Here is a 57,671-nt window from a genome sequence, read left to right as displayed (position 1 = left end):
TGAATCGTTGCTTCATAACGGTGAGAAGAATCAAGTAATGCTTTAGAAGGGATACAACCCACGTTTAAACACGTACCACCTAGAGATGGCTTACCGTTGTGAATACGTTTTTCGATACAAGCAACTTTAAAACCCAGTTGTGCAGCACGGATCGCTGCTTCATAACCACCAGGTCCACCGCCAATAACAACAAGATCAAACTGTTGAGACATTTTTATCTCCGATTAATCCCCCTAAATCCCCCTTTTTCAAAGGGAGACTTCCCCCTCTTTACTAAAGAGGGATTAGGGGAGATTTATAATTAATGTATTAAAGATCGAGAATGAGTTTAGCTGGCTCTTCTAACAACTCTTTGATTGTTACCAAGAAACCTACAGCTTCTTTACCATCGATTAAACGGTGGTCATAAGAGAGTGCTAAATACATCATTGGTAAGATTTCAACTTGACCATTTACCGCCATTGGACGCTCTTGGATCTTATGCATACCCAAAATAGCTGTTTGCGGCGTATTCAAAATCGGCGTTGAAAGCAATGAACCGAAAGTACCACCATTGGTGATCGTGAACGTACCACCAGTCATGTCTTCGATACCTAATTTACCGTCACGTGCTTTATAAGCGTAGTCACGGATACCGTTTTCAACTTCTGCATAGTTCATACGGTCAGTATCACGAAGTACAGGAACAACTAAGCCACGTTCACTCGATACAGCAACACCGATGTCATAGAAACCGTGATAAACGATATCATCACCATCAATAGAACCATTCACCGCTGGGTAGCGTTTTAATGCTTCAGTCGCCGCTTTAACAAAGAATGACATAAAGCCTAAACGAGCACCATGACGCTTCTCGAAAGCATCTTTATATTGCTTACGCATTTCCATGATTGGCTTCATGTTAACTTCGTTGAATGTCGTTAACATTGCAGTTTGTTGTGTTGCAGCCAATAAACGCTCAGCAACACGCTTACGTAAACGCGTCATTGGAACACGTTTTTCGATACGCTCGCCTACAGCAACGCTTAATGGTTGAACTGATGCAGCAGGTTTAGCTTGATGACCAGCAACATCTTCTTTAGTGATGCGACCACCACGGCCTGTACCTTGTACATCAGCAGCATTGATACCTGTTTCAGATAATGCTTTACGAACCGCAGGCGCTTGGTTTTGATCAACTGCTTGAGTTGATGCAGCCGCTGGCGCAGATGCAGCAGGAGCTTCAGCCGCTGGTGCAGCAGCTTCAGGAGCAGCCGCAGAAACAGCACCAGCTTCAAACTGTGCAATCACTTCGTCAGAAAGTACTGTTTCGCCTTCGTCTTTGATGATTGCAACCAAACTACCGTCAGCTGGAGCAACCACTTCTAAAACAACTTTATCGGTTTCAATGTCACAGATCACTTCATCACGTGATACAGGTTCACCTACTTTCTTGTGCCAAGTTGCGATCGTACCGTCAGCAACTGACTCTGGGAATACCGGTGCTTTAATTTCGGTTGCCATTATTGAGAATCTCCTGATTGTTCAGCTTCAATTGCAAGTGCGTCATTGACGAGCTGAGCTTGTTGTTTTGCATGCAAGTACGGTGAGCCACAGGCAGGTGCGGCAGATGCTTCACGACCAGCATAGCTAATACGAATTTGTTTACCAGATTTAAGCATGTCTTCATATAAACGAGGAACGATGAACAACCAAGCGCCTTGGTTCTTCGGTTCTTCTTGTGCCCAAACAAGATCTTCAATGTTTGGATATGTAGCCATGACTTCAGCTAAGCGCTGCTCTGGGTAAGGATACAATTGTTCAATACGAACGATCGCAGTATTGTTTAAACCAAGCTCACGACGTTTTTCGAGTAAATCGTAATAAACCTTACCACCACAAAGCACTAAGCGAGTCACTTCAGCTTTGTTGATTTGATCCACTTCATCGATCACAGTTTGGAATGCACCATTTGCTAATTCATCTAAAGTTGAAGTCGCAAGTTTGTGACGTAATAAAGATTTCGGTGACATCACGATCAAAGGCTTACGAATAGGACGAACCGCTTGACGACGTAACGCATGGAAGATTTGCGCTGGAGTCGTTGGTGTCATCACCTGCATATTTTCTTCAGCACATAGCTGTAAGAAACGCTCTAAACGTGCAGATGAATGCTCAGGGCCTTGACCTTCATAACCATGAGGTAACAACATGGTAAGACCGCATACACGTTCCCATTTGGTCTCACCCGAAGCGATAAATTGGTCAATCACCACTTGTGCACAGTTAACGAAATCACCAAATTGTGCTTCCCAAACGATCAAACTCTTTGGCAAAGTGGTTGAATAACCATATTCAAATGCAAGTACAGCTTCTTCAGACAATAAAGAATCATATACCGCTGTACGAGGCTGATTTTCTTTGATGTGACAAAGAGGAATATATACAGAACCATCAACTTGGTTGTGTAATTTTGCATGACGATGAGAGAACGTTCCACGACCTACGTCTTCACCCGTAATACGCACAAGGAAACCGTCATCCAAAAGTGTTGCATAAGCTAAAGTTTCAGCAGCACCCCAGTTGAGTGGCATTTCGCCGGCTTGCATTTTCACACGGTCATCAATCACTTTTTGCACTTGGCGTTGCAACACAAAACCTTCTGGTAATGTATTCATCTTTTTACCAAGTTCTTTCAAACGATCGATATTAAAAGTTGTATCCCAAACATCTGTATATTCGTGACCTAGATACGGCGTCCAATCGACAAACATGTGTTTATTTGGTTCACGTACTAATGCATTGGCAACGTGATTACCAGCCTCTAAATCAGCGCGATAATCCTCTACCATTTGATCAGCAGTCGAACGATCAAGCACTTTCTCTTGTACCAATTGATCTGCGTATAAAGTACGTGTTGTCGCTTTTTTATTAATGACTTGATACATCAATGGTTGAGTACCAGATGGCTCATCTGCCTCGTTATGACCACGACGACGGTAGCAGAATAAGTCCAAAATCACGTCTTTACGGAATTCATGACGGAAATCATGTGCAATTTGCGTCGCAAAAATAACGGCTTCAGGATCATCACCATTAACATGGAAAATAGGTGCCTGAATCATTTTTGCTACATCGGTACAGTATTCTGTAGAGCGTGTGTCACGTGGATCTGAAGTGGTAAAACCGACTTGGTTATTGACCACGATATGAACCGTACCACCAACCGTATAGCCACGCGTTTGTGACATTTGGAAGGTTTCCATGTTCACACCTTGACCTGCAAATGCAGCATCACCGTGAACAATCAATGGAAGTACGTCATCACCGCCGATATCTTTACGACGAACTTGACGTGCACGTACAGATCCTTCAACCACTGGACCAACGATTTCTAAATGGGATGGGTTAAATGCTAAAGCTAGGTGAACTTCGCCACCTGGGGTCATAACATTAGATGAGAAACCTTGATGATACTTCACATCACCAGAGCCTTTCTTATGAATGCTTTTACCTTCAAACTCACCAAAAAGGTCAGCTGGGTTTTTACCCATAATATTGACAAGCAAGTTGAGACGACCACGGTGTGGCATACCAATCACAACTTCTTTACAACCAACTGCACCTGCACGTTGAATCAGCTCGTTGACCATTGGAATAAAAGACTCACCGCCTTCCACACCAAAACGCTTTGCGCCAACGAATTTGTTGCCAAGATATTTTTCCAAGCCTTCAGCTGCCGTTAAGCGCTCAAGTACAGCTTTTTTCTGCTCTGCATTTAACTGGAATTTACCGCGAACACTTTCCAAACGTTGTTGAATCCAACGTTTTTCTTTGGTGTCAACAATATGCATATACTCTGCACCAATTGAACCGCAGTAAGTTGCTTCCATTGCCTCAATCATTTCTGACAATGTTGCTTCTGCTTTTCCAATTGCAAGATTGCCTGTATTAAATACAGTATCTAGATCAGATTTAGTTAAATTATGTTCAGATAAATCAAGGTCAGGAACTTCTTCGCGTTTCGCAAGACCTAATGGATCAAGTTTAGCTTTTTGATGACCACGGTTACGGTACGCAGCGATGAGTTGTAAAACACCAATTTGACGACGCTCGTGCTCTGTACTAACAGTACTTTGTACCATAGGTTGCACACGATTGGCATTACGTCCTAATAAAAGGAACTGTTCACGCACATTACCGTGTGGCTGATCACCTTTAGGATATTTATCAAAATATTCACGCCAATCCTCAGAGACTAAGGTTGGAGATGATAGGTACAGCTCGTAAAGATCTTCAATATACGCTGCACTATCAGCAGAAAGTTCAGTGTCAAGACGCAGCGCGTCAGCAACTTCTTGCATTTTTGGACCCATTTCCTATTGCAAAAAATATTACGGGTTGCCTTTTAAGCGCACCCATGATTCATAATGTCAAATTGGTAACAAGACACTACAGCCCAAGATCTTACGACCTTGAGACATCATTACTACACATCCGGAATATTTCCTTTGATGTAATAAATGAGCTATGCACTTTCAATTCAAAGCACATAACTCATTCTTATACTCGATGAAATCGAGCAATTTTTTGCAAATCATTTTAGAAAAATTAAATCAAACTTTAACTTTTCTAAAATGACTTCCCCAGTAAAAAAGTAAAAAAAAGCCAAAATAAAAGCTTGAGATATCAGCCGAAGACACCTCTAAGAATAAACTTATTTTTTGCTTTTAGCTGTGGCAGAAATGCTAACATGTTATCAAGCGGGGATTGATTTTTTTGACACATACCATCCATAAAGCAGCGAAATACATACATCAAATTATGCTCTAATATACCGCCCTTTTTATAAAAGTTGCGCTTTTATCGACCAAAGTTCAACAAACGCTACAATTCTTGCACAAACATCACGCATAGTGTTTAAAAATAAGCCACATCATCACATATCCATTTTTATTATTAAGCTTAACAATATGACTTATATGTCTAATTAACACACTCAGGGACTTATTCACCTGCAATTTTTAGAAGTGAAACTTCAATAAATAAAAAACGGAAGCTCCTTTCGAAACTTCCGTTTTTGCGTTAGAAAACGAAATTAACCCGCTTGATCTAACAACATATTACGAATGTGACCAATTGCCTTCGTCGGGTTTAGTCCTTTAGGACATACCGATACACAGTTCATGATTCCCTTACAACGGAACAAGCTGAATGGATCATCTAAACGAGCCAAACGTTCTTGTGTCGCTGTATCACGAGAGTCAATGATAAAACGATATGCATTTAACAAAGCTGATGGTCCAAGGAACTTATCAGGGTTCCACCAGAATGATGGGCATGCTGTTGAACAACATGCACAAAGAATACATTCATACAAACCATCTAAATGTTCACGCTCTGACTGAGACTGTAAACGCTCTTTAGCTGGCGCAGGTTGATCATTGATCAAGAATGGGTGAATCTTGTTATATTGGTCATAGAATTGGTTCATATCTACGACCAAGTCTTTTACGACTGGCAAACCAGGTAAAGGACGAATCACAATCTTCTCTGGTAAGTCGTTCAGGTTCCACAAACAAGCCAAACCATTTTTACCATTGATGTTCACACCATCCGAACCACAAATACCTTCACGGCATGAACGGCGGAATGTTAATGTCTCATCCTGCACTTTCAACGCAAGTAACGCATCAAGCAACATACGGTGCTTATCGGTTAACTCAAGTTTATAAGTTTGCATGTACGGCGCTTTATCCTTATCAGGATCATAGCGGTAGATTTCGAATGTACGAGTGCCTCTACTCATCTTTGTTCTCCCAATTAGAATGTACGTGGCTTAGGTTCAATTGCTTCAACCGTCAATGGCTGGAAACGTACTGGCTTATATTCAAGACGATTGTCTGCTGAATACCATAACGTATGTTTCATCCACTCATCATCACGACGACCATAAGAATAAGTCGGGTGATCAGGTGCTAATTCATAATCAACAACGGTATGCGCACCACGACACTCTTTACGAGCAGCAGCAGAAATCAAGGTTGCTTTTGCAACTTCATATAAATTTTCAACTTCTAATGCTTCAACACGCGCTGTGTTAAACACTTTAGATTTGTCTTTTAAATGAATGTTACGCACACGTGATTCAATCGCAAGAATTTCTTTCACGCCTTTGTCAAGCAACGCTTGAGTACGGAATACACCAGCATGGTCTTGTACGATGTCACGAATAACATCTGCAACTTCTTGTGCATTTTCACCCGTAGCAGATTCATCCAATTTACGCACACGCGCCAATGTATTTTCCAATACATCTGTTGGAAGTGGAGCATAGTCATCGCCATGATGTTTAGTCACATAGTCAATGATATGTTCACCCGCTGCTTTACCAAACACAACAAGATCAAGCAATGAGTTCGTACCTAAACGGTTTGCACCATGTACAGACACACAAGAACATTCGCCAATTGCGTAAAAGCCTTTAACAGGTTTTACATAATCACGCGTACCTTTATAGGTATATTCTTTCGAATCTTTATCATAATGTGCAGAAAACTCACCTTCTTCCACGCCATGCGGTACAACCACTTGACCATGAATATTGGTAGGAATACCACCCATTTGATAATGGATTGTTGGCACAACAGGAATTGGCTCTTTAGTACAGTCAACGTTTGCAAACTTCTTACCAATCTCAAATACAGATGGTAGACGCTTCATAATCGTCTCAGCACCCAAATGCGTCATATCCAATAAGATATAATCCGCTTTAGGACCACAGCCACGACCTTCTTTAATTTCTTGGTCCATAGAACGTGATACGAAGTCACGTGGTGCCAAATCTTTTAAAGTCGGAGCATAACGTTCCATAAATGGTTCGCCGTCTTTGTTACGAAGGATACCACCTTCACCACGACAACCTTCAGTCAACAATACGCCCGCGCCCGCAACACCTGTTGGGTGGAACTGCCAGAATTCCATATCTTGTAATGGAATACCTGCACGCGCCGCCATACCAAGACCGTCACCAGTATTGATATAAGCATTGGTAGATGCGCGGTAAACACGACCTGCACCACCAGTAGCAAATAATGTTGCTTTGGCTTGGAACACAGCAATATTACCTGTTTCTTGGTCAATCGCTGTCACACCAAGTACGTCGCCTGCTTCGTTACGGATTAAATCTAATGCAATCCATTCAACGTAAAACTGAGTCCCCATTTTCACGTTGCTTTGATACAAAGTATGAAGCAATGCATGACCAGTACGGTCAGCAGCAGCACAAGCACGTGGAACAGCTTTTTCACCGTAATTTGCAGAGTGACCACCAAATGGACGCTGGTAGATCGTACCATCTTCATTACGGTCAAAAGGCATACCTAAGTGTTCAAGCTCATAAACAACTTTCGGTGCTTCACGCGTCATAAACTCGATTGCGTCCTGATCACCTAACCAGTCAGAACCTTTAACCGTGTCATAAAAGTGATAGTGCCAGTTATCTTCCTGCATATTACCTAACGACGCACCAATACCACCTTGAGCAGCAACCGTATGCGAACGTGTTGGGAATACTTTGGTCAATACCGCAACTTTTAAACCAGCTTGAGCAAGTTGGTAAGCAGCACGCATACCAGAACCACCACCACCAACGATAACTGCGTCAAATGATAGGGTTTGGATGTTTGAATAATTTTCTTTAGGGGTAGTTGCCATGATCTCTTCCTATCAATTTGCCCAGAAAATCTGGATACCCCAGATTGCGTACACGAATACTGAAATAATCACAGCAGTAGTGAGCACAAGGCGTAAACCTGAAGCCGAAGGACCCATTTGACGAGTCGTTACATAATCAGTAAAGACTTGCCACATACCAATCCAAGCGTGTGCAACCAGTGATAACACTGCTAATAAAGAAAAAATCTTCATTGGCAAAGTCAACATAAAGCCAGCCCACTGTTCATAACCGAATCCGCTATTGCAAAGGATCCAACCAAAAATAACAACAGTATAAGCAGCCAACACCACAGCACTAACACGCTGGATGTACCAATCGCGAGAACCTGAACCTGTTAAACCTGTAGCACTTTTCATCAGAACATAATCCATACGAAGGCTGCGACAATACAAACCGCAGACAAGATTAATGAAACTGTAGCTGCAATACGACCACTTTGTAACTCTTCAGCAAAACCGACATCAGCAAGCAAATGCTTGATCCCTGCGATGAAGTGGAAAATTAGGCCGGCTACAAATACCCATACGATAAAACGTACACAGATATTTCCGAAAACGACATTTTTAACGTAGTCAAATCCTTCTGGTGAAGATAAAGATTTATCCAAAATCCATAAAAGAACTGCGACGAGTAAGAAAACGATTACACCTGATAGACGGTGTAGAATTGATGCAATAGCCACGGGTGAGCGTAAATTTACCGCTAACACTTGACCCATGGACAAATTGACAGGTCTGTTGCTTTTCACAGCGGGCATCCTGTAGGTAGAAACTCCAACTGGAGTTTGTTTGAATTAATTCAAAGGAAAGCTGGCATTGTCAGGCAAGAACAGCACATGCCTAACCTATATATAACGACACCGAATTATAAGACGTGAAATATCAAAATACAAACAATCAGATTTCGCTTTAGTCTAAAAACCCATTAAATAAGAATCATTCACGAGTGCAACGACAATAACAATGATAAATCACCAAATAAAAATAAGATATCCACATGTTTTTTAAAGATAAAAATAGCAAGGGATTATTTATAAATATTTTTCACCTCCATTGATTTTTTCTTGTTTATTTCATAAAAAATACACGTTTTTAGCGTAAATTCAGTGCAAATCACACCGTTATGAATATTGTCAAAAATAATACCCCCCATTTATATATTAAATATGAATAATCAATAATCTATTCCTTGCGATCTCATACAAAAAAGAAGTGAGTTTTTTTTATACAAACAAGCGCACCACAATGAATCAATTATTCCAAAATGAATACACATTTCCAGTATTTTTTCAATGACTATTCAGCTCTAAGCCATGAGGTATATAGGATTTTAAATTATTCTAAGTCTTTATTTTATAAGCACCAAAATATTGCCGAAATAAAAATTTACTTACAATTGTACTGATGCTTCATTTTTTTTATGCACCTGAAACATGATTTGACATATTATACTCGACCGGTGCTGTGATTTTACTCAGTTTTTCCTTTGATACTGAATGACTAATTGACTGTAGCAACGTCATTTTTTATCCCTAAGTATAATTGACAAAATTTTAGTAGCCACTAATCTTATAGCAAATTTTGACACCGTCTGATTCGCACATGACAAGATTAGGATTTCGAGTCAGATAATCATTCACCAGGACAGGAGATCTATTGAATGTCTGCAGCAACTGGCAAAAAAGCCGTATTACAGCTTGATGGCAAAGAAATTGAATTACCAATTTACAGCGGCACATTGGGCCCAGATGTAATTGACGTTAAAGATGTATTGGCATCTGGTCACTTTACTTTCGATCCTGGTTTTATGGCGACAGCTGCTTGCGAATCTAAGATCACATTCATTGATGGTGACAAAGGTGTGTTATTACACCGTGGCTATCCAATTGATCAATTAGCGACTCAAGCAGACTACTTAGAAACTTGCTACTTATTGTTAAATGGTGAGCTTCCAACTGCTGAACAAAAAGCAGAATTTGACGCTAAAGTGCGCAACCATACGATGGTTCACGATCAAGTTAGCCGTTTCTTTAATGGTTTCCGTCGTGATGCTCACCCTATGGCGATCATGGTTGGTGTTGTTGGTGCTTTATCTGCGTTCTATCACAACGCTTTAGATATTGAAGATGTTAACCACCGCGAAATTACAGCAATTCGTTTAATTGCAAAAATCCCTACTCTTGCAGCTTGGAGCTACAAGTACACAGTAGGTCAACCATTCATTTACCCACGTAATGATTTAGGTTATGCAGAAAACTTCTTACACATGATGTTTGCAACACCTGCTGACCGTGATTACAAAGTAAATCCTGTTCTTGCTAAAGCAATGGATCGTATCTTCACGCTTCATGCTGACCATGAGCAAAATGCGTCTACATCGACAGTACGTCTCGCTGGTTCTACAGGTGCTAACCCTTACGCATGTATCTCTTCAGGGATTTCTGCACTTTGGGGACCTGCTCACGGCGGCGCAAACGAAGCTGTACTTCGCATGTTAGATGAAATCGGTAGCGTAGAAAACGTTGCTGAATTCATGGAAAAAGTGAAACGCAAAGAAGTTAAACTCATGGGCTTCGGTCACCGTGTGTATAAAAACTTTGATCCACGTGCAAAAGTCATGAAACAAACGTGTGACGAAGTTCTTGAAGCACTTGGTATCAATGATCCTCAGCTTGCTCTTGCAATGGAACTTGAGAAAATTGCACTGAACGACCCGTACTTCGTTGAACGTAAGCTTTATCCAAATGTCGATTTCTACTCAGGCATTATCTTAAAAGCAATCGGTATCCCAACTGATATGTTCACTGTTATTTTTGCACTTGGTCGTACCGTTGGCTGGATCAGCCACTGGTTAGAAATGCACGCATCTCCGTACAAAATCGGTCGCCCACGTCAGCTTTATACTGGCGAGACTCAACGCGATATCAAACGTTAATTTTAAAACAAAGTTAATGTTTAAAAAGCTGCCATATGGCAGCTTTTTTTATTTGAAAATCAAAAGAGCATACGTATTCAACACATCAATCATCATCTTCCAATAAACGCATCAAGTTATGACTAATACCATTTGCCCGTAACCATGCCAATTCATAACTCGCCTTGGCCAAAGCCAATACACGGCGCTCAAACTCATCCCAGATCGGCTTTACTTGCTTATCAGTCACACCCAAACCACTATCATGGGCAAGTTGTTTATTTTTTTCACAAAGCTTTAGCGCGTGATAAAGCTTACGCCCTGCGCTCGCAGTGTCCAGTATGCGAATATGCCGACTATGAATAAAACCTTCAACATGCTGAAAATCCGCATTGGGCAACAACGGAACCAAGATTTGGTCTAGCTGCGCATCTAAGCGCCGCCACACTGCCAATCGTTGTTCTGGGTTATATGTATTCCATTGAATGACTTCATGATTAAAACGGCGACAACCACGACACACTAGATCACCAAATACCGTTGAACAACGCCCTGCACATGGAGTCAATGATGGAATTCGACGATCACTACTCAAAACCAACTCCTATAAAACCATATTAATTTTATGGTTTTCTCGCTTATTTTCAGATTTCGCGCTAAAATGTGCGCCTTAATTTTCCTATCTTAATACATTTGGAGTTATCCATGAACGCTACTGTAGAACAGCTTGCACCTGTAGAACAGCAAGCGACCACAAATTGGGTTGTTGCGGCACTATATCAATTTAAAGAAGTTTCAGATGCAGCTGATCTGCAACAACGTCTTTTAGACTTAGTGAATCGTATCAATTTGTGTGGAACTCTGATTGTAGCTTCAGAAGGAATTAATGGCACAGTTGCAGGTGATCGTGCAGCAATTGATACAATTCATCGTTTTTTACTGGATGAAGGTTTTACGTCAATGGAATACAAAGAGTCTCATAGCTCTGACAAACCATTCCGTAAAATGAAAATCAAACTTAAAAATGAAATTGTGACTTTAGGTGTCGAAGTTAAGCCACGCGATTTAGTAGGTCACTATCTTGATCCAAAAGAATGGAACGAACTGATTGCGCGTGATGATGTGATCTTGATTGATACACGCAATGACTACGAATATAAAGCAGGTACATTTAAGGGTGCAGTTGATCCTAAAACTGAATCTTTCCGTGAATTTCCAGACTATGTAAAACAAAACCTTGAGCAGCATAAAGACAAAAAAATTGCGATGTTCTGTACAGGTGGTATTCGTTGTGAGAAATCAACCTCGCTACTCTTACAAGAAGGGTTTAACGAGGTTTACCATCTGAAAGGCGGTATTCTAAAATACCTTGAAGAAACGCCTGCCGAAGAAAGTCTTTGGGAAGGTGAATGCTTTGTCTTTGATGGTCGCACTGCGGTGACGCACGGTGTTGAAGAAGGTGAAAACATCAAATGTCATGCATGTGGTTGGCCTCTGACTAAAGCCGAATCAGAGTTATCAAGCTATGAACATGGTGTTTCCTGTGCTTACTGCATTGATAAAACAACGGACAAACAAAAAGCAGGCTTCCGTATGCGTCAATCACAAATTACTGCTGCAAAACGCAAACGCCTATAAGCGTGTATACACCCGAATTTCAAAAGCCTTAGTTTCTACTAAGGCTTTTTCGTTTTGTTAAAACATTTAACCAATACCTTATTGAGCGTTCATCGAATCACAATTAAGCTGCTTTAAATTCATAAACAATATTCAAAGGCACTATGGGACTAGAAGATTGGGTCTTATCCATCATGGAGAAACTAGGTTATCTAGGTATCACGTTTCTCATGTTTCTCGATAATGTTTTTCCACCTATACCTTCAGAAGTGATTATGACCTCAGCGGGCTACACAGCTGCGAAAGGTGACCTGAGTTTGATCGGTGTGATTATTGCAGGAAGTGCAGGCTCACTGTTAGCCGCAATGCTGTTGTACTGGGTTGGTCGAAAGATTCCACAGCAACACTTATTCCATTTTATTGCACGTTATGGGAAATATTTAAGAATAAGCACAACTGACTTGGAAAAATCTTTAACTTGGTTTGAAAAGCACGGGCACCGTGTTGTCTTTTTTGGTCGAATGATTCCAGCAGTTCGCTCGCTGATTAGTATTCCTGCGGGAATGAGCAAGATGCCTTTTGGTAAATTCATGACGTATAGCGCTGCTGGAACCGTAATTTGGACCTGTTTTCTTGCATGTATCGGTTATTATTTTAGTGAAAATCAGGCATTAATGACCGTAGTCATACAACGCGTAGGTTATATCATTTTAACCATTGCTGTCTGTTATATTTTGTGGCGATTGGCAAAGAAATTTTATTTGTCAAAAAGATAATTCTAAATAAAGATTGAGACTTAAAAATGCAACATGATTTTTGGCATAACAAATGGCAAACCAATAACATCGGTTTTCATCAAAATCAGCCCCATACGCTACTGACACAATATTTAACCAGCCTAAATCTTGCTAAAAATGCACGCATTTTTGTTCCACTTTGCGGAAAAAGCTTAGATATAAACTGGCTCATTGAACAAGACTATCATGTGATAGCAATAGATCTAAGTCCAATTGCGATTCAAGATCTAATTTTAAACTTAAGGCTCTCTTTTCAAGAAGCCCAAATAGGTCACTTGACTCATTTTCAGCATACTCAGATTGACCTCTTTGTCGGTGATTTCTTTGAGTTAACAGCAGCGCAAATCGGTAAGATTGATGCAATTTATGATCGAGCAGCGCTGATCGCACTACCAGATCAAATACGCACATCATATACGCAACATCTTTTAAAAATCACAAACCAAGCACCACAATTACTTATCAGCTTAGACTACGATCAAAACCTATTAGCAGGACCACCCTTTTCTGTTCCTGAATATGAACTAGCAGCACATTATGCAAGTTATTACGATATTAAATTATTAGCATCAAATACAGAAAATCTAAAAGGCAAACTCACCGCATATGAACATGCTTGGTGTCTAAACAAACATTCGACGAATGATTAAACTTTATGTCGACTACAAAAGCATTGATTAGTCTCTTTAGCGATCAATGCTTTTGATCTACCCTAATCATCATGTAGTTCAGCTCAAACCAAACCCAAGTTGACTTGCCCTCATCTCAGCACTTAACCAGTCTCGAAACAGTACCTTACGCATATCATCTTCAAACGGCTGAGCCGACAATAAAAAATAAGAAGAACCATCCTGATATACAGGATGAAGCAGTTCCAGCATCTGATATTTTATTTCCCTTTCAACCATATACGCAGATACAACAGTAGCCCCTAATCCAGCCAAACATGCTTCAATACATAAATAAAAATGCTCAAGTGTAGATTTCTTAAATTCCCGATACTGCCCTTTGTGAGTCTCTTTAAAGTGTTGCCATAGTCTTGGTCTTGATGTGGAAATAAACATCTGCTTAGCATGTTGTGAATTATTTTTTGCAGCGACACACAACATATATTCATCTGCAATTTTTTCACTATAAATCGCTTTCCCCCAATCAAAGTCATCACGCCTAAGGGCTAAGTCTATATTTTGATCCTTAAAATTGACCGCTCCACCACCCGTGAAAAGGCTGACCTCAAACTCAGGGTAAAGCTGTTTAAATTGCGCCAACCGTGGAATCAACCATTTCATTGCAAGAGTTGGCTCACACGAAAGGACTAAATTTCTTTGTGCTTTGGTCTTATTTTGCAACTGCATCAAACACTGATCAATGTGCTGAAAAACTTGCTGGCAGCAATCGAACAACACCTCGCCTTCACTGGTTAAGCGTAACTTTCTAGCTTCACGGATAAATAAGCTAAAACCTAAGCTATCTTCCAAATTTTTAAGCTGCTTACTGACCGCTCCTTGAGTCACAAATAGCTTTTCCGCAGCAATCGTCATACTCTCATAACGCGCCACATAATAAAAAAACTTAAGTGAATTCAAGGATAACCGCTCTATCATTCCAAAAACTCATATATGAATAAGAATTAATTTCGATTTTCAATATAACAAATATATGAAAAATATAAAGATACTTAGAATCAATATTTCAGGAATAGATGAGTGAATGAGCTAATAGCGATAACTGTGGTCACGATATTTGCCGTTATGAGTCCCGGTGCAGACTTTGCCTTAGTCACGCGGAATAGTTATCTCTACGGTCGAAAATCTGGAATCTGGACTGCCTATGGAATCGCTTGTGGTGTTTGGGTCCATATCAGTTACAGCTTAATTGGATTAACGTTTCTGCAACAATACCTTCCAAACCTAATTTATATTATTCAATACATTGGTGCAGCTTATTTGGTCTATATTGGCTATAAAACGTTCACTCAAGCACCCGTTGTTTTTGATCAAAACAGTACAGATATAACTAGCAGACAAGCATTCAAACATGGCTTTTTAACCAATAGTTTTAATCCTAAAACCACTTTATTTGTGATCAGTATCTTCTCGCAAATCATGACCTCAGAAAATAATATAAGCAGACTTTTTGCTTATGGCATTTTTATATCTGGCAGCCATTTACTCTGGTTTTGTTTAATTGCTGTCTTTTGCTCTACCCAAATGATTAGAAATAAAATATTCGCCAAACAAGTAGCAATCAATCGTATCATTGGTGTTGTACTCAGTGCTTTAGGTCTGAGTTTATTGTTTGCAAATTTATAGTGCTGAATAGAGCAATCCACTCAATGATCACTCTATCTTTACTTGCAATAGTTGAAAAAAAACGTCCTCTAGGGACGTTTTAATCTTTTACACAGATCGTAAGCGACTAAACTTAGATCGTTGAGACTTATTTAGCTGGCGTGTGGTACATTAAATAAATTTCATTCAAGTTATCTGGAATCTCTTCAGCTAACTCATCCATTAACTGTCCATTACGACGGAAAGATTCCATTTGTGGATCTTCTTCATCAATTCCACTAAACACCATGATCGGCAAAGTTAAATCAATCAACTGCTCTTCGAACTCAGGTACAAACCAAGCATCTTCATTTAAGAACATCGCATCAACAAAACCAACGCTCCAATCACCCAAGCTCGATTCTACATCTGCTTCTTCGATTTCAAATGGAAATTCGATTCCATCTTCATTGGCTAAATTTTGGCGAAGCGCCTCCAACCAAAGTTTGATTTGCTCAATCACTTCAGTTGGAACTTTCTTTTGATTGCTGTCGAATAACTCATCTAACCAACGATCAAATTTTGGGCCGACCGCAATCGCGCACAAAAAGCCATGAGTCGCAGCAAAATCTAGACCGTATTCGTTTTGATCACCGTCAAGATAATTACTCAATAAGTCTAAATCTAACGTGCTCATTCTCTATCCAATTCTAAAAAATCATCCACAACAGCATAACATTTTAGGACATAAAGTCTCAGCAATTTTGCTTAGTCTTCGTCATCAAGATCATCGTCGTCGAAATCATAGTCAAAATCTTTTAATTCTCGTTCCAAACGGCGCTGAGCCAGTAGATCATCAATTAAACGGCGCTTTTCTAATGATTCTTTAGCGGTGAGTTTACTTGACGACTCATCAAAACCAGCATCGTCCTCACCGTAGTTATCATCATCTAATTCAAAATCTGTAGAAGACACTAACACTACCTCGTAATGCAAAAATATAAATGGGTCTAGCCGCTATTTATCTGTCTTAGATTTCCGTGTCAAGTTTTATTTGATTTTTTCGCTATAAAATGATGTTTTGTACTTTTTTTCGGCGGTTTTTTTGTGTATTTATAGTCTAAGGACATTACCAATAAAAAACGCTTTTAGGAATTTAAGTCTTGAAAAATTATTGCTTAACCCCATATTCAACACACGACCTTAAAATCAAACATATTTTTTATTTAAAGCAAACGGATCAAATCCAAAACATTCCCAGTGAATTGTGCTATCATGCACGGTTTTTCACCGCCACAGATTCAACAAAGAGTAAGCAAAGATGAGCGATATGCATTCCCCTACTTCACAAGTAGCGGCTCTGATTAGCCGAGGCAAAGAACAAGGTTACTTAACTTACGCTGAGGTTAACGATCATCTCCCAGACTCAATTACAGAAAGTGAGCAAATTGAAGACATTATTCAAATGCTTCAAGATGTCGGTATTCCTGTGCATGAACGTGCGCCAGAAACCGATGACACCATGTTTGGTGAATCTACTGAAACAACAGATGAAGTTGCTGAAGAAGAAGCTGCTGCTGTATTAGCGTCGGTTGAAAGCGAACCTGGTCGTACGACTGACCCTGTGCGTATGTATATGCGTGAAATGGGTACAGTTGAACTGCTTACTCGTGAAGGCGAGATTAGTATTGCAAAACGTATCGAAGAAGGTATACGTGATGTTTTACATTCTATCGCATACTGGCCAAACGCAGTCGAAGTGGTATTACAAGAATATAATGATTATTTAACAGGTGAACGTCGTCTTGCCGATATTCTGTCTGGTTATTTAGACCCAGAATCTGACGAAGAAATCCCTGAAGTCATTGAAGAAGCAGAACTTGTAGAAGAAACTGATTCTGTAAAAACAACCAAAGAAGTTAAGCTAGACGATGATGACGAAGAAGAATCTGAAAGCGATGATGATTCTGAAGCTGACTCAGGTCCAGATCCAGAAATCGCTAAAGCGCGTTTCACTGAATTAGAAAGAGCTTGGAACGAAACAAAGACAGTTATCGCAGAGCATGGTCGCAATAGCGAAGAAGCAAAAGTTGCGCTCGAGTCACTCGCAACTGTCTTTATGATGTTCAAATTTACCCCGCGTCTATTTGACATCATTTCTGAAATGATTCGTGGTACACATGAACAAATCCGTACCAATGAACGTGAAATCATGCGCTATGCAGTACGTCGTGGTCGTATGGATCGTCACCAGTTCCGCACTTCGTTCCCTGAGCAAGAATCTAACCCAGCATGGTTAGATGAGCAAATCGCGAAGGCACCTGCTGAGATCAAAGGACATTTAGAAAAAGTTCGCCCTGATGTATTGGCTTTCCAACAAAAGATTGCCGATATCGAGAAAGAGCTTGAGTTAAACGTTAAGGATATTAAAGATATTTCTAAACGTATGGCTGTTGGTGAAGCGAAAGCTCGTCGCGCTAAGAAAGAAATGGTTGAAGCAAACTTACGTTTGGTTATTTCGATTGCGAAAAAATATACCAACCGTGGTCTGCAATTCCTCGATCTTATTCAAGAAGGTAACATCGGCTTAATGAAAGCCGTAGATAAGTTTGAATATCGTCGCGGTTATAAATTCTCGACCTATGCAACTTGGTGGATTCGTCAAGCGATCACGCGTTCGATTGCGGATCAGGCACGTACCATTCGTATTCCAGTACACATGATTGAAACCATCAACAAGATCAATCGTGTTTCTCGTCAGCTACTTCAGGAAATGGGGCGTGAGCCTACACCTGAAGAATTGGGCGAACGTTTGGAAATGGACGAAGTTAAAGTTCGTAAAGTACTAAAAATCGCAAAAGAACCGATTTCGATGGAAACACCGATCGGTGATGATGAAGATTCGCATCTTGGTGACTTCATTGAAGATGGCAACATCACTTCTCCAATTGATGCAGCCACTTCAGAAGGTCTAAAAGAAGCAACGCGCGAAGTACTTGAAAACTTAACTGAACGTGAAGCTAAGGTATTGAAGATGCGTTTTGGTATCGATATGCCAACCGATCATACTTTAGAAGAAGTGGGCAAACAGTTTGATGTAACACGTGAGCGTATTCGTCAAATTGAAGCAAAGGCTTTGCGTAAACTTCGCCACCCTTCTCGCTCGGAACACTTACGTTCATTCTTGGAAAACGACTAATATTTGGGAAGTTTTGCGCTACGATCAAAGCTTGAGAAGCATACGCTACAAGGTGATCGTGCAGGACTTGAAGTTAAGCACTTCATCCCCATTTATCTATTAGATCAAAAACGCCTGCGCTGATGCAGGCGTTTCAAATTAAAAGAGGTTGCTCATGTTAGACCGCACTCCTTCTCGTGAATTGCAAGAACATCTTTGGGTTTTCCCGATGGACTATCCGATCAAATTGATTGGTAATGCAGGGGATGAACTTCGAGTGGCTGTTGTTGATATTTTGCAGAAGCACTTCCCTGAATTTGATGGCGAAACAGTAAAAGTTCAGCCTTCACGTACAGGCAAATACCATTCTTTAACAGCGCAATTGCGTTTTGAAGAGTTGGAACAAGTTCATGCCTTATACGCGGATCTTGCCGCTTGTCCTTTAATTAAGACAGCGCTTTAATGAAGAAATCCAAAATACGAAAGTGTTTTGGATTTTTCTTTTAAACGGGAAAAATACGTAAAAACTTAGATCATGGCACAGCGTTTTAACGGTTCTCTGTTTATAACTTCGAAATAATTGCATCATCAATATCAATCTCGTGAGTTGAATATTCAAGTTGAATAACCAAAGGAAATAAGGTTGTAATGAGCGTTGATCATAAGCCCTCTTTAATCATTCGTTGCTTCAATGATCTACAAGACTACACAGATCGCTTTGAAGCCATGAAAAACTTTACCGAGACTCGGGATGAACATACACCTGATGAGGTTTGGTTATTACAACACCAAGATGTACTGACTCAAGGACAAGCAGGCAAAGCTGAACATATCCTGATGCAAAGTGATCTCCCGATCGTTCAGACTGATCGTGGTGGGCAAATCACATGGCATGGCCAAGGACAACTGGTGGCTTATTTCCTCTTTGATTTAAATCGCTTGAAATGGAACGTGCGCAGCTTGGTCAGTTTTACTGAACAAGCCATGATCGATATACTTCAACAATACCAAATTACAGCCTATGCCAAGTCCGATGCTCCTGGCGTTTACGTCGATGACCGTAAAATCGGTTCACTTGGTTTTAAAATTCGCCGTGGTCGGAGTTATCATGGTTTAGCGCTCAATATTGATTGTAACCTTGCGGGTTTTCAGACCATTAATCCTTGTGGATACGCAGGTTTAGAAATGGTACGCTTACAAGACTTGCTGAAGAATTACCCAAGCTTTGAGCAAGTCAGTCAGGATTTTATTTGTTATTTACAGAATACAGATTTCTTTCGTGACCTCTCAGTCAAATCTGAATAAACTACTTTTCAATTTCAAAAAAATAAATTAGAGTAAATACTCTAAATTTGCTTTTGCATAATTTTAACAAGGGATACGCAAGTGATTTCAACCAAAGCAGTGAAGCCCACTTTGCAACTTGCCTACGTCAAACTCATGATGGATGTCGTGGGTCGCGGTTTAGTCATGGCAAGTCAAGTGGATGATGAAGTACACGAGGAAGTGTCAAAGTTTCCTGTTCATTTTATACTTTCAATGAATGTGTTTCCAAATGGACCTGCATTTGTTGCACGAGTGACAGAAGATAAAACATTAGAGCTTTTATCTAATTACAAAGGCAAGCCTGATTTAACCATTACCTTTAAACATTTGACCCATGCTTTCTTGGTTTTCTCTTTTCAGGAAAGTACAGCTCAAGCCTTTGCCAATGATCGTATGATTGCTGATGGCGATGTATCCAGTGCAATTCGTCTAGTACGTTGCTTAAATAAAATGGAAGCGTTGATCTTGCCTAAATTGGTCGCTTCACTTGCAGTAAAACGCTACCCAGCTGAATTGACATTAAAAGAAAAATTCACAGGTGCAAAAAACATTTATCTCAAAGTCGCTAAATCATATTTCAAACGGAGCGCTTAACATGGCTAAGCCTTATTACGAATTTTTCTGTCCTGTAAAAGTCATTGCTGGTAACGCTGCGTTAGAGCATATCCCATTTGAACTCGCGACTTTAGGCTCTAAACGCCCGCTCATCATTACCGACAAAGGCGTGCGTGCAAATGGTTTGCTTAGCCCAATTGAAGCTGCTTTTAGCACCACAGATGCCGTCATCGGTGCAATCTTTGATGATGTTCCACCAGATTCAAGCTTAGAAGTTGTACGTTTAGCGGCTGAACTTTACCGTAAGCAAAACTGTGATGCGATTATTGCGATTGGTGGTGGTTCGGTCATTGATACCTCTAAAGCAACTAACATCTTAGTATCTGAGGGCGGCGATGACCTACTCCAGTACTCAGGTGCGCATAACCTACCAAAACCATTAAAACCATTCTTTGTTATTCCGACTACATCAGGTACTGGTTCAGAAGCAACCATGGTGGCTGTGGTATCCGATACGCAACGTAATGTAAAACTGGCTTTTGCATCATATTACCTGATGCCACACGCTGCGATTCTTGATCCACGCATGACCATGACGCTACCTCCTCATCTTACTGCGATGACAGGTATGGATGCGCTTACTCACTGTGTTGAAGCCTATACTTGTTTAGCTGCAAATCCATTAAGTGATGCTTATGCAAGTGCGGGTATCAAAAAGATTAGCGAAAACCTATTTAAAGTTTTAGACAATCCAAGTGATGCCCAAGGTCGTTTAGAACTAGCGCAAGCGTCAACCATGGCAGGTATTGCATTCTCTAACTCAATGGTTGGTTTAGTGCATTCACTCGGTCATGCTTTAGGTGCTGTTGCTCACCTGCCTCATGGTCTATGCATGAGTTTATTCTTGCCATATGTGTTGGAATACAACAAAGAAGTGAATGGTCAGAAAATTGGTGAGTTATTATTGCCACTTGCGGGTGCAGACATCTATTCGCAAACGCCAGCAAACCAACGTGCAGATAAAGCAATTGCGACAATTTTGACCATGCGTGATCGTTTATATAGCTTGACCAAACTCCCACGTACATTACGTGAAACAGGTAAAATTACTGAAGCACAACTCAATGAAGTGGCAGAAAAGGCTTTGAATGATGGTTCTATCATTTACAATCCAAAAGAAGCCAACCTCAAAGAACTTCTCGATATTTTACAAAAAGCATGGTAATTCAATTATTTAAATAAATAATTATTGCTCAAAACCCTGATACCCTAACCTTGCAGTGCAACCAAAGCACAAGGAGCATGACTCCGCAAGAATGGTACTCAGGGTTTTTTGTATTTCAAGTGAACCCATAATTCATCTACTTTTCTCCCCAATTGGCAAAAAAATTGCTAAAAAAGCATAAAAGGGCTGACAATTTATGCCAATTTAGGATAGATTGGCGCACTTCGCTTTTTTTTCTGTAGGGGGGATCATTTTCGTCTCGAATGATCCTTAAACCATAGCTGATCCTTGATCAACGATAACGAGGGTAACGCCGTTGACAAACATCTCTGGGACTCAATCAGCAGCTAAACTGCAAAAAACATTAGGTCTGTGGCACGTCATCATTATTGGTTTGGCATATATTCAACCAATGACGTTATTTGATACTTTCGGTCTAGTATCGGAAGCAAGTAATCACCACGTTCCAACCTCTTATATCTTCGCACTGGTTGCCATTTTGCTGACATCGATTAGCTATGGACATATGATTAGACGCTATCCATCGTCTGGTTCAGCCTATACCTATGCTCAAAAATCGATTCATCCGAATGTCGGTTTTATGGTGGGCTGGTCGTCTTGGTTAGACTATCTACTGTCACCAATGGTCAATATCATCCTTGCAGGAATTTATCTTACTGCACTATTCCCAAGTGTGAATCATTGGGTTTGGGTGATTCTATTGACCGCCTTTATGACGGGCGTTAACTTACGCGGTGTGCGTTTCGTTGCAAACTTTAATAGTTGGATCGTACTGGTACAGTTAATTGTTATCGGTACATTTACCTACTTGGTTTACAGCAAATTGCAGATGGGTGTAAACGCGGATGGTCCGATCACTGCCGAAACCCAATACCAACTCTGGAGTTTAGAACCATTCTGGAATGAGCTCACCTCAGTTGGTGCGTTAGTCACTGGTGCAACCCTGCTCTGCTTCTCATTTACCGGCTTTGACTCATTGAGTTCACTTGCTGAGGAAACCAAAGATACTGAGAAGACTCTGCCTAAAGCAATTTTCTTAACTGCTTTATTTGCAGGCGTAATCTTCATTATCAGCACGTATTTCATTCAGCTTTATTTTCCGGGTAACCCAAGCAGTTACTTTAAAGATATTGCTGAAACCCAACCTGAGATTTTACTGTTGGTGGGTGGTTCATTATTCCAATCGTATGTATTGGCCTTTGCAATTGTAACGGTCATGGCTTCAGGAATTTCTGCCCATGCAGGCGTCTCTCGCTTGATGTATGTGATGGGTCGTGATGGCATCATTAACAAAAAGATTTTTGGTCACATCAGTCCAAAAAGTTTTACACCTTCATACAACATCGTGATCGTAGGTATCGTGGCGTTGTCTGCAGGCTTTATGAAACTCGATACCGTGATTTCATTAATCAGCTTTGGTGCTTTAACAGCATTTACTTTTGTAAACTTGTCGGTAATCTCACGTTATGCACTACGTGATGGTCGAACCAAGAATATAAAGGACATCATCTACTATGTGGTCGTGCCATTATGTGGTTTTATCAGTATCTTTGCCTTATGGCTCGAGATTGAAGAAACAGCACTGAAATATGGCTTATGGTGGGCGATGTTTGGTGTGCTTTACCTCGGTTATAAAACCAAAGGCTTTAAGTACAATGCGCCACAATATAATGAGTTTGACGATAAACACTAATTAGTCGCTATCTGACTCATTTAAAAAGGTGCAGTTTTCAAACTGCACCTTTTCTTTTAAGCTGTACTAAGACGATCTACAATCGTTTTTACACGTTGGGCATAGTGTTTTGCCGTTTCTAAATCCCCTGCTGGAATTTCATCAATACTCGCATCTGATGGCGACTGTACTAACAAACCAACTGAGCCACCCAAGTTATTGATATCTTCACGTTTTGCTGCCTTAGTATTGGCAGGAAGTAAGCCTAGGCTCACCCAAATACCACCGTGCTGTGAAGCCAAGGTTTGTAGTTGAATTAACGTCACTTGCTTATCACCATTTAAGCTTGCACTGTTGGTAAAGCCAGCAAACACCTTATCTTGCCAGCCTCGTGTAAACCAAATTTTTGAAGATGCATCAGCAAACTTTTTAAACTGCCATGGTGCAGCACCCATATAGGTAGGCGTACCGAAAACTATGCCTTGTGCGTCATTTAGTGTTTGCCAATCTTGTTCTGTAATACCTCCATTTTGATCAATTTCAATCAAAGAAGCTTGTATAGCGTGAGCAAACGTTTCTGCAATAACTTTGGTATGACCATAGCCTGAGTAATAAACAACCGCGATTTTTGTCATGAGATCACCTAGAATTTTTAAAAAGTTCGATTTAATGATATATTTTAGAAACTAGATATCAATTAGTTACCATTTGGTAACTGGGTATATTCAATCGGAAAATCAAAGGTAATCAGTATGATCAAAAGCTTAAAATATAATATTTATCAACAACATTGCCCTGCTCGATTATTTTTTGAAAAAATTGCTGATAAATGGGTTTTATTGATATTGAACAAACTTGAGCAGGAAACACAGCACTTTAATTTATTGAAAAAAAGCATTCAAGGCATTTCACCTAAGGTGCTTTCTCAGAAATTGAAAATGCTTGAGCGAGATGGTTTTATTGAGCGAAAAGTACAAAACACCTCTCCTATTCGTGTCGATTATTCATTAACGTCATTGGGCTTAGAGATCGCAAAAATGGCGTATCAACTCAAAGATTGGGCAGAGCAAAATATTGAAGAAATCATACTGGCTCAACAACGTTTTGATGAAATACAAGCAGAACCAACTGAATAATATCGAGAGGTTTACATGTATCCACAACCTTTAATTGCTGTTGTCGATGTAGAAAAAACCAGTCAGTGGTATCAAACCATACTAGGCCTAGACAGTGGACATGGCGGCAAAGAATATGAACAGTTAATGTTTGAAAAGCGCATGGTGTTACAACTGCACCAATGGCAAGCACACGAACACCCTCATCTTGGGAGTCCAGAGTTACCGATCGGAAACGGTGTTTTATTATGGTTTGAAAGCGCTCAATTTGATGAGCTGGTCGAAAGATTACGAACTCATCAAGTCGAAGTTTTAGAAGGTCCTCAATACAATACTAATGCGCATCATCGAGAGGTTTGGTTTAAAGACCCAAATGGATATACATTAGTTGTAGCCAGCACGTATGGTGATATATAAAGCCCTATACAATCAGAGTTGTTTAAAGCCTTGCTGTCTCCACGCTTCATACACAATAACTGCGGTTGCATTGGAAAGGTTTAAACTTCTGGAGTTTTCAGCCATTGGCAGACGTATCCACTGTTCTTGTGGAAACATCAAGCGTACTTGCTCAGGTAAGCCACGGGTTTCTGGTCCCATTAACAACGCAACAGGACGGTTGAGATCAACAGTATGCGGTGTTGCAGAGCCTTTTGTCGTAAGTGGAAAAACATGTTCCACGCCTTTGGCTTTTAAATCAGCAAGACATAATTCGATATTGTCCCAAATTTGCATTCTCGCCCATTCGTGATAATCCAGTCCTGCACGTTTTAACTTTTTATCATCAAGTTCAAAACCTAATGGTTTGACTAAATGTAGTTGTGCACCCGTATTGGCACATAGACGGATGATATTACCTGTATTCGCTGGAATTTCAGGCTCGTATAGGACGACATGAATCACAAATTTTCTCTACTTTTCATAATTCTCCCTAATCCCCCTTTTTCAAAGGGAGGAACTCCTCTCTTTTTTAAAGAGAGGCTGGGAGAGATTTTATTGCCATTTTAACTGTTCACGTAGACTGACGACTTCACCAATAATGGTTAAAGTCGGCGCTACGATTTGATGTTCAGATACTTTGGTGGCGATGTCCGCCAATGTTCCCACCACCACTTTTTGCTCAGGGGTTGTACCTTTAGAAATTAAAGCAACAGGCATGGTTGGGCGCTGCCCATGCGCAATGAGTTGCTCACAAATACGTTCCAAACCAACCAAGCCCATATATAAAACTAAAGTTTGATTTTCATAAACCAGTTCGTTCCAAGGTAGCTCAGGCGAGCCTTCTTTTAAATGTCCCGTCAAGAAACGGACACTTTGGGCATAATCACGATGCGTCAACGGAATACCAGCATATGCAGAGCAGCCTGAAGCAGCAGTGATACCAGGTACCACTTGAAAAGTGACATTTGCTTCAACCAACTCTTGAATCTCTTCGCCACCACGACCAAAGATAAACGGATCGCCGCCTTTTAGACGACAAACACGTTTACCTTGTTGCGCATACTCAACCAGTAAGGCATTGATGCCATCTTGTGGAACAGAGTGATTGGAACGCGCCTTACCAACATAAATCTTAGTGGCATCGCGGCGACAAAGTTCCATAATCGGTGCTGAAACCAAACGATCGTAAATCACCACGTCGGCTTGTTGCATGAGACGTAATGCTTTTAATGTCAATAACTCAGGATCACCCGGCCCAGCACCGACCAAATATACCTCACCCTTGGGTGCAGTCCATTCAGTGAGTGCTTGCTGAATCAGATCATTTGCCACATCCACGTTGTCATTAAAGACCTGCTCTTTTAATGGGCTGGCATACAAATTTTCCCAAAAGATACGACGTTCATCAGGATTGGCTATTTTAGCTTTGACTTGTTTGCGCCATTGTCCAGAAAACTCTGCAAGCTTACCCATGCCATGCGGCACAATCGTTTCAATCTGAGTACGCAACTGTCTAGATAACACTGGCGAAGCGCCATTTGAAGCAACTGAAATGACCAAAGGTGAACGATCAATAATCGCAGGCACCATAAAGCGGCAGTGTGGAATATCATCCACACTATTCACTAAAATATTACGCTGTTCACATTGCTCAAATACCGTTTTATTCACTTCGGCTTGATCTGTTGCCGCAATAACTAAGCGATATGGCGTTGCCAAAATATTTTCAGAAAAAGCCGTTTGAATATATTGCCCTGATGATTTTTCTAACAATAAACGCAGTTCAGGCTCAATATCTGGTGCAATAACATCAACAATTGCACCAGCTTTGACTAGCAGATTTGCTTTGCGGTAGGCAATATGCCCACCACCCACAATCAGACAACGTTGCTGTTGCAACTTTAAAGAGATTGGGAAAATATCCACGCTACGCCTCTATATTTTTAGATCTGATTGAGTTAAAGCAAAAACTATGCACAAATTCGATGCATTTTAGTCGATATACGAAATACCACCCATATATGGACGTAAAACCTCAGGAATTTCGATAGAACCATCAGCACGCTGGTAGTTTTCCATCACAGCAAGTAGAGTACGCCCAACCGCTAAACCTGAACCATTCAAAGTATGCACCAATTCGATCTTCTTCTGATCCACACGGTAGCGTGCTTTCATACGACGTGCTTGGAAATCGCCCATATTCGAACAACTAGAAATCTCGCGGTAAGTTTCTTGGCTTGGCACCCATACTTCCAAGTCATAAGTCTTGATAGCACCAAAGCCCATATCACCACCACAGAGCAAAATTTTGCGATATGGTAGGCCTAATGCCTGCAAAATGCCCTCTGCGTGTGCAGTTAAGTCCTCAAGTGCCTGCATTGAGTGCTCTGGCTTGACGATTTGCACCATTTCGACCTTATCGAACTGATGTTGACGAATCAAACCACGTGTATCACGGCCATAAGAACCTGCTTCACTGCGAAAACATGGGGTATGTGCAGTGTATTTAAGCGGTAAGCGATCTGCGTCAATGATTTCATCACGAACGAAATTTGTGATTGGCACTTCAGCCGTTGGGATTAAATAGTATTCTTTTTCGCCTTGAAGCTTAAATAAATCTTCTTCAAATTTAGGGAGTTGCCCTGTACCACGCAAAGTATCAGCATTGACCAAGTACGGAACATAAGCCTCTGTGTAACCATTTTTAAGAGTATGCGTATCGAGCATGAACTGAGTTAATGCACGTTGTAAGCGAGCCAAAGGTCCTTTCAATACACTAAAGCGAGAACCCGTGAGTTTGGTGGCAGTTTCAAACTCAAGACCGCCCATCCATTCACCAAGATCAGTGTGGTCTTTAATGTCAAAATCAAATTGACGCGGTGTGCCCCACTTCAAAATTTCGACATTGTCACTTTCATCCTTACCTGCGGGTACAGACTCATCTGGCAAGTTTGGAAGCGCAAGCGATTTTTGTTCAAGTTCGGCTTGCAACTCAGCCAAAGCTACTTCAGCCGCTTTGATTTCATCACCAATCGCAGCCATACGCGCCATGATTTCTGAAGCATCTCCACCCGACTTTTTGATCTGACCCACTTGCTTTGCACCAGCATTACGCTCTGCTTGTAAGTTTTCAGCTTTGGATTGCAAATCTTTACGGCGCACTTCTAAATCAGCCCACTCTTGTACGTTGAGCTGAATACCACGTTTTGCCAAAGCAGCATTTACCACTTCGATATTATTTCTAAGTAATTTTGGGTCGATCATAATCAATCATGAATAGAGAAAAAACTGGCTATAGTGTAAGGCTTTAACCTAAAAAAATACAGCATCTACCTCGCAATTGCAGATGCTGTATTTAGATTAGTTCGGGACTTTAGGCAAGCTTGATAAGTATTCTGCTTTGATAAATTCTTTTGCGGCATAATATGGCAAGTTCAACTCACTCATCCCTTCTGCATAGGAAGCCAGCTCATACAGTGGATAAACAAAGACAATCCCATTTACACCATAGTAATAATTATCGCTGACCTGTAATTGATCTTTTTTAATATTGTGCTCATCTAACCAATTTTGATTTGCAACATACAGCTCATCACGCAATTTCTGTTCCACGCCGTCTTTGATTAATTCACTCACACTAATATGTTTTTTAGTCGCTAAATCAAAATTTACAAATTCTTGATGATACATACCATGCGCCGCACCAGCGGGATAGGCATAACTATGAATGGCAAATGTCGCCAGATTGTAGTTCTGTCCGACAAAGCGCACATAAGTACTACTCTCACTTAAAGATGGCTCGCCTTCTGGTACTTTTACTTGTTGATCTGATAAATCAGCAAATGCATTCGGCTCTGCCTTCTTCATACGATTGATAAAATAATCATCAATCCACTGCTGATTGGTTTTTACGGTTTGAAGATCATAATTGGTACAACCATCTTCCAAACATACTTGCTGCTTAGGCAGTTTAACAGCCACCACTTGTGCCTGAATCAATGGAATATCGACTTTGTTTGTCGCGTCTGTCGCACTATTATTTTGCGGATCTTGCTTCGGTTGGCACCCTGTAAATACAATCACCGTAACAATAGAAAGTGCTGGAATAATTTTTGATAATTTTAACGGATTCATTGTCATACAAGTCTCAGATCTTTTAGCCCACTATACAAAGCTTTGTTCAGAGTTGAAATTAAGAAATGTATCTAGCAAAAAGCCGCAATAAATGCGGCTTTTTGCTGAGTTGATCAAAATGATCACTGATCAATAATATCTGTGCCTTTCGGTGGCTCAAAATTAAAGACCGAAGCAGGAATGGCTTGATTGACTTTTACATTACTAAAACGTACATACGTGGTTTGACCCAATGAATCTTGTAAAATCATCAAGTTTGGCGCTTTATTTGCACCAAAGCTAATGGTTAAACTCTGAAATGTACTATCTTCCTGTTTAGGATATAACGTGTAGTAACGCTTAGAACGATCAGGTTGCGTCACTCGATATGACTGCATGATCTGATTGGTATTACCCGATAATAACAATGCTGGGGTATTGGCAACTTGATCATCTAAATTTTGACGAATTGCCTGCTGCAAATCTGGATCATAAATCCAAACAGTTTTTCCTGACGTCACAATTGTTTGTTTAGAAGGACTGGTGATTTCCCAGAAGAATTTTCCTGGGCGTTCAACCTTCATCACCCCTTTAAAGGTTTGATTCATGTGTTGAGCAGTCAGTCCTTTTCTTTGTACAGCTTTATTATTGGTCACTTTGGTGGTTTGTTCAAAATCTGCAGTGAATCGTTGTAAGCTCGATAACTGCTGAACCAAACTTGTGGTTGCTTGCTGAGCCGATGCAGCGACAGGTGCAGCATATGACTGGGTCGTTACAACAGGAGCCAGTGTCATTGCACTAAGCGTTGCAGCATAAGCTATTTTTTTTACGAAATTCATAAAGTGAACCTTCTATCAAATTTCTACTGTAATGACGACATCTTACTGTTTTCAATCATGAAAAGAATGAAGAAAAGCATCGGTTTTGTGTAGTTCGTGTCGCAAAGTTCTGCATTATGTATGAAGTTGCAGCCTTTATGTAGATATTGTAATAGCAAAAATTTGATTTTGAATGGCTAAAACAGCCCTGCAACTTTTCCCATTCTTTAAGATAGTAGAAGTGATGGATAAAGAATAAACTAAACGCAATACGGGATTTTTTAGTCTAAAGACGACTCACTGGAAAAGTATAAATAATGAAAAGCCTCGCCTTTATCCATCGCAATGACACTCGATTTGCCATCGGGGACTTCTACCCTGCACTTTCTGTATTTTCTCACCATGAACTTGGCAATACCACATCGCCTTTTCTGTTACTGGACCATCTCGGACCCAGTCGTTTAGAGCCTAAAAGTAATAAAAAGGGTGTAAGTGAACATCCACATCGTGGTTTTGAAACAGTTACCTTTGTTTTCTCAGGTGAATTACAGCACATCGACTCGACCGGTAATCACGGGATTATTCATCAAGGTGACGTGCAGTGGATGACCGCTGCATCAGGCATACAGCATATTGAAGAATTCAGCCCTGAATTTCGTGAGAAAGGTGGTTATTTCGAAATGGTGCAGTTATGGGTCAACTTACCAGCAAAAGATAAAATGTCTGCGCCACGTTACCAAAGTTTATTAAACCAAGATATTCCTAAAATCTTATTTGAAAATGATACTGGCTATGTCCGTATCATTGCCGGTCAATACCAAAAGACTCAAGGCATTGCCCAAACCTTTACTCCAATGAACGTGTTAGATGTACACCTTAAAAAAGGTCATCGAACTATACTTCCTGCGAGTCATGGTGATACCACGCTGATTTATTTGCGTAGAGGAAAAATTCAGTTCAGCGTAGACGAAGATATTTTAGAAGAACAAGCGATGGCGATGATGTCTAGCTTCGACACAGATGTTGAAATCACTGCTTTAGAAAATTGCGATTTTTTATTCTTATCAGCCCAGCCTCTACATGAACCGCTAAATGGGCATGGTTTTTTTGTGATGAATAACTATGATGAAATTTTACAGGCTTACGAAGACTTAAAAACAGGAAAGTTTGGGAAATATTCAAACGAAAACACATAAGTCCAAAAAGCAGTCATAAAAAAACCCGCAAATGCGGGTTCTTCTGAACGATTAAAGCTTACACTTCAACAGTTACATAGCGACGGCCAAATTGACCCTTCACTTCAAATTTGATCACGCCATCAGCAGTTGCAAATAAAGTATGGTCACGACCCATACCAACATTTGCACCAGCGTGGAATTCGGTACCACGTTGACGAACGATGATGTTACCAGCAGTCACAGTTTGACCACCGTACATTTTAACACCTAACATCTTAGGATTCGAATCACGACCGTTCTTCGTCGATCCACCGGCTTTTTTAGTTGCCATGTCTATTTACTCCTCGTGTTAGCCTGCGATACTCGTAATTTTCAACTCGGTAAACCATTGACGGTGACCTTGTTGTTTACGGTAATGTTTACGACGACGCATTTTGATAATGCGAATTTTGTCGTGACGACCATGACCAACGATTTCTGCGGTTACTTTCGCGCCAGCAACAACTGGAGCACCGATTTGAATGCTATCGCCGTTTACAAGCATAAGTACGTCATCAAACGTAATCGTTGCACCAGTTTCAGCTTTCAATAATTCAACTTTAAGGGTTTCACCCTCAACCACACGGTGCTGTTTACCACCGCTTTGGATTACTGCGTACATAATGTACTCCAACATGCCCGTGTCGTCGTGCCGATAAAGGAAGATATCGAGCTTAAAACGAACGCCACTGGGGTATATAAGGGGACAAATTTTAAGTGAAATTTGATCAAACAACAAGTGATTTTGCATAAATGCACACATATACACGCATTATTTATTTTTTATAATAAAATCAAATAGATTGATGACACATTGTTTTGATTGATTCTTTCTGTGATTTGCAATACATTTTCAAAAAGTAAATATGACCAAAATGAACTGTGTTTATAGAAGGTCTCACTCAGTGCCGTCTCTGCATTATCTGAGAAGCGCGCTGTTTGTGGCTAAATTAAGATCAGAAAATACATCGTCATGTTTTAAATGACAAATTACACAGTTGCTATCACTGTTTAGCAACAGATTACTTGGTACACTTACACCATTCACCCATCTATACGAGGCTCTTCTTCATATGGTCGTCGATTTCAAGCAAGACATTCTCTCCCCTGTTGCGACAGATTTTGCTGCGATGGATCAACTCATCAATGAAGGGATCAGCTCTAAAGTTGGCTTGGTTATGTCGGTTAGTAAACATGTGGTTGAAGCTGGCGGTAAACGTATGCGCCCAATTATGTGCCTACTCGCTGCTCGTGCCTGTGGTTTAGCCAACATGCAGCAAGCCCAACATTTGGCGGCTGTGATTGAAATGCTACACACGGCAACCTTGGTTCATGATGATGTTGTCGATGAGTCTAACTTGCGTCGTGGACGACCAACTGCCAATGCGACATGGAACAATCAGACTGCTGTTTTAGTCGGCGATTTCTTGATTTCACGTGCATTCGATCTTTTGGTCGATTTAAATAACATGACCTTGTTAAAAGATTTTTCGACAGGTACTTGTGAAATTGCTGAAGGTGAAGTGTTACAGCTTCAATCACAACATCAACCAGACACCACAGAAGAAACCTATTTAAGAATTATTCACGGAAAAACATCTCGTTTATTTGAGCTCGCAACCGAAGGTGCTGCGATTTTGGCGGGTACAGAGGAATATCGCGAGCCTTTACGTCGATTTGCAGGTCATTTTGGCAATGCATTCCAAATTATTGATGATATTTTAGACTACACCTCTGATGCAGAAACATTAGGTAAAAATATTGGCGATGATTTGATGGAAGGTAAACCTACTTTACCGTTAATTTCTGCATTGGCTCACTCTACTGGTGAAGATCATGCGATTATTCGTCGTAGCATCGCTACTGGTGGTGTTGAACATTTGGATAAAGTCATTGAAATAGTGCACAACTCGGGCGGTTTAGACTATTGTCAAAAACGTGCCCAACAGGAAACGGACGCCGCTTTAGAGGCTTTAAAAGCTCTACCAGATAATGAATATCGCCAAGCATTGATCAATTTGACTTTAATGGCATTACATCGACTACAATAACTTTCTGAGTGTCCATGCATTTAAATTTATCTGATTTATTTTTAAAAATGCAGGAACAGCTTGATCAACCACAAGCTGTTCTTGACGAAAACCTGATTATTGAATTGGTCAATCGTTTACGTCCTAAAAACCCCAATGACGCTGAAGAGGTTAAACAACGTCTTCAAGCCTTCGTCAGAATATTGTTACTTACTCCCACTTCCGCAACTTTATTACAAGACTTCATCGTCAGATCGATGAGTCAATACAAACAGATTAGCTTATATGCTGACAGCGGGATTTTATCTTTAGATGGTTTCTGGAATCAGTTAAGTCAACGTCTAGGCGCGCACTTCCTCCCTCTAGTAGAAGAAGGCAATCAACTCAGAACACTGATTGGAAAAGTTTTTCACCAAGAAAATGATCATGAGTGGTTAGAGCTGATTGAAAACCAAGATTGGGTTACGCTGTTTAATTTAATTGGTGAAGGTCAAAGTAATACCCTCGAAAAGCAAATTTCTAAAAGTGAGCTGATTAAAGCCATTACGGTTTTGTCCTATCGGATTAGTGGTATCGGTTTATACCCTGAATTTATTAATGCTCAGCCTGATATTACCGAATATGAATCTCCGTTTTTAGCGCAAAACCGAGATATTGTTGATTTTATTGAAAAGTATAAAAAGCAAATCGACGACCAAGATGCAGTTGTGGTGCTTCCACCGCCAGATGCTTCGCAAGCCTTTGTAATGCTAGATCAATGTCGTGATGTTGTACTCAAGATTCGCCGCGCCACTAGGCGAATTGGTGTCAGCATTAGTTTGACTTATTTGCTTTCGTTATTAGAACAAGCCATAGATCGCATCGAACTGTTACTGAGCTTGTTGGCCAGTAAAGATGAGGTTCGATATAAATCACTGGGCGAACTTCTAATCGATTTAACCAAAGCCCATTATGATGAAAAAAGTGTCCGACACTTACTTTCTTCTACCAGTGAACTAATCGCGCTGCAAGTGACTGAAAATGCCAGTAAAACAGGCGAGCATTATGTAAGTACAGACAAAGCAGGTTTCTTTGGCATGTACAAAGCAGCGGCTGGTGCAGGTGCAATTATTGCCATGATGGCAACCTTGAAGATATTAACCGCTCGGTTGGTACTCGCACCTTTTGCACATGCATTTTTGTATAGCATGAATTATTCTTTGGGTTTTATGCTGATCCATGTGTTGCATTTCACTGTTGCGACCAAACAACCAGCGATGACCGCAGCAGCACTGGCCTCGACCGTACAACAACAAAAAGGCAGTAAAACAGCACAGATTGCTGAGTTGGCAGCGCTGATTATCAATATTATTCGTACGCAGTTTATTGCGATACTTGGTAATATCTCGATTGCGATCCCTGTTGCAGCGCTGATCACTTTTTCATGGCAGTTTTACTTGGATGAACCTTTACTCAATCACGCCAAATCTGCAGCGTTACTACATAGCTTAAATCCTTTTACCTCGCTTGCAGTTCCTCATGCAGCAATCGCGGGCGTGTGTTTATTCTTTTCAGGTTTGATTGCGGGTTATTTCGATAATTTAGCCGTTTACCGCAACGTCGGTCCTCGATTAAAACAACACCGCCGTTTGAAACGCTGGATGGGACAACAACGACTCGACAAATTTGCCAATTATATTGAAACCAACTTAGGAGCTTTGGCTGGTAATTTCCTATTCGGGATCATGTTAGGCAGTATGGGAACGATTGGCTTTATTTTAGGTCTTCCTTTAGATATTCGTCACATCGCCTTTGCTTCGGCCAATTTCATTCAAGGTTTGATGACCATTGGCTCACCTGATATTGGTTTAATCGTTGTGTCATTCTTGGGTGTTCTGCTGATTGGTTTAACCAACTTATTCGTAAGCTTTACCTTGACCATTATCGTGGCTTTACGTGCTCGGCGGGTTCGTTTTGCGCAATGGAAACCTTTGGCGAATTTGGTCATGACGCATTTCCTCACTCGAACAAGTGATTTTTTCTGGCCACCTAAGCAACCTGTTGCCGTGGAAGAAAAAAGTACAACAGATAAAAAGTGAGACGCTCATCAAGTTTTGTTATATTTTTTTACTAAACCTTAAAAAAACATTGAAATAAATTATCATAAAATTTCAAGACTTGACCTAAAGTGTACTCAAGAGTACACTTTCAAACTTTCTATAGCCCTGAAAATGGTTATGCCAATAACGAGTTCCGCATGCCGTACCTATTACTTTGTATTGGTTGCTTTTTTTTAGTTTTAAGTGGGGTTGGATTGTTTTATCCAACCACATCAACTTTAGATCCATTGAGTATTCAAGCATTATTTGAGCATCGTTCAGCTCCATTGAACCATGCTGCTATTGTGCTTTCGCTACTCGGCGGAATGCCATTTTTATTCTTTTTCACTGCTTTTTTGTGTGTATATCAAACTTGGATTCAAAACTATAAAAGTTTAATTTTTATCACATTGAGTATAAGTGGAAGTATTACGATTGGTTGGCTTCTGAAATGGAGCGTTGATCGAGCAAGACCTTTAGAGATTTACCACTTGGTCCAACCTTATGGCGCATCATTCCCAAGTGGCCATAGTCTTTATGCTGCAACCCTTGCGAGTTTAGTCATGTTGCTGCTGCAACAGCACAGATACCGTACTCCTGTCATTTTAGTATCTACTTTGTGGTTTATTATGATGGGGTTATCGCGAATTTATGCAGGGGTTCACTACCCGACAGATGTACTCGCTGGTTGGGGAATTGGGTTAATTTGGACTTCGTTGCTTTGGTTATGGCTGTATCAAAGCAATTTCAACAACAATTTTTTTAGATCCAAAATCTAAATTGAGGTGGAACAATGATGTCGGCTAAGCTTTGGGCACCCGCCCTCACTGCTTGCGCATTAGCAACAAGCATTGCACTTGTTGGTTGTAGCAAAGATCCAGAAGATGCACAGCAAGCTGCTGCTGCACAAAAAATGCCACCTACTGAAGTCGGTGTTATTGTTGCACAACCACAAAGTATTGAACAAAACGTTGAACTTTCAGGCCGAACATCTGCTTATCAAATTTCAGAAGTTCGCCCACAAACCAGTGGTGTTATTTTAAAACGTCTGTTTACTGAAGGCAGTTATGTCTCTGAAGGTCAAGCACTATATGAGCTTGATTCTCGTGCTAACCGTGCGTCATTAGACACGGCCAAAGCTTCGCTCTTGCAACAACAAGCAAATTTAGCGTCTCTTCGGACCAAGCTAAACCGTTATCAACAACTTGTTTCTAGCAACGCTGTATCAAAGCAAGAGTATGATGACTTACTTGGCCAAGTGAATGTCGCTGAAGCGCAAGTTTCAGCAGCTAAGGCTCAAGTTAATAATGCTGAAGTTGATTTTGGTTATTCAACCATTCGCTCACCTATTTCAGGTCAATCAAGCCGTTCATCTGTAACAGCAGGTGCATTGGTTACTGCGAACCAAGCTGCGCCATTGGTGACGATTCAACAACTTAATCCGATTTATGTTGATATTAACCAGTCTAGCGCCGAGTTATTGCGTTTACGCCAACAACTCAGCAAAGGCAGTTTAAGCAACAGCAACAACACCAAAGTAAAGTTGAAACTTGAAGATGGTTCAACCTATCCAATCGAAGGGCAACTCACTTTCTCTGATGCATCTGTTAACCAAGATACTGGAACAGTAACCTTACGTGCGGTGTTCTCGAACCCAAACCATTTGTTACTTCCAGGCATGTATACAACAGCGCAAATTGTTCAGGGTGTGGTTCCGAATGCTTATTTGATTCCGCAAGCTGCAGTGACACGCTTACCAACAGGTCAGGCGACGGTGATGTTGGTCAATGCCAAAGGTGCGGTTGAAACACGTCCAGTCGAGACTGCAAATGTACAAGGTCAAAACTGGGTCATCACCAATGGGCTTAAAGCTGGAGACAAAGTGATTGTTGATGGTGTTGCTAAAGTGAAAGATGGTCAGGAAGTTTCAGCAAAACCTTATCAAGCTCAACCAGCAAATCCACAAAATGCAACCAAACCAGCTCAAGCAGAACAAAAAGCAACTGTGAAAGCATAAGGGGCAGATTGAATGGCTCAATTTTTTATCCATCGCCCCATTTTTGCATGGGTGATTGCACTAGTTATCATGTTGGCAGGTATTTTAACCTTGTCAAAGATGCCTATTGCCCAATATCCAACGATTGCTCCACCAACCGTTACCATTTCTGCAACCTATCCTGGTGCTTCAGCAGAAACTGTTGAAAATACGGTCACCCAGATCATCGAACAACAGATGAATGGTCTAGATGGCTTACGTTATATTTCGTCTAACAGTTCTGGTAATGGTCAAGCATCGATTGAAATCAACTTTGAACAAGGTATTGATCCTGATATCGCTCAAGTCCAAGTTCAAAACAAACTACAATCAGCAACGGCACTTCTACCTGAAGACGTACAACGTCAAGGTGTAACTGTCACAAAATCTGGCGCAAGCTTCTTGCAAGTGATTGCATTTTATTCACCAGATAATAGTTTGTCAGACTCCGATATTAAGGACTATGTAAACTCATCGATTAAAGAACCGATTAGTCGTGTTGCTGGTGTAGGTGAAGTACAAGTCTTTGGTGGCTCTTATGCGATGCGCATTTGGCTTGATCCTGCAAAACTAACAAACTACCAGTTAACCCCAAGTGATGTTGCGAGAGCACTACAAGCGCAAAACTCACAAGTTGCAGTGGGTCAATTGGGTGGTGCACCTGCAGTTAAAGATCAAGTGATCAATGCTACTGTCAATGCGCAAAGTTTATTGCAAACCCCTGAGCAGTTTAAGAATATTTTCTTAAAAAACACTGCTGCTGGTGCTGAAGTCCGTTTAAAAGATGTTGCTCGTGTAGAATTAGGCTCTGATAGCTATGCGTTTAACTCAATGTTTAACGGGAAGCCTGCAGGTGGTCTTGCCATTAAAATGGCAACAGGTTCCAATGCACTGGATACCGCAGAAGCCGTTGAAGAACGTTTATCTGAATTACGCAAAAACTACCCTGCGGGTCTTGAAGATAAACTGGCGTATGACACTACACCATTTATTAAGCTATCGATTGAGAGTGTTGTTCATACTTTAATTGAAGCGGTGATCTTGGTATTTATCGTCATGTTCCTGTTCTTACAGAACTGGCGTGCCACCATTATCCCAACATTGGCAATCCCTGTTGTGGTATTGGGTACATTTGCTGTCATCAATATTTTTGGTTTCTCGATCAACACATTGACCATGTTTGCGATGGTACTGGCGATCGGTCTACTGGTCGATGATGCGATTGTCGTGGTTGAAAACGTCGAGCGTGTGATGACAGAGGAACACTCTGATCCTGTTGCGGCGACTGAAAAGTCAATGAAACAAATCTCTGGTGCGCTTGTCGGTATTACCAGCGTACTGAGTGCAGTATTCGTACCGATGGCTTTCTTTAGCGGAACCACTGGGGTGATTTATCGACAGTTCTCGATTACGCTCGTTACCGCAATGGTTTTATCTTTGATTGTTGCGTTAACCTTCACTCCTGCCCTGTGCGCCACACTATTGAAACAGCATGATCCAAATAAAGCACCAAGCAATAATATCTTTGCTCGCTTCTTTAGATGGTTCAACCGTAGCTTTGAACGCGTTTCACATAGCTATCAAAACGGCGTGAGTCGTATGCTGACTGCTAAGTTTTTCTCTGGCATTCTGTATGTAGCCGTGATTGGTTTATTGGTGTTCATGTTCCAAAAACTTCCGTCTTCATTCTTACCAGAAGAAGATCAGGGTGTGGTCATGACGTTGGTTCAATTACCGCCGAATGCAACACTTGATCGTACCGATAAAGTCATTGATACCATGACTGACTTCTTTATGAATGAAAAAGAGTCTGTCGAATCTATCTTTACCGTTTCTGGTTTCTCGTTTACAGGCGTGGGACAAAATGCGGGTATTGGCTTTATTAAGTTAAAAGATTGGGCTAGTCGTTCGACACCAGAGACGCAGATTGGTGCACTTATTCAGCGTGGTATGGCACTCAATATGATCGTCAAAGATGCATCATACATCATGCCATTACAGCTCCCTGCTATGCCTGAATTGGGTGTTACTGCTGGCTTTAACTTGCAACTGAAAGACTCTGCGGGTCAAGGTCATGACAAACTGATTGCGGCACGTAATGCAGTTTTAGGCTTAGCGTCGCAAGACAAACGACTGGTTGGCGTACGTCCAAATGGTCAAGAAGATACACCTCAATATCAAATCATGATCGATCAGGCACAAGCCGGTGCGATGGGTGTCAGCATTGCAGACATCAACAGCACCATGAGCATGGCTTGGGGTGGTTCTTATATCAATGACTTCATTGATCGTGGTCGTGTGAAAAAGGTTTACGTCCAAGGTGAAGCCGACAGCCGTATGATGCCTGACGACCTGAACAAATGGTATGTTCGTAACAGCTTAGGTGAAATGGTTCCATTCTCAGCGTTTGCGACAGGCAAATGGACTTATGGTTCACCGCGTCTTGAGCGTTATAACGGTGTGTCATCTGTGAATATTCAAGGAACACCTGCGCCAGGTACAAGTTCTGGGGATTCCATGAAAGCTGTAGAAGAAATTATTGCCAAGCTGCCATCGATGGGCTTAACAGGTTTCGACTACGAATGGACAGGTTTATCACTTGAAGAGCGTGAATCAGGTGCTCAAGCGCCATTCTTATACGCGCTTTCATTACTCATCGTTTTCCTTTGCTTAGCCGCATTGTATGAGAGTTGGTCTATTCCATTCTCAGTATTACTGGTTGTACCACTCGGCATCATCGGTGCAATTTTGTTAACTTACTTTGGTATGGTACTGAAAGATGATCCAAATCTTTCGAATAACATCTACTTCCAAGTCGCGATTATTGCCGTGATTGGTCTTTCTGCAAAGAATGCGATTTTGATCGTAGAATTCGCAAAAGATCTACAAGAACAAGGTGAGGAGCTGCTTGAGGCAACATTGCATGCAGCAAAAATGCGTTTACGTCCAATCATTATGACCACCCTTGCCTTCGGCTTTGGTGTGCTTCCACTCGCACTTTCTTCTGGTGCTGGTGCCGGTAGTCAACATTCGGTTGGTTACGGTGTATTGGGTGGTGTGATTTCCTCAACACTTTTAGGTATCTTCTTTATCCCAGTGTTCTTCGTGTGGATTCGTAGTATCTTTAAGTACCAACCAAAAACTACAAACATTCAGGAGCATAAATCGTGATGCAAACAGTATGGTCTATTTCAGGTCGTAGCATTGCGGTATCTGCACTTGCGCTTGCTTTGACTGCATGTCAAAGCATGCGCGGCCCAGAACCGGTCGTGAAAACCGATATTCCAGAAAGCTATGCATATAACAGCGCTTCTGGTACTTCTATTGCTGAACAGGGTTATAAGCAGTTCTTTGCTGACCCTCGCCTGCTTGAAGTGATTGATTTAGCTTTGAGTAACAACCGTGACTTGCGCACAGCAACTTTAAATATTGAACGTGCGCAACAACAGTATCGAATTACACAAAACAACCAACTCCCAACGATTGGGGCAAGTGGTAGTGCGATTCGTCAAGTTACCCCTACCCGTGATCCAAATAACCCATATTCAACTTATCAAGTTGGTTTGGGTGTGACCGCTTATGAGTTAGATTTCTGGGGCCGCGTCCGTAGTTTAAAAGATGCTGCGCTCGACAGTTATCTTTCGACCCAAAGTGCGCGTGACTCAACACAAATCAGTTTGATTAGTGAAGTGACACAAGCATGGTTAAGTTATTCATTTGCGACTGCAAATTTAAAACTTGCAGAACAGACCTTTAAAGCGCAACTCGACTCTTACAACCTGAACAAAAAGCGTTTTGATGTCGGCATCGACAGCGAAGTGCCTTTGCGTCAGGCTCAGATTTCAGTTGAAACCGCGCGTAATGATGTTGCAAATTATAAAACTCAAATTGCTCAGGCGAGCAACTTGTTGAACCTGTTGGTCGGTCAGTCTGTACCGAAAAACCTATTGCCTACGCAACCTGTGCAACGTGTTACGCAGCAAAATGTATCTTCTGCTGGTTTGCCGAGTGATTTGCTCAATAACCGTCCTGATGTTAAAGCTGCGGAATATAATTTAAGTGCTGCAGGTGCAAATATTGGTGCTGCAAAAGCGAGATTATTCCCGACCATTAGTCTGACAGGTACAGCAGGTTATGCATCAACCGATTTGAGTGATCTTTTCAAATCAGGCAATGCATCATGGTCAATCGGACCAAGTCTCGATTTACCAATTTTTGACTGGGGCACTCGTAAAGCCAATATCAAAATCTCTGAAACTGATCAGAAAATTGCACTGTCTAACTATGAAAAGTCTGTACAGTCTGCGTTCCGTGAAGTCAATGATGCACTGGCAACACGCGCCAATATTGGCGAACGCTTAACGGCTCAACGTCGTTTAGTTGAAGCTACCAATACCACCTATAAACTATCTAATGCTCGCTTCCGTGCAGGTATTGATAGCTACTTAACCGTATTGGATGCTCAGCGTTCTGCATACTCAGCAGAACAAGGTTTATTGTTGTTACAACAAGCTGAACAAAATAATCAGGTTGAGCTGTATAAAACACTGGGTGGCGGATTAAAAGCCAGCACAAATGAAACAGTGGCACCGCAACTTTCGAGTTCTGAAAAGCATTACACACCATAATCTTTCTTATTTTCAAGAAAAGCTCACTTCGGTGGGCTTTTTTATTGCAAGCATGCTCAATATTTCTTATCTTCAAGGGGAATGTCTAATGGTATAAAAAATACGATGTTATTAAGTAATTTAGAATCAGTACCCGGTCATGAGATTTTACGTCAAATTGATGTTGTTTATGGCAGTACAGTCCGCAGTAAACATGTCGGTAGAGACTTTCTCGCAGGTCTAAAAAATATTGTCGGGGGTGAATTAACGGCCTATACCGAATTGTTAGAAGAGTCTCGCCAAGAAGCGATGCAACGTATGGTTGAGAAAGCAAAAGGCTTAGGTGCCAATGCTGTCGTCGGGATTCGTTTTTCGACATCGAATATTGCGCAAGGTGCTTCAGAGCTTTTCGTCTATGGCACTGCTGTGGTGGTACAACCGATTGTTCCAAAACTCCCAGATCCATTTAGTTCATAGGAAAATGCAATGGATGGCTTAATTTTTCAAATTGTCATTTTCCTGATTCTCTTTTCTGTAGGTTGGGGCTTTGGTCGTTATAACGAACAAAAACATTTGAGAGAGCTAGATGAAAAAGAGCGCTTATTGGCCGATATTCAATTGGATAGCCGTCGATTTGCAAGCAGCGAGCATGCTGGGCATTTAATTAGCAGCAATGTGGTCATTTCACATGATTATTTTAAATTCATACTTGCATCGATTAAAAACATCTTAGGTGGCCGCTTAATCAGTTATGAAAGTGTCGTCGAACGCGCTCGCCGCGAAGCGATTGTGCGTTTAAAACAACAAGCCAGATCCATGGGAGGCAATCAGATTTTAGGCGTGCGCCTCAGCACCACTGAAATGGGAATGCAAGGTGGAATGGTTGAAGTGTTTGCCTATGGCACCGTGATTATCAAGCCTCATTAAAAAAATGTCCTGTGCAATTTCAATTGGACAGGACATCTACCTTACGCTGCAAAAATCGCTTGCCAATAGTGATAGATTTTTTCCTCACCATCCTCTAATTTAAACGCATAAGACATCTTGCGAGTTTCAATAATTTCAAAATTTACAGGATGCTTGAATATCTCCCCGGCATAAGCGAAAGTGTGGTATTCACCATTTTCACCACATACATCAACCTCTGCGGGCATTCGCTCAATTAAGGCTGCATCAATATCTTGCCCAATAAAACTGTCATCTAGCTTGGTCACATCGGTCACAATAATTTTGGTGCGAATCCCAGAAGCTAGAAAATCCTGCATCACCTCAGTTGAATTGAGATTCCATATCGGTTCGACCACTTCGATCCCTAAAGGATGTAAACGATCTTCTCGATATTTGCGTACATCACTGAGGTAAATATCCCCAAAGATAAAATGTTGAACACCCTGTGCTTTAAAATGATTTGCAGCGTCCTGCATTCGTTGTTCATAGATATTTATATCTTTGGGCAACAGCACTGGGTACAACGGAATCCCAATACTTTCAGCTTGCTTTTCAAGCAGTGCATGTGGAATGGCATGCATCGAAGACAATTCAGTTTCTTCATTGACCGTTGTTAATAACGCAACAACTTCGAACTCATTTTGCTGCAATACAGTATAAAGCGCTAAAGCTGAATCTTTTCCGCCACTCCAATTAAAGACTGCTTTTTTACGACTACTCACACTTATTTCACTTTGCTTTTACGAATCATTTTGTACAACAAACTTGGTGACAAGCGCGATACCAACACACCCAGTTGCTCTTTTTTGCCACCTACGACAATATATTCTTCACCTGCCATCAGCGATGCAACCACACGTTCCGCAAAAATATCAGCATCTAAGCCATTTTCAATCGCTTCGTCCTGATGACCTTGTGGCTTCCCTTGACCATTTAAGGCATTGAAGGAAACATTGGTTTTGACAAAACCCGGGAAAACCACCGATACGTCAACCGCATCTTTAGCTACTTCGGCACGCAAGCTATTTGCCCACATGTGAATAGCGGCTTTGGCAGCAGAGTAACTCGCACGGTATTGCGTACCCAACAAACCAGCGACACTCGAAACAAAGACCACACGACCTGATTTTTGCTTTAGAAAAGTCGGCAATATCGTTTTGGTCAAAAATACTTGTGAAAAGTAATCCACTTCCATGATGGTGCGTTCAGCTTGCATGGTGGTGTCTTGGATCAAAGCACGCTGGCTCAGTCCTGCATTATTGATGAGCCAGTCAATACGCCCTTTACATGCCAAGACTTGCTCATAAGCATGACGAACTTGTGCTTCATCGGTAATATCAGCGGCAATTGAAATATGTTGCTCAGGCTTTAATAAACCAATTCGAACAGCTTCTAACTCGTCATAACGACGTGATGTCAACACCACTTGTGCACCTTGTAAAGCACATTCACGTGCCAAGGCTTTGCCTAAACCAGAAGATGCTCCGGTAATCCATACCACTTTATTTTCAAGCGTTTTAAGCTTTGCCATATTTCTACCCTCCGTCCGCTGGGTGACGCATAAATTTTAGGAAATAATCAACATAGGTTACCGCCACTTGCTGATCGAGTTGCGTAGCTAACTTTTCTAAACGTTTATAACCGAGATGCGTGGTCATATTGATCACGCCATTTAAGGTTTTATCGACCACAAAATTGAACTTTAAGCATTTTTTAGGTTCACGAATTAAGTGTGTAACACCGACATCAATCACTTCCGTCAATCGTTTTAATGCATTCGCGACTTCACGACTATCCCCTTCAGCGAGTTTCTGTCCCGAGGCGATCACCTGCTGAGCAAGCTGTTGCTCTACAGGATAAGTCATGTAGATCTTGTCATCTTCGATTAAAAGCGTTTTCGATAAATATTCTACCAAAGGGACTAAACGCTCATTGCTGAAAAATGAAATCGACCAAGGCATATACTTTCGAATCGCCTCTAATATTTGCTGAATGACTTTTTCAGATTCACCTGTTTTCGAGTGCTGTTGGTTTTCGTTTAATAGCACCATGAAGACTTGTTCAACCACTTCACAAGCCATTTCAGACAGAACACTGCCCAATGCATTTGCCTGACTTTCTTTGCTTGCTTGCAATAATTGTGTCCGAATATGGGCAAATCTGGCGTATGTATCCGCATGAATATTTAAAAAAACGGCGGTCTTCATCCTCACAACCTTAATTTTTGAGTTCCATAAAAAAAAGACTTGTCAAAACAAGCCTTTTATCAAATTAAATGATCTTTTCTATCGTTTTGGCTCTTCATTACCGACTTTAGCACAACCTAATTCGGTTCTGTATGCATAAGTGCCAAAAAATGGTTCACACATGCTGTTGCCGCGCCAGTGTCGACCTGCGTTCCCATTTTCTCTAAACGCTTATAACTCAATTGTGCGGTCATATTGATGACGCCGCTTAAGGTTTTATCCACCACCCGATTAAAGTTCAGACATTTCTTCGGCTCTCGAATCAAATTGGTCACACCCAAATCGACGATCTGAATCAGTGTTTGAAAAACATCCATCATGTCCTTGATTTCATTTTGTTTTAATTGTTCTACTAAGGTATGTACCTGCTGTACCAATTGCGGGTCTATCGGATAAGAAACATAGACTTGATCATCGTGATATTTGATCATATCGGAAAAATAATTGGCAAAAGGACATAAACGATCATTGCCAAATAAAGCAATCGACCACGGCATATATTTGCGTACGGCACCCGTGATTTGCTGAATAACTTTTTCTGATTCTGCTGAATTTTGTTGGGTCAAATGGGATGGTTTACGATTTTGGATCAGTAAAACCGAGAATACTTGCTCTACGATGTCACATGCGATCTCGGAAAGCACCTCCCCCAAAACACGGGATTGGCTTTCATTACTGCCCGCATTTAATTGTTGACGGATCGACTCAAACTGCCCATGGGTAACGTCGTTAATTTTCAAAAGAATTGAATAACTCATATGAACCATCCCTTTATTTAAGTTTTTAGCATTGTTATTTTGTTGTTTTATGCATCATCATTATTTAATTATGTGATCCAATATACATAAAATTAACGTTTTATTCGTAAAAAACCAACGCATTTCGTCGGCTTGTTGCCACTTTGTGAAGTTATTTAATGAGATAAGCTTTGGCATCAGTGAAATGACAACAGATTCGACAGATTTTTGCTACAATAGACACAATTTTTTATTCTATTTTGATCTTCTGTACTATGACTGACGCTCAATCTGCTCAAAATATCGCAACCACTTACGATCCAACTGAGATCGAGAAAAAATGGTACCAAACTTGGGAACAAAAAGGTTATTTCAAACCGTCAGGTCAAGGTGAATCATTCTGTATCATGATTCCACCGCCGAACGTCACTGGTAGCTTGCATATGGGGCATGGTTTTAACAATGCCATCATGGATGCACTGACCCGTTATAACCGTATGTCGGGTAAAAACACCTTGTGGCAACCAGGTACAGACCATGCAGGTATCGCAACGCAAATGGTGGTTGAACGTCAATTGGGTGCTCAGGGTGTTAGCCGTCATGACTTAGGTCGTGAAAAATTCATCGAAAAAGTTTGGGAATGGAAAGAACAATCAGGCGGTACAATTACACGTCAAATCCGTCGTCTAGGTTCTTCGGTAGATTGGTCACGTGAACGCTTCACCATGGATGAAGGTTTGTCCAATGCAGTGAAAGAAGTGTTTGTAAAACTACATGAAGATGGTTTGATTTATCGTGGTAAACGTCTCGTTAACTGGGATCCTAAGTTACAAACTGCCCTTTCTGACCTAGAAGTAGAATCTGATAAAGAAGAAGCAGGTTCATTATGGCACTTCAAATATTTCTTTGAAGACAAATCACTGCTTACGCATGATGGTAAAGACCACATCGTGGTTGCAACAACGCGTCCTGAAACATTATTGGGTGATACTGCGGTTGCCGTGGCGCTTGATGATGAACGCTATTCGCACCTTGTGGGTCAGAACATTATCCTGCCAATCACAGGTCGTGCAGTTCCAATCGTTAAAGATGAATATGTTGATAAAGAATTCGGTACAGGCTGTGTAAAAATCACCCCTGCGCATGACTTCAATGACTATGAAGTCGGTAAGCGTTGTGAACTACCAATCATCAATATCTTCAATAAAAATGCGGAAGTGTTGGCTGAGTTTGAATACATCGCCAAAGCTGGCGAACAAATCTCTAAAACCATTGCTGCTCCTGCGGACTATATTGGTTTAGAGCGCTTTGTAGCACGTAAAAAATTGGTTGAACAAGCAGAAGCTGAAGGTTGGTTAGACCAAATTCAACCTTATACGTTGAAACCACCTCGCGGTGACCGTTCGGGCGTGATCGTTGAGCCATTATTGACAGACCAATGGTATGTAAAAATTGCGCCATTGGCTGAACCTGCAATTAAAGCGGTGAAAGATGGTGACATTAAATTTGTACCTGAACAGTACAGCAACATGTACATGGCGTGGATGAACAATATCCAAGACTGGTGTATTTCACGTCAGCTTTGGTGGGGTCATCGTATCCCAGCTTGGTACGATGCTGAAGGCAATATCTATGTTGGTCGTGACGAAGCTGAAGTACGTGCGAAAAACAACATCCCTGCTGATGTAGTATTAAACCAAGATGAAGATGTACTCGATACATGGTTCTCATCTGCGCTTTGGACGTTCTCAACTTTAGGTTGGACCGGTGATGCCAAGAAAGATGCAGAAAACTATTTCCTCAAGACTTTCCACCCAACAGATGTATTAGTGACTGGTTTTGACATCATCTTCTTCTGGGTTGCGCGTATGATTATGTTTACGATGCATTTCATGAAGAATGAAGATGGTACGCCACAAGTACCGTTTAAAACGGTTTACGTTCATGGCTTAGTCCGTGATGGCGAAGGTCAGAAAATGTCGAAGTCTAAGGGTAACGTACTAGACCCACTCGATTTGATCGACGGTGTCGACCTTGAAGACCTCGTACAAAAACGTACTACGGGTTTAATGAATCCGAAACAAGCAGCGAAGATTGAAAAATCAACGCGTAAAGAATTCCCAGAGGGTATTCAAGCTTACGGTACGGATGCAGTTCGTTTCACATTCTGTGCGCTTGCTAATACAGGTCGTGACATTAAGTTCGATATGAAGCGTGTTGAAGGATATCGTAACTTTGCCAACAAGATCTGGAATGCAACGCGTTTCGTGATGATGAACTGTGAAAACCAAGAAATTAGTTCTGAAATTCGTCAAGATCTTTGGGAACTGCCTGAACAGTGGATCGTAAGCCGTCTGCAAAAAGCAGAAGCTGCGGTACAACAAGCCTTTGCGACTTACCGTTTAGATTTGGCTGCGCAAGCAATTTACGAGTTCATTTGGAATGAATATTGTGACTGGTATGTTGAGTTAACCAAACCTGTTCTGAACGATGAGAATGTCTCTGTTGAGCGTAAAGCGGAAGTTCGTCGTGTACTCCTTGCAGTAATGGAAGCCTCTTTGCGTCTTGCACATCCGTTGATGCCGTATTTGACTGAAGAAATCTGGCAAACACTTGCACCGAAACTCGGTATTTCAGGCGAAAGTATTATGCTTGCGCAATACCCTGTTGCGAACCCTGAGCGTGTAAACGAACAGGCTGAAGCAGACATGCATTGGCTACAAGGTTTGATCGGCGCGGTACGTAATATTCGTGGTGAAATGGGCTTAGGTAATGCGCGTTTACTACCAGTTTTATTGCAAAACACTTCTGATGTTGAGCGTGAGCAAATCATTCGTATCGAAGCGTTGTTTAAAGCACTCGCAAAAGTTGAAAGCATTGAATTCTTAACCAAAGATCAAGAACCACCACTTTCTTGCTCTAGCGTTGTCAGCCATGCTTCAGTATTTGTACCGATGAAAGGCTTGATTGATCCTAAAGCAGAATTGGGTCGTTTGCAGAAAGACTTAGACAAAGTTCAAAAGCAACATGATCAAATCGCTGGAAAATTGGCAAATGAAGGTTTTGTGGCGAAAGCACCAGCGGCTGTGGTTGAAGGTGAAAAAGCGAAATTGGCTGAGTTTGCTGATCAGTTAGTGAAAATTAAGCATAATATGGATCAGATTGCAGCGCTTTAAGCTTTAAAGTTCATAATTTAATCTGTAATATAAAGGGTTGATTATTCAGCCCTTTATATTTTATCATGTTTTGTATAATAGTTATATTGTTTGTACTTACTCCTTTATTTTTTGGTCAAATACAACGAATGAAAATCATTAAAGTAAATTTTTATAAAAATAAAGATTTCATTAAATATTTAGTACTATGTATTACTTTAATAATATTAGTTTCGTTTTTGTTCGTAGATAAATTTGGAAGTCTCATTCCAAATATAATGGAATATTTTAAACCCAAAAACGTAGAAAACTTAAATGTGGCAGGTCAATATAAAGGAAAAAATTTAAATGTAGCGGATCAATATGTGGTTAACCTAGGTTATTTTGGTAGTTTTTTAGCAGGCACATTAGGATTAATTTTTGGATTCTTGAGTTTAATTCTTTTAGTTTTTACTTTTTTAAACCAATCCAGGAAAAATGAAATCTCAGACATAGAAAATAGAATTTTCAAACTTATTGAATTACTTGTAGAAATTAAAAACCAAAATAATCTTTCAAAAAAAAGCCAAGACTTTTTAGAAAAAAATAAAAACTTAAGCAATCTAGAAATCGTTAAGAACAATCTAAAAGAACAACATGTAGATTTTAGTAATTTTTTTAGAATGTTATATCAAATACTAAAATATATTAATGAACATGAGCATATTATTAATAATAGATATTTCGATAAAAATCTTGACCCACAAGTTAAAAGTTACACCAATATTATTAGATCCTATTTAGATACCAACCTACTAACATGCCTAGCTATTAATTGCTATTGTTTAGAACAAGAAAATGGCGAATACAATAATTACAAAAAACTATTGGAAAGATATCAATTATTAGAACATTTACCTAATATTTTACCCCTGCAATTTTCCAGTTACTTATATTATGATAGCAATGCTATTGGCAATAGCACTTGGTTTAAGGATTTTTCTGGCGTCCGAGATGAACTTATAGAAATCAGCCATTCAGATAAAATAAGTAATTTTTGCGAAGTTTTTCTTTTATTTCTTGCAAAAAAACATGGATACTGGAGTGATAAAAATATTCGTGTACGAGTTATAAAAAATAAAAATGATATAGATTATTTTCATTTATCTATTTGGGGAATAGATAATCCTCAAATATTGAATGAATTAAAATTCAGAATTTCAAAAGACATACCACTACAGAACTTATCTTTGACAAATTACCCTTTTAATGCGTCATCTAGTGATTTCAAACCTAATATATGTATGGAAAATAATAAATTAAAATTATCATACCTAGAACCTAATGGTAGCCATTCCATAGGTTATGAAGTCAATATCACCTTATCAATTCTATCAACGGATAAATTAGAAATAGATTTAAACAAGACTTCCAACAGTTTTTGTATTCTGCCTTTCTGAATCATGAAATTTGTGATTCATAAACCGTTTAGCACGAAGCAGTTGCCACATGAGGTTTTCTGCATCTGTCGCATTGCTTCGCATGTTTTTGGCAAATTCTAATAATTGCGGGTCTAGTTACATTTTTTATTATTACCTCTCCCTAGCCCTCTCCTAAAAGGAGAGGGAACATTCATTATCAATTTTATGCAGGTATATAATCACTTGCAGCTCCCTCTCCCTATGGGATGAGAAGCACTGCTTCGCAAGGGGGTGAGGGAAAATCAAAGCCCCTCATGCCCCAACAACATCTCTACCCCACTCAACTTTTTCATATGTTTTAAACGCTCTTTTTCCCATTTCAATTGCTGCTTTAACTCAGCACAGTCCGCATCAATCGCTTTATACACATCACTTATATGCACATGTTCCACTTTTACTTTCTTTACCAACTGAAACGAGTCTAAAATCTCGCTAATTTGACTTTCAAGCTGCTGACTCTGTGCATCCAAAGCCAGTTTATAAAACTTCAATTGTTCAGCAGATAATTCTTTCGCCCCTAACCCCTTATTCTGTTCAAGCTGTAACTGGAGCTTCAGCAAATAAAACAAATCCTGCTGTTCATAAGCCTGACTTGCCTGTTGGAATAACTCAGTTTTTCCTTCTTTCTTAGACTCATCTTGTTCTCGGTCAGGATGAATCATCGCAGCAATTTTTAAATACACGGTTTTTAACGACTGCACTGCCATTTGCTCAGCTTGTTCACGTTTCTGTTGTTGTCTAAGTTGTTTGGCTTGTTCACGTGCGTGTTGTTGTTCCGCAGCATACTGTTCAAATTCATCTTCTAATTCTAGATTTTGATCAGGACGTTCACTGTACTCAAACTTGGCTGACTGCATCTTCTTAGACTTTTTAATCGATTGTTGTGCATGTTGCTGATAAAAGCTATCGATTTGCTGCACCAGCTTTAACTGTTCATCAGTCAACATCTGAGAGCGTTTCAACATGTGCGCAAGTTGGGCAATTTTCTCATCCAGTTGTTGCACATCAACTTTGGAAAACTCATGGCTGTGTAACAGATTCCAAAGTTGATCCAACTGCTGAAATAACACCTCATGTAGTTCATGATACACAGGCATCAGTTTTTGCCGCGTGTGCTGTTGAATTTCGGCTTGGGCATTCTGCCATGTGGCAAGACTGATTTTTTGCTGTTCTATTTTATCAATCAGGCGATTCAGCTTTTTCTGCTGTGCAGACGGCTCAGCTCCTTGCTGTAAGCTGACTTTGAGATCAAAGGACATGCTCATCCACCTGAAAAGGAAAAAGTGTAGCAACAATCAAACGAGGAAGGTAGTAAACCTTCCTTTGTGTATGAAACAGCATATTATTTTTAAAAGAACCCAAAGTGGCTAACTAAAGTATTCATCGCTTAAGATATCCACCAAATCACCAATGGCAAGGTCACGGCAGCACATAAGGTCTGAAAGCTAATTACGGCGGCCATCAGTTGGCTATCTCCGCCCAACACCTTTGTTAATATATAAGCAGCCGAAGCCGTTGGCAGAGCAAAGAACACCACTAAAATTTGAGTTTGCAAACTTGGCAAACCCAACCATGTACATACGAGAAAAGCCAATGCAGGTACAGCCAAGAGTCGGGCAAAAGTATCAGCTAATAACACCACAATATCTTTTTTGATCTGCATAAACTGCAAAGCTGCGCCAACACATAACAAACCTAACGGCAAACTCGATGCTGAAAAAAGCTTGATCAAACTAGAAAGTCCATCCCAAATCGGAATGTTTGATACATTGACCAACCCACCCACAATACAAGAAACAATCAACGGATTTTTCAGCAATGCAATCAAAACAGGCTTGATCGCCATCTGCTCTTTGGTGGTTAAAGCCAGCACTGAAATTACATTGACCAATGGAATACAAAGCGCCAGTAAAATCACCAAAATCGCCATCCCTTCTTTTTGAAAGAGAGAGGCGACCAATGCTAAACCAATATAAGTATTGAAACGGACCATACTCTGGACATGCACACCAAAACGCGCGGGCTGAATATCCCAAAACATTCGTAATACATACATGACAGCCGTGACCGTCAGCACCACGATCAACATCGCAACAACAGCGCTACTCAAGCTGTGCAAATCAATTTTTGTGGTCGCTAAAGTATTGAATAATAAAGCTGGAAATAAAATATAGTAATTTAACTTCTCTGCTCCAGCCCAAAACTCTTTACTCAGGAAATGGTATTTTTTAAAAATATATCCTGATGCAATGAATGCAACCAAAGGAAACAGGGCCAGAACAATATTATTCATTACTTTACTCAGCTTTTATTTCTACTGTTCATTGGTGTTTTTGCAATGAACTCAACACGCCATTTATTAAAGATGATTTGCTCACATATTAAAACCTGTTTTTCCTGCTCATACACCCAACATGATTTTTTGAAGCCTAGAACATCGTACTTCTAATTCTGATTCAAGCGTTGCAATGTTGCACGGCTCATTAAAAATAGCGCGAGTAACCTAATACCTACTCATAGATGCACCACTTTTCACCAATATTGAAATTATTAATCTATATTGGTGCGTTTTTTGCATAGCTCAGTGCATCAAAATGAGCTTCCTTAAGATGGCTCAAGTTCTTTAGATTCGATAAATCCATTTTGGTGCAAAAAATGATCATTTATTTTGCATCAAAATTAGATTTAGCACTTATATCGAGCATGTTATGCAAAATGTAGACATCTTTTTTCTATTACTTGGTGCCGTATTGGTGCTTGCAATGCACGCAGGATTTGCATTCCTCGAGTTAGGCACAGTACGCCACAAAAACCAAGTCAATGCACTCAGTAAAATCCTGACCGACTTCTGTATCTCAGCCATCGCCTACTTCTTCGTTGGTTATTGGATTGCCTATGGTCAAAACTTCCTTGTAACAGGTGAGCTGTTATCAGCCAATCATGGCTATGACCTGATGCGTTGCTTCTTCTTACTCACCTTTGCAGCCGCCATTCCAGCGATTGTTTCTGGTGGAATTGCAGAACGTGCCAAGATGCGTTCGCAAGCATTAGCGACTTTACTGCTGGTCGCCCTGATCTATCCATTCTTTGAAGGCATGATCTGGAATGGTAACTATGGTGTGCAAACGTGGTTAGAAAACCAATTTGGTGCACCCTTCCATGACTTTGCTGGCTCGGTGGTAGTACATGCCATGGGCGGTTGGATTGCGCTAGCGGCAGTGCTGTTATTAGGTGCTCGAAATGGTCGCTATAAAAAAGATGGTCGTGTCAGTGCTCATCCACCTTCATCGATTCCATTCCTAGCTTTAGGTTCATGGATTTTGATCGTCGGTTGGTTCGGCTTTAATGTAATGAGTGCGCAACGTGTCGAAGCTATCTCTGGATTAGTGGCCATCAACTCACTCATGGCGATGGCTGGTGGTACGTTGGCAGCCAACTTTATGGGTAGAAATGACCCTGGTTTCTTACATAATGGTCCATTGGCAGGGTTGGTGGCAATCTGTGCAGGCTCTGATATTGTGCATCCAATTGGGGCATTGATGATTGGTGCATGTGCAGGTGCAATCTTTGTTTACTTCTTCACTTACACGCAAAACAAACTCAAAGTCGATGATGTACTCGGGGTATGGCCTTTGCATGGTGTCTGTGGTGCTTTTGGTGCCGTTGCAGCAGGAATATTTGGTCAACAAGCACTTGGTGGTTTAGGCGGTGTTTCTTTTATTTCTCAATTGATCGGCACGGGTTTAGGGATTAGCGTTGCGTTGATTGGTGGTTTTATCGTCTATGGTTTATTAAAACTAACGATTGGCATCCGTTTATCAGCAGAAGATGAATATCGTGGTGCTGACCTTTCGATTCATAAAGTTTCAGCAAATTCTGACGAATCAATGTTCTAATTTTTCAATACTTTAAAGCGGCTTAATGCCGCTTTTTTTGTGCCCTTAAAAAAACCTTTTGATTCAACTTATTTTCCTCTCCGCTGTCTCAATGAAAGCAACATATCTATTCTAGATTCTCATCATCATTCGATACGCACTGCAATTTAATCTTATCTTTTGTACTGTCGAAAAAATATAAATCATGGCACACATTATGCTTTCTATTTCCTGCAATTTTTACTGTAATTCACAGATTTAAAAATTGCTTAATTCATCAATAGTTACTGGTAACAAAACCGTAAAGAATATCGCTTGAGCAACCGTATTGAAGTCTATTAATATGAAAACGAATGTATTTTTATACATATAAAAAGATATTAATTTTCATAAAAACTGACCGCTCAATAGCAACAATGACGAATGCGTCCATAACGATACAAAAGGAGTTTTGTACATGACACATAAACGCACCATGACCTCTCTGCTTTGCGCAAGCGCTTTAATGTTCGGCTTAAGTGCTTGTAGTGACAACAAAGCACCCGCTGCTGGTGATAAAGCCACTGAAGGTGACACTTCCACATCAGGTACCTTAAACAAAATCAAAAGCTCTGGCACCATCGTGCTGGGCTATCGCGATTCGTCCATTCCATTTTCCTACATTGCAGCAAGCCCGAACCAACCTGTCGGTTATGCGCATGATCTACAGCTTAAAGTTGTAGAGGCCGTTAAGCAAAAACTCAACATGCCTGACCTGAAAATCCGCTATAACCTCGTCACCAGCCAGAACCGTATTCCGTTGGTGTCGAATGGCACGGTGGATTTGGAATGTGGCTCTACTACCAACAACAAAGAGCGACAGCAACAAGTCGATTTCTCTATCGGTTTCTTTGAGGTCGGCTCGAGACTGTTAACGGCGAAGGATTCAGGAATTAAGGATTTTGCTGATTTAAAAGGTAAAAAACTGGTCACCACCGCAGGCACCACATCTGAGCGCTATATCCGGCAGCATCAACAAGAATTAGGAATTGGTGAAATCATTTCAGCCAAAGACCATGCTGAGTCATTCCTGATGTTACAAAATGGCCGTGCTGTCGCGTTCATGATGGATGACATTCTACTTGCTGGTGAGAAATCCAAAGCCAAAGATCCAAGTAAATGGGATATTGTCGGTACCGCACCTATCCAAGAAATTTATGGCTGTATGCTGCGCAAAGGCGATACAGGCTTTAAACAGGTGGTCGATGACGCAATCAAAGCGACTTATGCTTCAGGCGAAATCAATCAAATGTATGAAAAATGGTTCCAGCAACCGATTCCACCTAAAAACATTAACCTAAATTTTGAGATGTCTGATCAACTGAAAGCGTTAATCAGCAATCCGCATGATCGAGATCAGTAGACTTCTTGCATAAATCCCTTTTATTTCTCCCGATGGGAGAAATAAAAGAAGAGTAAAACTTATGAAAGAGATCGAGTCATTTATCTTCGATAACTAAAATATTATTGCGGAACCGGGGAACAATGGATGTTCTCCCGCTTCTTCTCAGGAGTTATTATGAATTATAGCTGGAACTGGGGAGTTTTGTGGCAGTCTACAGGTGTGGGAGATACCACTTACCTGAACTGGATTATAACGGGTCTGGGATGGCTGGTGGTTATTGCTGTGGTGGCATGGACCATTGCCATGCTTCTTGGCAGCATTCTTGGCATTATGCGTACGCTCCCGAATAAAACAGCCAGAGCCATAGGTACGGCCTATGTCACTCTGTTTAGGAATGTTCCTTTACTCGTTCAATTATTTATTTGGTTTTATGTGGTTCCCAACTTTCTGCCTGCGCCAATTAAAAACTGGTGGATGAGTGATCTTGGTGCCAATACCACAGCATTGATTTCTGCCAGTATCGGACTAGGCTTGTTTACCGCGGCACGTGTCTGCGAACAAGTTCGGACGGGCATTGAAGCCTTACCCCAAGGTCAGATCAATGCTGGTTATGCCATGGGTTTTTCGACGGTGCAATTGTATCGCTATGTGATTCTGCCACAGTCTTTCCGTACCATTTTACCCCCGCTTAGTTCAGAACTAACCAACTGCGTAAAAAACACTTCTGTGGCTTCGCTAGTTGGGGTTGCTGAAATTATTTCGCAGATGAAAACCATCAGTGAATATACCCAAAACACCATCGAAATTTATACCTTTGTCACCCTGATTTTCATTGTCATCAATGTCTGTCTGATTTCTGCAATGAGCCTACTGGAAAAACGTCTGCGTATTCCTGGTTTAATTTCAGGAGGGAAGTAGTATGGAATGGCTTACTTCTTTTCTAAATGATTTGCAGCAATCTGGACCTGCGCTCTGGCACGGTTTCAGCATCACCTTAAAAGTGGTGGTCATTGCCACCATTGGCGGTATTATCATTGGTACGCTGCTCGCACTGATGCGTCTATCTTCGATTAAAATCCTAAATCTGATTGCTCAGGCCTATGTGAACCTATTCCGTTCCATCCCCCTGCTGTTGGTGCTGATGTGGTTTTATTTTGCCGTTCCGTTTATTTATACCGCGATCACAGGCAAGTATCTGACCATTGATACCGCCCTCATTTCCAGTATTGTGGCGTTTATGCTGTTTGAAGCCGCCTATTTTTCTGAAATTGTGCGTGCGGGTATTCAGTCGATTCCCAAAGGTCAGGCCGCAGCAGCGGCAGCATTGGGCATGAGTTATGGTCAATCTATGCGGCTGATTATTCTTCCTCAAGCTTTTCGGAAAATGACCCCGTTGCTGCTTCAACAGACCATTATTCTATTTCAGGATTCCACCATGGTATATGCCATTGGTTTGCTGGACTTTTTCAGAACAAACTATGTCCGTGGAGACTTAATGGCTTTGCTGACCCAATATATTTTATTTGCAGGGTTGGTGTACTTTACCGTCAGTGCCATTGCGACATTCGCAGTTAAACGTTTACAAAGGAGGTTACGTGTATGAGCGACAATAAAGTAATGATAGACCTCCAAAATGTCAGTAAGTGGTATGAAAAATTTCAGGTACTGACCGATTGCTCTACTCAAATCCGTCAAGGTGAAGTGGTTGTGGTGTGTGGTCCGTCTGGTTCTGGAAAATCAACACTGATTAAAACCGTGAATGGTCTTGAGCCTTTTCAGCAAGGTAAAATTATTGTGGATGGCATCCCCATTCATGATCCTAAAACGGATATGACCAAATTACGCAGTCGTGTAGGCATGGTATTTCAGCACTTTGAACTGTTTCCACACTTGAGTATTACTGAGAACCTGACCATTGCGCAAATCAAGGTGCTTGGCCGCTCAGAAGCAGAGGCAAATAAGAAAGGACTGGCCTATCTAGATCGAGTTGGCTTAAGTGAACAAGCCGCCAAATATCCAGCCCAACTTTCAGGCGGTCAGCAACAACGTGTCGCGATTGCCCGCGCCCTATGCATGGACCCCATTGCCATGTTATTTGATGAGCCAACATCTGCACTTGACCCT

Annotated in this window: 54 protein-coding genes (2 of these 54 only partly in view); 29 read left to right on the top strand and 25 right to left on the bottom strand. The window is 40.8% G+C overall.

Going from position 1 to position 57,671, the window contains the following annotated elements; all coding sequences use genetic code 11:
- The 7 genes from lpdA to sdhC all read right to left on the bottom strand — a co-directional run.
- Window positions 1-212, bottom strand: the 5' portion of a protein-coding gene (gene lpdA / locus J2Y37_RS04550; RefSeq protein WP_121928580.1) for a dihydrolipoyl dehydrogenase. It extends 1,222 nt beyond the left edge of the window; 212 of the gene's 1,434 nt are visible here — the first part of the coding sequence; the start codon lies at window positions 210-212; its stop codon lies beyond the left edge, outside the window.
- Between the two features lie 97 nt (window positions 213-309).
- Window positions 310-1,503: a 2-oxoglutarate dehydrogenase complex dihydrolipoyllysine-residue succinyltransferase gene (gene odhB, locus J2Y37_RS04545; protein ID WP_004669195.1), complete on the bottom strand. Its 1,194-nt coding sequence runs from the start codon at window positions 1,501-1,503 to the stop codon at window positions 310-312.
- Entirely contained in the window at window positions 1,503-4,343 is a 2,841-nt protein-coding gene (locus J2Y37_RS04540; RefSeq protein ID WP_005195561.1) for a 2-oxoglutarate dehydrogenase E1 component, read from the bottom strand. The genes odhB and J2Y37_RS04540 overlap by 1 nt, the downstream gene beginning before the upstream one ends.
- 734 nt (window positions 4,344-5,077) lie before the next feature.
- Window positions 5,078-5,788 (bottom strand): succinate dehydrogenase iron-sulfur subunit, encoded by a 711-nt coding sequence (locus J2Y37_RS04535; RefSeq protein ID WP_004669199.1) that lies wholly within the window; start codon window positions 5,786-5,788, stop codon window positions 5,078-5,080.
- A 14-nt stretch (window positions 5,789-5,802) separates the two neighbouring features.
- Window positions 5,803-7,695 (bottom strand): succinate dehydrogenase flavoprotein subunit, encoded by a 1,893-nt coding sequence (gene sdhA, locus J2Y37_RS04530; RefSeq protein WP_277602762.1) that lies wholly within the window; start codon window positions 7,693-7,695, stop codon window positions 5,803-5,805.
- A 12-nt stretch (window positions 7,696-7,707) separates the two neighbouring features.
- Window positions 7,708-8,073, bottom strand: coding sequence for a succinate dehydrogenase, hydrophobic membrane anchor protein (gene sdhD, locus J2Y37_RS04525; protein WP_004669203.1), 366 nt, complete (start codon window positions 8,071-8,073; stop codon window positions 7,708-7,710).
- Complete coding sequence (gene sdhC / locus J2Y37_RS04520; RefSeq protein WP_004669205.1) at window positions 8,073-8,465, bottom strand: succinate dehydrogenase, cytochrome b556 subunit; 393 nt, start codon at window positions 8,463-8,465, stop codon at window positions 8,073-8,075. Before sdhC ends, sdhD begins: the two co-directional genes overlap by 1 nt.
- 911 nt (window positions 8,466-9,376) lie before the next feature.
- Between sdhC and gltA the strand changes: the two genes are divergently transcribed.
- Window positions 9,377-10,651 (top strand): citrate synthase, encoded by a 1,275-nt coding sequence (gltA, locus tag J2Y37_RS04515; protein WP_004669207.1) that lies wholly within the window; start codon window positions 9,377-9,379, stop codon window positions 10,649-10,651.
- A gap of 85 nt (window positions 10,652-10,736) precedes the next feature.
- Here gltA and J2Y37_RS04510 read toward each other — a convergent pair whose 3' ends face one another.
- Window positions 10,737-11,225: a DUF1289 domain-containing protein gene (locus J2Y37_RS04510; protein ID WP_349032010.1), complete on the bottom strand. Its 489-nt coding sequence runs from the start codon at window positions 11,223-11,225 to the stop codon at window positions 10,737-10,739.
- Between the two features lie 110 nt (window positions 11,226-11,335).
- Between J2Y37_RS04510 and J2Y37_RS04505 the strand changes: the two genes are divergently transcribed.
- The 3 genes from J2Y37_RS04505 (at window position 11,336) to tmpT (ending at window position 13,694) form a co-directional block, all read left to right on the top strand.
- Window positions 11,336-12,268 carry a rhodanese-related sulfurtransferase gene (locus J2Y37_RS04505; RefSeq protein ID WP_004669211.1) on the top strand — a complete coding sequence of 311 codons (933 nt, stop codon included), beginning with the start codon at window positions 11,336-11,338 and terminating at the stop codon, window positions 12,266-12,268.
- Window positions 12,269-12,477: 209 nt separating this feature from the next.
- A complete protein-coding gene (locus J2Y37_RS04500) occupies window positions 12,478-13,023 on the top strand; it encodes a DedA family protein (RefSeq protein WP_349032009.1) in 546 nt (181 codons plus the stop codon).
- A 26-nt stretch (window positions 13,024-13,049) separates the two neighbouring features.
- Window positions 13,050-13,694, top strand: coding sequence for a thiopurine S-methyltransferase (tmpT, locus tag J2Y37_RS04495; RefSeq protein ID WP_349032008.1), 645 nt, complete (start codon window positions 13,050-13,052; stop codon window positions 13,692-13,694).
- A gap of 78 nt (window positions 13,695-13,772) precedes the next feature.
- Here tmpT and J2Y37_RS04490 read toward each other — a convergent pair whose 3' ends face one another.
- Window positions 13,773-14,648 (bottom strand): LysR family transcriptional regulator, encoded by an 876-nt coding sequence (locus tag J2Y37_RS04490; RefSeq protein ID WP_349032007.1) that lies wholly within the window; start codon window positions 14,646-14,648, stop codon window positions 13,773-13,775.
- A 102-nt stretch (window positions 14,649-14,750) separates the two neighbouring features.
- Between J2Y37_RS04490 and J2Y37_RS04485 the strand changes: the two genes are divergently transcribed.
- A complete protein-coding gene (locus tag J2Y37_RS04485) occupies window positions 14,751-15,356 on the top strand; it encodes a LysE family translocator (protein WP_349032006.1) in 606 nt (201 codons plus the stop codon).
- 127 nt (window positions 15,357-15,483) lie between these two features.
- Here J2Y37_RS04485 and J2Y37_RS04480 read toward each other — a convergent pair whose 3' ends face one another.
- Together J2Y37_RS04480 and J2Y37_RS04475 are read right to left on the bottom strand one after the other, a co-directional pair.
- The gene (locus J2Y37_RS04480) at window positions 15,484-16,011 is read right to left on the bottom strand and encodes a YecA family protein (RefSeq protein WP_121928591.1); all 528 of its coding nucleotides are present in this window, start codon (window positions 16,009-16,011) and stop codon (window positions 15,484-15,486) included.
- A 71-nt stretch (window positions 16,012-16,082) separates the two neighbouring features.
- Complete coding sequence (locus tag J2Y37_RS04475; RefSeq protein WP_004669223.1) at window positions 16,083-16,289, bottom strand: hypothetical protein; 207 nt, start codon at window positions 16,287-16,289, stop codon at window positions 16,083-16,085.
- Between the two features lie 346 nt (window positions 16,290-16,635).
- Between J2Y37_RS04475 and rpoD the strand changes: the two genes are divergently transcribed.
- The 6 genes from rpoD (at window position 16,636) to J2Y37_RS04445 (ending at window position 23,312) form a co-directional block, all read left to right on the top strand.
- A complete protein-coding gene (rpoD, locus tag J2Y37_RS04470; protein ID WP_004669224.1) occupies window positions 16,636-18,513 on the top strand; it encodes an RNA polymerase sigma factor RpoD in 1,878 nt (625 codons plus the stop codon).
- A gap of 154 nt (window positions 18,514-18,667) precedes the next feature.
- A complete protein-coding gene (locus J2Y37_RS04465; protein ID WP_004669225.1) occupies window positions 18,668-18,955 on the top strand; it encodes a DUF493 domain-containing protein in 288 nt (95 codons plus the stop codon).
- 185 nt (window positions 18,956-19,140) lie between these two features.
- The gene (gene lipB / locus J2Y37_RS04460) at window positions 19,141-19,797 is read left to right on the top strand and encodes a lipoyl(octanoyl) transferase LipB (RefSeq protein ID WP_349032005.1); all 657 of its coding nucleotides are present in this window, start codon (window positions 19,141-19,143) and stop codon (window positions 19,795-19,797) included.
- A gap of 81 nt (window positions 19,798-19,878) precedes the next feature.
- Window positions 19,879-20,412 carry a hypothetical protein gene (locus tag J2Y37_RS04455; RefSeq protein WP_004669229.1) on the top strand — a complete coding sequence of 178 codons (534 nt, stop codon included), beginning with the start codon at window positions 19,879-19,881 and terminating at the stop codon, window positions 20,410-20,412.
- A 1-nt stretch (window position 20,413) separates the two neighbouring features.
- Window positions 20,414-21,598 (top strand): iron-containing alcohol dehydrogenase, encoded by a 1,185-nt coding sequence (locus tag J2Y37_RS04450; protein ID WP_349032004.1) that lies wholly within the window; start codon window positions 20,414-20,416, stop codon window positions 21,596-21,598.
- A 316-nt stretch (window positions 21,599-21,914) separates the two neighbouring features.
- On the top strand, window positions 21,915-23,312 hold the full coding sequence (locus J2Y37_RS04445) for an APC family permease (RefSeq protein ID WP_004669233.1): 1,398 nt from the start codon (window positions 21,915-21,917) through the stop codon (window positions 23,310-23,312).
- Window positions 23,313-23,368: 56 nt separating this feature from the next.
- On the opposite strand, the gene J2Y37_RS04440 is transcribed toward J2Y37_RS04445, so the two are convergent.
- On the bottom strand, window positions 23,369-23,926 hold the full coding sequence (locus J2Y37_RS04440; RefSeq protein WP_349032003.1) for a flavodoxin family protein: 558 nt from the start codon (window positions 23,924-23,926) through the stop codon (window positions 23,369-23,371).
- A gap of 117 nt (window positions 23,927-24,043) precedes the next feature.
- Between J2Y37_RS04440 and J2Y37_RS04435 the strand changes: the two genes are divergently transcribed.
- Window positions 24,044-24,427 carry a helix-turn-helix domain-containing protein gene (locus J2Y37_RS04435; RefSeq protein ID WP_349032002.1) on the top strand — a complete coding sequence of 128 codons (384 nt, stop codon included), beginning with the start codon at window positions 24,044-24,046 and terminating at the stop codon, window positions 24,425-24,427.
- Window positions 24,428-24,442: 15 nt separating this feature from the next.
- Window positions 24,443-24,823 carry a VOC family protein gene (locus J2Y37_RS04430; protein WP_349032001.1) on the top strand — a complete coding sequence of 127 codons (381 nt, stop codon included), beginning with the start codon at window positions 24,443-24,445 and terminating at the stop codon, window positions 24,821-24,823.
- Between the two features lie 12 nt (window positions 24,824-24,835).
- On the opposite strand, the gene J2Y37_RS04425 is transcribed toward J2Y37_RS04430, so the two are convergent.
- From J2Y37_RS04425 to lolA, 5 genes are all read right to left on the bottom strand, one after another.
- Window positions 24,836-25,306 (bottom strand): tRNA (cytidine(34)-2'-O)-methyltransferase, encoded by a 471-nt coding sequence (locus tag J2Y37_RS04425; protein WP_004669235.1) that lies wholly within the window; start codon window positions 25,304-25,306, stop codon window positions 24,836-24,838.
- Between the two features lie 90 nt (window positions 25,307-25,396).
- Window positions 25,397-26,770 carry a siroheme synthase CysG gene (gene cysG / locus J2Y37_RS04420; protein WP_349032000.1) on the bottom strand — a complete coding sequence of 458 codons (1,374 nt, stop codon included), beginning with the start codon at window positions 26,768-26,770 and terminating at the stop codon, window positions 25,397-25,399.
- Between the two features lie 66 nt (window positions 26,771-26,836).
- Window positions 26,837-28,108, bottom strand: a complete 1,272-nt coding sequence (gene serS / locus J2Y37_RS04415) for a serine--tRNA ligase (protein WP_005195541.1) — start codon at window positions 28,106-28,108, stop codon at window positions 26,837-26,839.
- Window positions 28,109-28,204: 96 nt separating this feature from the next.
- Window positions 28,205-28,984 (bottom strand): RsiV family protein, encoded by a 780-nt coding sequence (locus J2Y37_RS04410; RefSeq protein ID WP_349031999.1) that lies wholly within the window; start codon window positions 28,982-28,984, stop codon window positions 28,205-28,207.
- 116 nt (window positions 28,985-29,100) lie between these two features.
- Entirely contained in the window at window positions 29,101-29,796 is a 696-nt protein-coding gene (lolA, locus tag J2Y37_RS04405; protein ID WP_241322231.1) for an outer membrane lipoprotein chaperone LolA, read from the bottom strand.
- Between the two features lie 296 nt (window positions 29,797-30,092).
- Here lolA and J2Y37_RS04400 point away from each other — a divergent pair, with 296 nt between their 5' ends.
- Entirely contained in the window at window positions 30,093-30,971 is an 879-nt protein-coding gene (locus tag J2Y37_RS04400) for a pirin family protein (protein WP_349031998.1), read from the top strand.
- A gap of 58 nt (window positions 30,972-31,029) precedes the next feature.
- Here J2Y37_RS04400 and rpmA read toward each other — a convergent pair whose 3' ends face one another.
- Both rpmA and rplU read right to left on the bottom strand, forming a co-directional pair.
- The gene (rpmA, locus tag J2Y37_RS04395) at window positions 31,030-31,284 is read right to left on the bottom strand and encodes a 50S ribosomal protein L27 (RefSeq protein ID WP_004669246.1); all 255 of its coding nucleotides are present in this window, start codon (window positions 31,282-31,284) and stop codon (window positions 31,030-31,032) included.
- Between the two features lie 18 nt (window positions 31,285-31,302).
- Window positions 31,303-31,614 (bottom strand): 50S ribosomal protein L21, encoded by a 312-nt coding sequence (gene rplU, locus J2Y37_RS04390; RefSeq protein WP_004669248.1) that lies wholly within the window; start codon window positions 31,612-31,614, stop codon window positions 31,303-31,305.
- Between the two features lie 451 nt (window positions 31,615-32,065).
- Here rplU and sdsA point away from each other — a divergent pair, with 451 nt between their 5' ends.
- The 8 genes from sdsA to J2Y37_RS04350 all read left to right on the top strand — a co-directional run bounded on the left by sdsA (window position 32,066) and on the right by J2Y37_RS04350 (window position 42,669).
- A complete protein-coding gene (gene sdsA / locus J2Y37_RS04385; RefSeq protein WP_004669250.1) occupies window positions 32,066-33,043 on the top strand; it encodes an All-trans-nonaprenyl-diphosphate synthase in 978 nt (325 codons plus the stop codon).
- A 14-nt stretch (window positions 33,044-33,057) separates the two neighbouring features.
- The gene (locus J2Y37_RS04380) at window positions 33,058-35,100 is read left to right on the top strand and encodes a site-specific recombinase (RefSeq protein WP_349031997.1); all 2,043 of its coding nucleotides are present in this window, start codon (window positions 33,058-33,060) and stop codon (window positions 35,098-35,100) included.
- 89 nt (window positions 35,101-35,189) lie between these two features.
- Window positions 35,190-35,879 carry a phosphatase PAP2 family protein gene (locus J2Y37_RS04375; RefSeq protein WP_349031996.1) on the top strand — a complete coding sequence of 230 codons (690 nt, stop codon included), beginning with the start codon at window positions 35,190-35,192 and terminating at the stop codon, window positions 35,877-35,879.
- Between the two features lie 14 nt (window positions 35,880-35,893).
- Window positions 35,894-37,117, top strand: coding sequence for an AdeA/AdeI family multidrug efflux RND transporter periplasmic adaptor subunit (locus tag J2Y37_RS04370; RefSeq protein ID WP_004669255.1), 1,224 nt, complete (start codon window positions 35,894-35,896; stop codon window positions 37,115-37,117).
- Window positions 37,118-37,129: 12 nt separating this feature from the next.
- Window positions 37,130-40,306 (top strand): multidrug efflux RND transporter permease subunit AdeJ, encoded by a 3,177-nt coding sequence (gene adeJ, locus J2Y37_RS04365; protein ID WP_005195531.1) that lies wholly within the window; start codon window positions 37,130-37,132, stop codon window positions 40,304-40,306.
- Window positions 40,306-41,763 (top strand): multidrug efflux RND transporter AdeIJK outer membrane channel subunit AdeK, encoded by a 1,458-nt coding sequence (adeK, locus tag J2Y37_RS04360; protein WP_349032018.1) that lies wholly within the window; start codon window positions 40,306-40,308, stop codon window positions 41,761-41,763. Before adeJ ends, adeK begins: the two co-directional genes overlap by 1 nt.
- A 105-nt stretch (window positions 41,764-41,868) precedes the next feature.
- The gene (locus J2Y37_RS04355) at window positions 41,869-42,219 is read left to right on the top strand and encodes a YbjQ family protein (protein WP_034594934.1); all 351 of its coding nucleotides are present in this window, start codon (window positions 41,869-41,871) and stop codon (window positions 42,217-42,219) included.
- Between the two features lie 9 nt (window positions 42,220-42,228).
- A complete protein-coding gene (locus J2Y37_RS04350; protein ID WP_005195529.1) occupies window positions 42,229-42,669 on the top strand; it encodes a YbjQ family protein in 441 nt (146 codons plus the stop codon).
- Window positions 42,670-42,710: 41 nt separating this feature from the next.
- On the opposite strand, the gene J2Y37_RS04345 is transcribed toward J2Y37_RS04350, so the two are convergent.
- The 4 genes from J2Y37_RS04345 to J2Y37_RS04330 form a co-directional block, all read right to left on the bottom strand.
- Complete coding sequence (locus tag J2Y37_RS04345) at window positions 42,711-43,412, bottom strand: ATP-binding protein (protein WP_349031995.1); 702 nt, start codon at window positions 43,410-43,412, stop codon at window positions 42,711-42,713.
- Window positions 43,413-43,414: 2 nt separating this feature from the next.
- Window positions 43,415-44,221, bottom strand: a complete 807-nt coding sequence (locus tag J2Y37_RS04340) for an SDR family NAD(P)-dependent oxidoreductase (protein WP_349031994.1) — start codon at window positions 44,219-44,221, stop codon at window positions 43,415-43,417.
- Between the two features lie 4 nt (window positions 44,222-44,225).
- The gene (locus tag J2Y37_RS04335; protein ID WP_005195524.1) at window positions 44,226-44,897 is read right to left on the bottom strand and encodes a hypothetical protein; all 672 of its coding nucleotides are present in this window, start codon (window positions 44,895-44,897) and stop codon (window positions 44,226-44,228) included.
- A 116-nt stretch (window positions 44,898-45,013) separates the two neighbouring features.
- The gene (locus J2Y37_RS04330; RefSeq protein ID WP_349031993.1) at window positions 45,014-45,694 is read right to left on the bottom strand and encodes a hypothetical protein; all 681 of its coding nucleotides are present in this window, start codon (window positions 45,692-45,694) and stop codon (window positions 45,014-45,016) included.
- A gap of 281 nt (window positions 45,695-45,975) precedes the next feature.
- On the opposite strand from J2Y37_RS04330, the gene J2Y37_RS04325 reads away from it, so the two are divergent.
- Both J2Y37_RS04325 and J2Y37_RS04320 read left to right on the top strand, forming a co-directional pair.
- Window positions 45,976-48,849 carry a valine--tRNA ligase gene (locus J2Y37_RS04325; protein WP_349032017.1) on the top strand — a complete coding sequence of 958 codons (2,874 nt, stop codon included), beginning with the start codon at window positions 45,976-45,978 and terminating at the stop codon, window positions 48,847-48,849.
- A 128-nt stretch (window positions 48,850-48,977) separates the two neighbouring features.
- The gene (locus J2Y37_RS04320) at window positions 48,978-50,267 is read left to right on the top strand and encodes a putative phage abortive infection protein (RefSeq protein ID WP_349031992.1); all 1,290 of its coding nucleotides are present in this window, start codon (window positions 48,978-48,980) and stop codon (window positions 50,265-50,267) included.
- A 263-nt stretch (window positions 50,268-50,530) separates the two neighbouring features.
- On the opposite strand, the gene J2Y37_RS04315 is transcribed toward J2Y37_RS04320, so the two are convergent.
- The gene (locus tag J2Y37_RS04315) at window positions 50,531-51,547 is read right to left on the bottom strand and encodes a molecular chaperone DnaJ (RefSeq protein ID WP_349031991.1); all 1,017 of its coding nucleotides are present in this window, start codon (window positions 51,545-51,547) and stop codon (window positions 50,531-50,533) included.
- A 128-nt stretch (window positions 51,548-51,675) separates the two neighbouring features.
- A complete protein-coding gene (locus J2Y37_RS04310) occupies window positions 51,676-52,581 on the bottom strand; it encodes an AEC family transporter (protein WP_349031990.1) in 906 nt (301 codons plus the stop codon).
- Between the two features lie 415 nt (window positions 52,582-52,996).
- On the opposite strand from J2Y37_RS04310, the gene J2Y37_RS04305 reads away from it, so the two are divergent.
- From J2Y37_RS04305 to J2Y37_RS04285, 5 genes are all read left to right on the top strand, one after another.
- Complete coding sequence (locus tag J2Y37_RS04305) at window positions 52,997-54,184, top strand: ammonium transporter (RefSeq protein WP_004669285.1); 1,188 nt, start codon at window positions 52,997-52,999, stop codon at window positions 54,182-54,184.
- A 436-nt stretch (window positions 54,185-54,620) separates the two neighbouring features.
- Window positions 54,621-55,565: a transporter substrate-binding domain-containing protein gene (locus tag J2Y37_RS04300; protein ID WP_349031989.1), complete on the top strand. Its 945-nt coding sequence runs from the start codon at window positions 54,621-54,623 to the stop codon at window positions 55,563-55,565.
- A 156-nt stretch (window positions 55,566-55,721) separates the two neighbouring features.
- On the top strand, window positions 55,722-56,465 hold the full coding sequence (locus J2Y37_RS04295) for an amino acid ABC transporter permease (protein WP_004669289.1): 744 nt from the start codon (window positions 55,722-55,724) through the stop codon (window positions 56,463-56,465).
- A 1-nt stretch (window position 56,466) separates the two neighbouring features.
- Window positions 56,467-57,150 (top strand): ABC transporter permease subunit, encoded by a 684-nt coding sequence (locus J2Y37_RS04290; RefSeq protein ID WP_349031988.1) that lies wholly within the window; start codon window positions 56,467-56,469, stop codon window positions 57,148-57,150.
- 14 nt (window positions 57,151-57,164) lie between these two features.
- Window positions 57,165-57,671, top strand: partial view of an amino acid ABC transporter ATP-binding protein gene (locus J2Y37_RS04285; RefSeq protein WP_171063413.1) — the 5' portion only. 219 nt of this gene lie beyond the right edge of the window; 507 of the gene's 726 nt are visible here — the first part of the coding sequence; the start codon lies at window positions 57,165-57,167; the stop codon falls past the right edge of the window.

Origin of the sequence: Acinetobacter sp. 3657, assembly GCF_031456775.1 — a bacterium.
In the GTDB taxonomy this organism is placed as follows: domain Bacteria; phylum Pseudomonadota; class Gammaproteobacteria; order Pseudomonadales; family Moraxellaceae; genus Acinetobacter.
The sequence above is the reverse complement of the archived record's forward strand: the minus strand, read 5'-3'. Positions and strand labels throughout refer to the sequence as shown.

Coding starts and splice junctions, on each gene's coding strand:
- J2Y37_RS04330 (WP_349031993.1), bottom strand. CDS start 45,694: ATGAGTTATTCAATTCTTTTGAAAATTAACGACGTTACCCATGGGCAG.
- lipB (WP_349032005.1), top strand. CDS start 19,141: ATGAGCGTTGATCATAAGCCCTCTTTAATCATTCGTTGCTTCAATGAT.
- J2Y37_RS04305 (WP_004669285.1), top strand. CDS start 52,997: ATGCAAAATGTAGACATCTTTTTTCTATTACTTGGTGCCGTATTGGTG.
- J2Y37_RS04465 (WP_004669225.1), top strand. CDS start 18,668: ATGTTAGACCGCACTCCTTCTCGTGAATTGCAAGAACATCTTTGGGTT.
- J2Y37_RS04355 (WP_034594934.1), top strand. CDS start 41,869: ATGTTATTAAGTAATTTAGAATCAGTACCCGGTCATGAGATTTTACGT.
- J2Y37_RS04380 (WP_349031997.1), top strand. CDS start 33,058: ATGCATTTAAATTTATCTGATTTATTTTTAAAAATGCAGGAACAGCTT.
- sdsA (WP_004669250.1), top strand. CDS start 32,066: ATGGTCGTCGATTTCAAGCAAGACATTCTCTCCCCTGTTGCGACAGAT.
- J2Y37_RS04350 (WP_005195529.1), top strand. CDS start 42,229: ATGGATGGCTTAATTTTTCAAATTGTCATTTTCCTGATTCTCTTTTCT.
- J2Y37_RS04315 (WP_349031991.1), bottom strand. CDS start 51,547: ATGTCCTTTGATCTCAAAGTCAGCTTACAGCAAGGAGCTGAGCCGTCT.
- J2Y37_RS04290 (WP_349031988.1), top strand. CDS start 56,467: ATGGAATGGCTTACTTCTTTTCTAAATGATTTGCAGCAATCTGGACCT.
- adeK (WP_349032018.1), top strand. CDS start 40,306: ATGCAAACAGTATGGTCTATTTCAGGTCGTAGCATTGCGGTATCTGCA.
- rpmA (WP_004669246.1), bottom strand. CDS start 31,284: ATGGCAACTAAAAAAGCCGGTGGATCGACGAAGAACGGTCGTGATTCG.
- adeJ (WP_005195531.1), top strand. CDS start 37,130: ATGGCTCAATTTTTTATCCATCGCCCCATTTTTGCATGGGTGATTGCA.
- J2Y37_RS04300 (WP_349031989.1), top strand. CDS start 54,621: ATGACACATAAACGCACCATGACCTCTCTGCTTTGCGCAAGCGCTTTA.
- J2Y37_RS04535 (WP_004669199.1), bottom strand. CDS start 5,788: ATGAGTAGAGGCACTCGTACATTCGAAATCTACCGCTATGATCCTGAT.
- tmpT (WP_349032008.1), top strand. CDS start 13,050: ATGCAACATGATTTTTGGCATAACAAATGGCAAACCAATAACATCGGT.
- lolA (WP_241322231.1), bottom strand. CDS start 29,796: ATGAATTTCGTAAAAAAAATAGCTTATGCTGCAACGCTTAGTGCAATG.
- J2Y37_RS04295 (WP_004669289.1), top strand. CDS start 55,722: ATGAATTATAGCTGGAACTGGGGAGTTTTGTGGCAGTCTACAGGTGTG.
- rpoD (WP_004669224.1), top strand. CDS start 16,636: ATGAGCGATATGCATTCCCCTACTTCACAAGTAGCGGCTCTGATTAGC.
- J2Y37_RS04340 (WP_349031994.1), bottom strand. CDS start 44,221: ATGGCAAAGCTTAAAACGCTTGAAAATAAAGTGGTATGGATTACCGGA.
- J2Y37_RS04435 (WP_349032002.1), top strand. CDS start 24,044: ATGATCAAAAGCTTAAAATATAATATTTATCAACAACATTGCCCTGCT.
- J2Y37_RS04440 (WP_349032003.1), bottom strand. CDS start 23,926: ATGACAAAAATCGCGGTTGTTTATTACTCAGGCTATGGTCATACCAAA.
- J2Y37_RS04480 (WP_121928591.1), bottom strand. CDS start 16,011: ATGAGCACGTTAGATTTAGACTTATTGAGTAATTATCTTGACGGTGAT.
- J2Y37_RS04540 (WP_005195561.1), bottom strand. CDS start 4,343: ATGCAAGAAGTTGCTGACGCGCTGCGTCTTGACACTGAACTTTCTGCT.
- sdhA (WP_277602762.1), bottom strand. CDS start 7,695: ATGGCAACTACCCCTAAAGAAAATTATTCAAACATCCAAACCCTATCA.
- rplU (WP_004669248.1), bottom strand. CDS start 31,614: ATGTACGCAGTAATCCAAAGCGGTGGTAAACAGCACCGTGTGGTTGAG.
- J2Y37_RS04490 (WP_349032007.1), bottom strand. CDS start 14,648: ATGATAGAGCGGTTATCCTTGAATTCACTTAAGTTTTTTTATTATGTG.
- odhB (WP_004669195.1), bottom strand. CDS start 1,503: ATGGCAACCGAAATTAAAGCACCGGTATTCCCAGAGTCAGTTGCTGAC.
- serS (WP_005195541.1), bottom strand. CDS start 28,108: ATGATCGACCCAAAATTACTTAGAAATAATATCGAAGTGGTAAATGCT.
- J2Y37_RS04320 (WP_349031992.1), top strand. CDS start 48,978: ATGAAAATCATTAAAGTAAATTTTTATAAAAATAAAGATTTCATTAAA.
- J2Y37_RS04430 (WP_349032001.1), top strand. CDS start 24,443: ATGTATCCACAACCTTTAATTGCTGTTGTCGATGTAGAAAAAACCAGT.
- gltA (WP_004669207.1), top strand. CDS start 9,377: ATGTCTGCAGCAACTGGCAAAAAAGCCGTATTACAGCTTGATGGCAAA.
- sdhD (WP_004669203.1), bottom strand. CDS start 8,073: ATGAAAAGTGCTACAGGTTTAACAGGTTCAGGTTCTCGCGATTGGTAC.
- J2Y37_RS04450 (WP_349032004.1), top strand. CDS start 20,414: ATGGCTAAGCCTTATTACGAATTTTTCTGTCCTGTAAAAGTCATTGCT.
- J2Y37_RS04410 (WP_349031999.1), bottom strand. CDS start 28,984: ATGACAATGAATCCGTTAAAATTATCAAAAATTATTCCAGCACTTTCT.
- J2Y37_RS04505 (WP_004669211.1), top strand. CDS start 11,336: ATGAACGCTACTGTAGAACAGCTTGCACCTGTAGAACAGCAAGCGACC.
- J2Y37_RS04400 (WP_349031998.1), top strand. CDS start 30,093: ATGAAAAGCCTCGCCTTTATCCATCGCAATGACACTCGATTTGCCATC.
- J2Y37_RS04500 (WP_349032009.1), top strand. CDS start 12,478: ATGTTTCTCGATAATGTTTTTCCACCTATACCTTCAGAAGTGATTATG.
- J2Y37_RS04370 (WP_004669255.1), top strand. CDS start 35,894: ATGATGTCGGCTAAGCTTTGGGCACCCGCCCTCACTGCTTGCGCATTA.
- J2Y37_RS04335 (WP_005195524.1), bottom strand. CDS start 44,897: ATGAAGACCGCCGTTTTTTTAAATATTCATGCGGATACATACGCCAGA.
- J2Y37_RS04310 (WP_349031990.1), bottom strand. CDS start 52,581: ATGAATAATATTGTTCTGGCCCTGTTTCCTTTGGTTGCATTCATTGCA.